We start from the raw sequence: 56505 nt of genomic DNA on the forward strand, positions 1-56505 counted from the left end.
GTCCGAGGCGCTTTATGGCGCTGGTTCGCGCGAGAGTCATGCTTTCTTCCTACATAAAGGCCCTGTAAGGCCTTGACTTGTCCACTTGAGCGGTTCCTGTCGTAACATTGTTCACAGGATCGCCTCGTAGGCCCGTGGTTATGGGCTTGGCAGATTAGTTCTTATAAATCAAAGGGTTGGGTTCGGTCAAAAATTGACCAATCTGAGCGCGACCCGCTATCCATGGCGATTCTGGGCGATTCCTCAAGGGTTTTGAACAGGTTTATCCACAGAATGTGTGGAAAACGCTGCGAAACGGCGTCAGTGCCATGACAGCGGTGGAGAAGCGGGGCTCGCGCTCTGCTTGGCCGTCTCCGCGCTAGGCCGTGAGCGGGGCAGGGCGGTGCTGGTGACGTCGCCCATGACGGATGTCGCTGGGGTGTCGGAATGGCCCGGAGAGGGCGTCGACGCGAGGCGCCGGTGTTCAGGGTGGGGGCAGGCGTTGGCGTCTCCAGTGGCGCTTCTGAGGCGGCTGGGGGAGTGAGGAGCTGTAGCGTGGCGGGGCCGAACAAGTGGTTGTGATCCTCGATCGGCGCCGGCCGGCGTCGAGCATGGAGAGGGCTGTCCGCCGGGGAGGGTGATCTCGGGTCAGAAACGCAAGAAGGCCGCCCTGAGGGGCGGCCTTCGTTGTCAGGGCGAGTCGTTCGCCGATTACTTGGCGGGGTAGTCGCGCTGGGTGTGGCCGGTGTAGAGCTGGCGGGGACGGCTGATCTTGTAGCTGTCGCTGAGCATCTCGTGCCAGTGGGAGATCCAGCCGATGGTGCGGGACACCGCGAAGATCACGGTGAACATGTTGGTCGGGATGCCCATGGCCTTGAGAATGATGCCGGAGTAGAAGTCGACGTTCGGGTAGAGCTTGCGCTCGACGAAGTACTCGTCCTCCAGGGCGATCTGCTCGAGGCGCTTGGCGATCTTGAGCTGCGGGTCGTCGGCCTTGCCGAGCTGGGCCAGGACCTCGTCGCAGGTTTCCTTCATGACCTTGGCGCGCGGGTCGAAGTTGCGGTATACGCGGTGGCCGAAGCCCATCAGCTTGAACGGATCGTTCTTGTCCTTGGCCTTGTCGATGAAGCGCTGGATGTTCTCTTCGGAGTCGTCGCCGATCTCGTCGAGCATGTTCAGCACGGCCTCGTTGGCGCCGCCGTGGGCCGGGCCCCATAGGGCGGCGATGCCGGCGCTGATGCAGGCGAACGGGTTGGCGCCGGTGGAGCCGGCCAGGCGCACCGTGGAGGTGGAGGCGTTCTGCTCGTGGTCGGCGTGGAGCATGAAGATGCGATCCATCGCCTTGGCGAATACCGGGTTGATCTCGTAGTTCTCGCACGGATTGCTGAACATCATGTAGAGGAAGTTCTCTGCATAGTTCAGGTCATTGCGCGGATAGACGAACGGCTGGCCCACGTTGTACTTGTGGGACATGGCCGCGATGGTTGGCATCTTGGCGATCAGGCGGATGGCGCTGATCTCGCGGTCTTCCTGCTTGGTGATGTCCAGGTGGTCGTGGTAGAAGGCCGCCAGGCCGCCGACCACGCCGCAAAGGATCGACATCGGGTGGGCGTCGCGACGGAAGCCCTTGAAGAAGTTGGCCAGCTGCTCGTGGACCATGGTGTGATGGGTGATGCGGCCGGCAAATTCGTCATACTGGGCCTTGTCGGGCAGCTCGCCGAACAGCAGCAGATAGCACAGTTCGACGAAGTCGGACTGCTTGGCCAGCTGGTCGATGGGGTAGCCGCGATGCAGCAGCACGCCCTGGCCGCCATCGATGTAGGTGATGGCGGACTGGCAAGAGGAGGTCGCCATGAAGCCGGGATCGTAGGTGAACAGGCCCTCGGCACCCAGGCCGCGAACGTCGATGACATCTGGCCCCGCAGCCCCCGAGTAGACCGGCAGCTCGATCGATTTCTCCAGGCCTTCTACCGTCAGCGTTGCTTTCCTGTCAGCCATAACTGGCCTCCTCTCGAGTTCATGGTGGCGCGATAAGTCGTGATTTCGCGGAACTTGCCTGCGAAAAGGTTCGCCCACTATAGAAGCGTCTTTTCGATTGTCAATTCATCCATCGATGTTGGTGTGCTGTATTGGAGTGGATTTATGTATAATCCTTGTCGCACATATGGTGCTTTGCACCATGGTGGTGCCATACGCCGCCTGGCAAGCACATGAGACTGGGAAAGCGCCGAGAGGTGGAATTTTTTACGCCAATCGTGGGCTGCCACCATGGTCTAGTTGGCAAGCTAGTGATTTGTCATCGATGCAGGCATGGCCCTATAATCCTGTCCCGCGACTGGCAGGAACAGGGAGATCGTGACCCGCAAGGCATGATCGTTCTCCTTCCCGAAACCACCGCCCGTGTCGGGCTCTCCTCGAGTGCCCAGTGACGGGCCAAGAGAGTGTGTAGAGAGCCGTGAATAGCAAACGACCCGTAAATCTGGATCTGTCCACGATACAGTTCCCCCTCCCCGCCCTGACGTCGATCGCTCACCGCATCACCGGCGTCATTCTCTTCATCGGCCTGATCTTCGGCTTCTGGGCACTGGATGCTTCCTTGTCGTCCCCCGAAGGCTTCGCTGCCGTCAGCGATGCGCTGGCTCACAACATCCTGGCCAAGCTGATCGCCTGGGGGCTGCTGTCTGCCCTGGCGTTCCACTTCGTGGCCGGCGTGAAGCACCTGCTGATGGACGTCGACATCGGTGTGACCCTCGAAGGTGGCGTCAAGAAGGCGCAGATCACCGTCGTGGCAAGCGCGGTCCTGATCATTCTGGCTGGAGTCTGGGTATGGTAACCAACATCACGAACTTCGGACGCAGCGGGCTGTCCGATTGGCTCGTTCAGCGCGTCTCGGCCGTTATTCTGGCCCTCTACACACTCTTCATCGTCGGCTACCTGCTGGTCCATCCCGGTCTCGACTACGCGACCTGGAGCGGGCTCTTCGGCCACACCTGGATGCGAATCTTCTCGCTGCTGGCCTTCGTGTCCCTGTCCGCCCACGCCTGGGTGGGGCTGTGGACCGTGACCACCGACTATCTCAAGCCGACCGGCATCCGCATTGCCGTCCAGACCGTCATCATCCTGGCCATCTTCGTGTTCCTGGTCTGGGGTATTCAAGTTCTGTGGGGAGCCTGATCCATGTCCAACATGCGTAGCCTGACCTTCGACGCCATCATCATCGGCGGTGGCGGTTCCGGCCTGCGGGCCGCCCTCGAGCTGGCCAAGTCCGGCAAGAAGACCGCCGTGCTGTCCAAGGTCTTCCCGACTCGCTCGCACACCGTGTCCGCCCAGGGCGGCATCACCTGTGCCATCGCTTCCGCCGACCCCAACGACGACTGGCGCTGGCACATGTACGACACCGTCAAGGGCGGCGACTACATCGCCGACCAGGACGCCGCCGAGTACATGTGCTCCGAAGGTCCGAAGGCGGTCTTCGAGCTCGAGCACATGGGTCTGCCGTTCTCCCGCTTCGACAACGGTCGCATCTATCAGCGCCCGTTCGGCGGCCAGTCCAAGAACTTCGGTGAAGGCGGTCAGGCGGCCCGTACCTGCGCCGCGGCGGACCGTACCGGCCATGCCCTGCTGCATACCCTTTACCAGAACAACCTGAAGAACAATACCACCTTCCTCAACGAGTGGTACGCCGTCGACTTGGTCAAGAACGCCAACGGCGACGTCGTCGGTTGCATCGCCATGGACATCGAGTCCGGTGAAGTGGTGCACATCAAGTCCAAGGCCACCGTGCTGGCCACCGGTGGTTCCGGCCGCATCTATGCCTCCACCACCAACGCCCTGATCAACACCGGCGACGGCATTGGCATGGCGCTGCGCGCCGGCTTCCCGATGCAGGACATGGAGATGTGGCAGTTCCACCCGACCGGCATCTACGGCGCCGGTACCCTGGTGACCGAGGGTTGCCGCGGCGAGGGTGGCTACCTGGTCAACAAGGACGGCGAGCGCTTCATGGAGCGCTACGCGCCCAACGCCAAGGACCTGGCCGGCCGTGACGTGGTCGCGCGTTCCATGGTCATGGAGATCCTCGAGGGTCGTGGCTGCGGCGAGAACGGCGATCACGTCTACCTCAAGCTCGACCACCTTGGCGAGGAAGTCCTCGGCAAGCGTCTGCCGGGCATCGTCGAGCTGTCCAAGACCTTCGCCCACGTGGATCCGGCCAAGGAGCCGATCCCGGTGGTGCCGACCTGCCATTACATGATGGGCGGCGTGCCGACCAACGTGCACGGCCAGGCGATCATGCAGGACGGCGACGGCAACGATCAGATCGTCAACGGCCTCTACGCCGTCGGCGAGGCGGCCTGCGTGTCGGTCCACGGCGCCAACCGCCTGGGCGGCAACTCGCTGCTCGACCTGGTGGTGTTCGGTCGCGCGGCCGGCATGTTCATCGAGAGCGCGCTCAACGAGGGCATCGAGTACCTGGCGGCCAGCGAGTCCGACGTCGAGTCGGCCATGACGCGCATCAACCGCTGGAACGAGTCCGAAAGCGGCGAGACCGTCCCCGAGCTCAAGCGTGCACTGCAGGACATCATGCAGAACGCCTTCGGCGTCTTCCGTCAGGAAGAGAATATGCAGAAGGGCGTCCAGCAGCTGGCCGAGCTGCGTGAGCGCATCAACAACGCTTACCTGCCGGACAAGTCCAACACCTTCAACACCGCCCGGGTCGAGGCGCTCGAGCTCGACAACCTGATGGAGGTCGCCGAGGCCACCGCCATCGCGGCCCTCGAGCGCAAGGAGAGCCGTGGTGCCCACTCACGCTACGACTACCCGGATCGCGACGACGTCAACTGGCTGAAGCACTCCATGTATTTCCCGGCCGAGAAGCGCCTGGGGCAGCGTGATGTGAACTTCGCGCCCAAGACCGTCGATATGTTCGAACCGAAAGTCCGTACCTACTGAGGGGAGTCACGATGTCCACGCTTCAGGTATCCCTGTACCGCTACAATCCCGAGACGGACTCCGCCCCCTACATGGAGGAGTTCCAGGTCGACACCCAGGGCCGCGACCTGATGGTGCTCGACGTCCTGCACCTGGTGAAGGAGCAGGACAACGGCCTGGCCTATCGTCGCAGCTGCCGCGAGGGTGTGTGCGGCTCCGACGGCATGAACATGAACGGCAAGAACGGCCTGGCCTGCATCACGCCGCTGTCCGACGTAGTCAAGAAGGGCAAGCTGACCCTGCGTCCGCTGCCCGGCCTGCCGGTCATCCGTGACCTGGTGGTCGACATGGGGCTGTTCTACCAGCAGTACGAGCGCATCCAGCCGTACCTGCAGAACGATACCCCGGCGCCGGCCATCGAGCGTCTGCAGTCGCCGGAGGACCGCGACAAGCTCGACGGCCTCTACGAGTGCATCCTGTGCGCCTGCTGCTCGACCTCCTGCCCGTCGTTCTGGTGGAACCCGGACAAGTTCGTCGGTCCGGCCGGTCTGCTGCAGGCCTATCGCTTCCTCGCCGACTCCCGCGACGAGGCGACACGCGAGCGTCTGGAAGGCCTTCAGGACCCGTTCAGCGTGTTCCGCTGCCGCGGCATCATGAACTGTGTGGCGGTGTGTCCGAAGGGGCTCAATCCCACGCGCGCGATCGGCAAGATTCGCGAGATGCTGCTGGCGGATGCCACTTAAATCGTGGGCCGGGGCTTGTTATCATACGTTTCAGGCTGCGACGTGCTGTCGCAGTCTGGCCCCCGGTGAGACGTCCGAAGCCGGTGCCTCGTGCACCGGCTTCTGAGCATAGAAAAACAGGTGACCGCCCCGCCGGCTGGCTACCTAACTGATGTCGCCACGGGTGAGCCGTGACGGCCGACACCACCCCATCAGTGCAGGGTGACCGAGAGATGCAACAAGGCATAATGGAGTTGATGTGGCGCTCCTCCCATGTCAGTGGCAGCAATGTCCACTACGTGGAAGCGCTCTACGAGCAGTACCTCGATGACCCCTCTGCCGTTCCCGACGAATGGCGTCAGTACTTCGATCAACTGCCGAGACCCGATGGCAGCGCCACTCAAGACGTTCCGCTTGCCCCTACCCGCGAACAGTTCTACCAGCTAGGCCGCCAGCGCCGCACCGCCCAGACCGCGTCCGCCGCTTCCGAGAGCGACGAGAACCGCAAGCAGGTCAAGGTGCTGCAGCTGATCAACGCCTATCGCTTCCGCGGACACCAGAAGGCTGATATCGATCCCCTCGATCTGCGTAGCCCGACCCCGGTGCCCGACCTGGATCTGTCCTTCCACCAGCTCTCCAAGGCCGACCTGGATACCGAATTCCAGACCGGCTCTCTGTTCATGGGCGCCGACAAGGCACCGCTGAAGCAGATCGTCGAGGCGCTGGAGCAGACCTACTGCCGCAGCATCGGCTGCGAGTTCATGCACATCGTCGACACCGAAGAGAAGCGCTGGCTCCAGCAGCGTTTCGAGTCGGTGCGCTCGGCGCCGACGTTCAGCGAAGACGTCCGCAAGCATGTCTTCGAGCGGCTCACCGCCGCCGAGGGTCTCGAGAGCTATCTGGCCTCCAAGTACCCGGGCACCAAGCGCTTCGGCCTGGAGGGCGGCGAGTCCTTCATCCCGATGATGGACGAGCTGATCCAGCGCGCTGGCGGCTATGGTACAAAGGAAGTCGTGATCGGCATGGCCCACCGCGGCCGTCTCAACGTGCTGGTCAACATCCTGGGCAAGAACCCGTCCGAGCTGATCGACGAGTTCGACGGCAAGAAGCTGGTCGAGCGCGGCTCCGGTGACGTGAAGTATCACCAGGGCTTCAGTTCCAACGTCATGACCCCGGGCGGCGAAGTCCACCTGGCCATGTCGTTCAACCCTTCCCACCTGGAGATCGTCGCGCCGGTGGTCGAGGGATCGGTGCGGGCCCGCCAGGACCGTCGCAACGACACCGACGGCGGCAAGGTGCTGCCGATCAACGTCCATGGCGACGCGGCCTTCGCCGGCCAGGGCGTGGTCATGGAGACGTTCCAGATGTCCCAGACCCGCGCCTACCGGACCGGCGGCACGGTGCACATCGTGATCAACAACCAGGTGGGCTTCACCACGTCCCACCCGGAAGACTCGCGCTCCACCGAGTACTGCACCGACATCGCCAAGATGGTTCAGGCGCCGATCTTCCACGTCAACGGCGACGATCCGGACGCCGTGCTGCACGCCACCCAGGTGGCACTGGACTACCGCCAGCAGTTCAAGAAGGACGTGGTCATCGACCTGGTGTGCTACCGTCGCCGCGGCCACAACGAGGCCGACGAGCCGTCCGGCACCCAGCCGATGATGTACAGCAAGATCAAGAATCATCCGTCCTCGCGCGCGCTGTACGCCGAGCGCCTGGTGAAGGAGGGGCTGTACTCCGAGGATGAGGCCAAGGCCACCATGGAAGGTTATCGCGACGACCTGGTCGCCGGTAACCACGTGGCCAACGCCCTGGTGCAGAAGCCGAACACCGCGCTGTTCGTCGACTGGAAGCCCTATCTCGGTCACGAGTGGAGCGGCCACACCGACACCAGCTTCGACATGAAGCGCCTGCAGCACCTGGCGGCGCGCATGTGCGAGGTGCCGGACGGCGTCAGCGTGCAGCGCCAGGTCGCCAAGATCTACGACGACCGCCGCAAGATGCAGGCCGGCGGCATGGCCTGCAACTGGGGCTTCGCCGAGACCCTGGCCTATGCCACGCTGCTCGACCAGGGCCACCCGATTCGCCTGACCGGTCAGGACGTGGGTCGTGGCACCTTCTCCCACCGCCACGCGGTGGTGCACAACCAGAAGGACGGCAGCACCTTCGTGCCGCTGCAGCATCTGAGCGATGGCCAGCCGCGCTTCACCATCCACGACTCCTTCCTGTCGGAAGAAGCCGTGCTGGCGTTCGAGTACGGCTACTCCACCACGGCGCCCAACGACCTGGTGATCTGGGAAGCGCAGTTCGGCGACTTCTTCAACGGTGCCCAGGTGGTGGTCGACCAGTTCATCTCCTCCGGCGAGACCAAGTGGGAGCGGCTGTGCGGCCTGACCATGCTGCTGCCGCATGGCTACGAGGGGCAGGGGCCCGAGCACTCCTCCGCGCGCCTGGAGCGTTTCCTGCAGCTGTGCGCCGAGCACAACATGCAGGTCTGCGTGCCGACCACGCCGGCGCAGATCTTCCACCTGCTGCGTCGCCAGGTGATCCGCAAGCTGCGCAAGCCGCTGGTGGTGATGTCGCCGAAGAGCCTGCTGCGCCACAAGGATGCCACCTCCAGCCTCGACGAGCTGGCCAACGGCAGCTTCCAGATGGTGATTCCCGACCAGGGCAAGCGCGACGCCGACAAGGTCGAGCGCATCATCCTGTGTGCCGGCAAGGTCTACTACGATCTGGCCAACTGGCGCGAGGAGAACGCCCGCGACGACGTGGCCATCCTGCGTCTCGAGCAGCTCTACCCGTTCCCCGAAGCCGAGCTCTTCGAGGCGATCCAGGCCTACACCAACGCCAGCGAGATGGTGTGGTGCCAGGAGGAGCCGCTCAACCAGGGCGCCTGGTACCCCAGTCAGCACCACATGCGCAGCGTGGCGGAGCAGCTCAAGACGGGCCTGGGCGGCAAGCTCAAGTTCGCCGGCCGCCCGGCATCGGCCGCCCCCGCGGCGGGCTACATGTCCGTGCACACCGAACAGCAGCGCAAGCTGGTGGAAGACGCCTTCAACCTCTAAGGCAGCCCACCGGGACGAGAGAGAACACACAAGGGAAACGACATGGCTACCGAGATCAAGGCACCCACCTTTCCGGAATCCGTTGCCGAAGGCAGCGTGGCCGCCTGGCACAAGAAGCCGGGTGACAGCGTCGAGCGTGACGAGCTGATCGTCGAGATCGAGACCGACAAGGTGGTGCTCGAGGTCGTGGCACCCGAGGCCGGTACCCTGGCCGAGGTGCTGGCGGAGGAAGGCGATACCGTGCAGTCCGAGCAGGTGCTCGGCCGCATCGGCGAAGGCGCGGCCAGCGGCGGCGACAAGGCCGAGGCCGCCAGCGAGGAGAAGAGCGAAGCCAAGCCGGAGGCCGCCCCGGCCGCCGGCGGCGAGGCGCACGAGGTGAAGGCTCCGACCTTCCCCGAGTCCGTCCAGGAAGGCACCGTCGCCAGCTGGAACAAGCAGGTCGGCGAAGCCGTCAAGCGTGACGAGGTGCTGGCCGAGATCGAGACCGACAAGGTCGTGCTCGAGGTGGTCGCGCCGGCCGACGGCGCCCTGTCCGAGATCAAGGCCGAGGAAGGCAGCCAGGTGGCCTCCGAAGAGGTGCTGGCGATCTTCACCGAAGGCGCCGGCGGCGATGCCGCTCCGGCCGCCGGTGAAGGCAAGGCCGCGGCCTCCGCCGACGACGGCGCCAGCGACGAGAAGGTCGGCGACAAGATCCTCGCCCCGGCCGCGCGCAAGCTGGTCGCCGAGCACGACCTCGACGTCGGCAAGCTCGAAGGCACCGGCAAGGGCGGTCGCGTCCTCAAGGAAGACGTGCAGAAGGCGATCAAGGACGGCAGCGCCAAGAAGACCGCCAAGTCCACCCAGCCGGCCGGCGCCAAGGCTGCCGCGGCACCGGCCCCGGCCGTCGAGGGCGAGCGTCCCGAGAAGCGCGTGCCGATGACCCGTCTGCGCAAGACCATCGCCAAGCGTCTGGTCGAGGCCCAGCAGACCGCCGCCATGCTGACCACCTACAACGAGGTGGACATGGGCGCGGTCATGGACCTGCGCGCGCAGTACAAGGACACCTTCCTCAAGGCCCACGACACCAAGCTCGGCTTCATGGGCTTCTTCGTCAAGGCGGCCTCCGAGGCGCTCAAGCGCTTCCCGGACGTCAACGCCTCCATCGACGGCGACGATATCGTCTACCACGGTTACCAGGACATCGGCGTGGCCGTGTCCACCGACCGTGGCCTGGTCGTGCCGGTGCTGCGCGATACCGACAGCATGAAGATCGCCGATGTCGAGAAGGGCATCGTCGACTTCGGCAAGCGTGCCCGTGACGGCAAGCTCGGCATCGACGAGATGCAGGGCGGTACCTTCACCATCACCAACGGCGGCATCTTCGGCTCGCTGATGTCCACGCCGATCCTCAATCCGCCGCAGACCGCGATCCTGGGCATGCACAAGATCCAGGAGCGTCCGATGGCGGTGAACGGCAAGGTCGAGATTCGCCCGATGATGTACCTGGCGCTGTCATACGATCACCGCATGATCGACGGCAAGGACGCGGTGCAGTTCCTGGTGACCATCAAGGAGCTGCTCGAGGACCCGGCCCGTCTGCTGCTGGATGTCTGATCCGCGCCGGTTAACGAGCACAGCGAAACATAACGCAAGGAGCCAACATGGCCGACAAGTTTGATGTCATCGTCATCGGCGCGGGCCCCGGCGGCTACGTGGCCGCCATCCGTGCCGCCCAGATGGGCCTGAAGACCGCCTGTGTCGAGAAGTGGATCGGCAAGGAAGGCAATGTCGTGCACGGCGGGACCTGCCTGAACGTCGGTTGCATCCCGTCCAAGGCGCTGCTGGAGGCCTCCCACAAGTTCGTCGAGGCGCAGCACGACTTCGACGACATGGGCATCGAGGCGGGTGACGTCACCATGGACGTCAAGAAGATGATGGCCCGCAAGGACAAGATCGTTAAGAACCTGACCGGCGGCATCGCCGGCCTGTTCAAGGCCAACGGCGTCACCGCGCTGGAGGGCACCGGCAAGGTGACCGGCAGCAAGCAGGTCGAGGTCACCGACAAGGACGGCAACGCCGCCACCTACGAGGCGGACAACATCGTGGTCGCCGCCGGCTCCGTGCCGGTCGAGATCCCGCCGACCCCGCTGACCGAAGGCCTGATCGTCGACTCCACCGGCGCGCTGGAATTCCAGCAAACGCCGAAGCGTCTGGGCGTCATCGGCGCCGGCGTCATCGGCCTGGAGCTCGGCAGCGTGTGGAACCGTCTGGGCTCGGAAGTCACCGTCCTCGAGGCCATGGACGACTTCCTGCCGATGGTCGACGGCGCCATCGCCAAGGAAACCCAGAAACTGCTCAAGAAGCAGGGCCTGGACATCAAGCTGGGCGCCCGCGTCACCGGCTCCGAGGTCAAGGGCGACGAGGTCGTGGTCAAGTACTCCGACGCCAAGGGCGAGCAGGAGATCACCTTCGACAAGCTGATCGTCTGCGTCGGCCGCAAGCCGTACACCAAGGGCGTGATCGGTGAGGGCGTGGGCGTCGAGCTCGACGAGCGCGGCTTCATCCACGTCGACGACCAGTGCCGCACCAGCGTGCCGGGCGTCTACGCCATCGGCGACTGCGTGCGTGGCCCGATGCTGGCCCACAAGGCCTCCGAAGAGGGCGTGATGGTCGCGGACATCATCGCCGGTCACAAGGCCGAGATGAACTACGACGCCATTCCCAGCGTGATCTACACCTTCCCCGAGGTGGCCTGGGTCGGCATGACCGAGCAGGACGCCAAGGCGGCCGGCATCGAGGTCAAGACCGGCGCCTTCCCGTTCGCCGCCAGCGGTCGCGCCATGGCCAACAATGCCACCGAGGGTCAGGCCAAGGTGATCGCCGACGCCGAGACCGATCGTATCCTGGGCCTGCACATCGTCGGCCAGCACGCCGGCGAGATGATCGCCCAGGGCGTCATCGCCATGGAATTCGGCTCCAGCGCCGAGGATCTGGCGCTGTCCTGCTATGCGCACCCGACCATGTCCGAGGCCGTCCACGAGGCAGCCCTGGCCGTGGAAGGTCACGCCATCCACATGGCGAACCGCAAGAAGCGCAAGTAAGACAACAAGAGCGCCGCCTTCGGGCGGCGCGTCCCTTCCGGCCATGCATCGGAGGGGAGCGGTGGTAGCCGCCGCGCTGCGCCGAGCCGGCGCCCGGGCGACTACCGTTCGAGTCACATGCAACCAATGGCATGAATCGATGAACCTTCACGAGTATCAGAGCAAACAGCTGTTTGCCGACTATGGTCTGCCCGTCTCCAAGGGCTTTGCCGTCGACACCCCCGAGGAAGCGGCGGAAGCCTGCAAGAAGATCGGCGGTGAGATGTGGGTCGTCAAGGCCCAGGTCCACGCCGGTGGCCGCGGCAAGGCCGGCGGCGTCAAGCTGGTCAAGAGCGCCGACGAGGCCAAGGCCTTCGCCGAGCAGTGGCTGGGCAAGAACCTGGTGACCTTCCAGACCGACGAGCACGGTCAGCCGGTCGCCAAGATCCTGGTCGAGAACTGCACCGACATCGCCAGCGAGCTCTATCTCGGTGCCGTGGTCGATCGCGCCACCCGCCGCGTGGTCTTCATGGCTTCCACCGAGGGCGGCGTCGAGATCGAGAAGGTCGCCGAGGAAACTCCGGAGAAGATCCTCAAGGCCGAGATCGATCCGCTGGTCGGTGCCCAGCCGTACCAGGCCCGTGAGCTGGCCTTCCAGCTGGGCCTCGAAGGCGCACAGGTCAAGCAGTTCACCAAGATCTTCCTGGGCCTGTCCAAGCTGTTCCACGACAAGGATCTGGCGCTGCTCGAGATCAACCCGCTGGTGATCACCGAGGAAGGCAACCTGCACTGCCTCGACGCCAAGATCAACCTGGACGGCAACGCCCTGTACCGTCACCCGGACCTGCAGGCCATGCGCGATCCCTCCCAGGAGGATTCCCGCGAGGCCGAGGCCGCGGCATGGGACCTGAACTACGTGGCCCTGGACGGCAACATCGGCTGCATGGTCAACGGCGCCGGCCTGGCCATGGGTACCATGGACATCGTCAACCTGAACGGCGGCAGCCCGGCCAACTTCCTTGACGTCGGCGGCGGCGCCACCAAGGAGCGCGTGGCGGAAGCGTTCAAGATCATCCTGTCCGACGACAACGTCAAGGCCGTGCTGGTCAACATCTTCGGCGGCATCGTGCGCTGCGACATGATCGCCGAGGGCATCATCGGTGCCGTCGAGCAGGTGGGCGTCAACGTGCCGGTCGTGGTGCGTCTGGAAGGTAACAACGCCGAGCTGGGTGCCGAGAAGCTGGCCTCCAGCGGTCTGAACATCATCGCTGCCAAGAGCCTCACCGACGCGGCTCAGCAGGTCGTCAAGGCAGCGGAGGGCAAGTAATGAGCATCCTGATCGACAAGAACACCAAGGTCATCTGCCAGGGCTTCACCGGCGGCCAGGGGACCTTCCACTCCGAGCAGGCGATCGCCTACGGCACCCAGATGGTCGGCGGCGTGACCCCGGGCAAGGGCGGCCAGGAGCACCTGGGCCTGCCGGTGTTCAACACCGTCAAGGAAGCGGTCGAGCAGACCGGCGCCGAGGCCAGCGTGATCTACGTGCCGGCCGCCTTCTGCAAGGACTCCATCCTCGAGGCCGCCAACGCCGGCATCAAGCTGATCGTCTGCATCACCGAAGGCATCCCCACCCTCGACATGCTCGACGTCAAGGTCAAGTGCGATGAGCTGGGCGTGCGCCTGATCGGCCCTAACTGCCCCGGCGTGATCACCCCGGGCGAGAGCAAGATCGGCATCATGCCGGGCCACATCCACAAGCCGGGCAAGGTCGGTATCGTGTCGCGCTCCGGCACCCTGACCTATGAGGCGGTCAAGCAGACCACCGACCACGGCTTTGGCCAGTCCACCTGCGTGGGCATCGGCGGCGACCCGATCCCGGGCTCCACCTTCATCGACATCCTCGAGAAGTTCGAGAAGGATCCGGCCACCGAAGCCATCGTGATGATCGGTGAGATCGGCGGCACCGCCGAGGAAGAGGCGGCCGCCTACATCAAGGAGCACGTCTCCAAGCCGGTGGTGTCCTACATCGCCGGCGTCACCGCCCCTCCCGGCAAGCGCATGGGCCACGCCGGCGCCATCATCGCCGGCGGCAAGGGCACTGCGGACGAGAAGTTCGGCGCCCTCGAGGCGGCGGGCGTCAAGACCGTGCGCTCCCTGGCCGAGATCGGCGACGCGCTGAAGGAAGCCACCGGCTGGTAAGCCGCTGCCTTCGCGACGCGATGCGCAAAGGGCACCCTTCGGGGTGCCCTTTTTCGTGATCGCGGCGAGTGGCTGGGTGAGGGGCTCAGCTCGCTCGGCGGGTGCGGTCGCGCCCCTCGCCCTTGGCGCTCAGCAGTGCCTGGTCGGCGCGGCGGATGGTGTCCTGGTAGGCTTCGGCGGGGCGGTGCTCGGCGACGCCGATGCTGGCGGTCACGGTGGTCGGGCGGTGCGCGTCGTCCAGTGCCAGGTCGAGATGGCGGAGCCGCTCGCCGAGCCGGACGAGCAGCGATTCGGCCTGGTCGAGGCGGGTGTCCGGCAGCACCACAAGAAACTCCTCGCCGCCCCAGCGGCCGCAGAGATCGTCACCGCGCAGCGTGTTCGTCAGTGCGCCGGCCAGGGCGACCAGCGCCCGGTCGCCGGCCGCATGACCATAGCGGTCGTTGATGCCCTTGAAATGATCGATGTCGATTATCGCCAGGCTCAGGGGACGGTCATGCCGGATAGCGCGCGAGACCAGCGTCACCAGCTGCTCGTCGAGACGGCGGCGGTTGAAAAGTCCGGTCAGCGGGTCCAGCCCAGAGGCGTCCTCGAGCTCCTGGTTGCGCTCGAGCAGGAAGTCCTGAAAGCGGTCGGCGATGCGAGACAGCTTGCGCTGACGCTGCTGTTGTCGCTCCAGCTGCTGGCGGGTCGCGTGCAGGTCCTCCTGGGCGCCCTGCTGAAAGCCGTCGGCGATGGCGATCATTCGCTCCAGCCGCTCGCGTTGCGCCAGATGGTGATGATAGAGGCGTCGTAGCGCCTCGTGCAGCGGGTGGTCGCCATGGGCGTCGTCCTGCAGCAGCGCCGCCACCTCGGCGAGCAGGGCCTCGTCCCGGGCGCTCACGTGCTCACCTCGAGCGGGCGAATGGCAAAGGGATAGCTGCAGTCCTCCTTGAACTCCTCGGCCAGCTCGGCGATGCGCTCGTTGCGCGGGTCGTAGCGCCATTCGACGCCGACCTCGCGGCCGCTTTCGTGGGCCTCCTCGAGCAGGTCGAAGATGTCCATCATCGCCTTGACCGAGCTGGTGTTGAGGTAGACGAGCTGCAGGTCCAGCCTCAGGGGGCGTGCTTCCTGCCCCAGGAACGCCTCGACCCAGGTGATGACCTGGTCGAAGAGATCGAAGGAATTCTCTGGATAGGAATCGCCCTGCATCGTGAGCCGGCCGGCCTGCCAGTCGCTCTGGATGGCGGGAGTGGAGGCGCTGCCGGGGAGAGTCAGATCTTGGCTCATGGGGAAAGACCGTTCAGATGGTGGCTGTCAGGCTGAGAAAGCTGCGGCCGGCGGACAGCGGCTGCAGCGAGGCCTCGAGGGGGCGCGATGACTTGCGGGCCATGTCGATCAGTCCCAGGCCGGCACCGCTCGGCGCGGCCTCGTCGCGGGGGCGGCGCAGCTGCTGCTTGTAGGCACGCTTGAGCTCGACGGCATCGAGCCCGGCCAGGCTCTCCACGGCTTCGACCAGGCGCTGGCCGTCGGCGTCTTCCACCAGATTGCCGGCGGAGACCAGATAGCGGCCATCCTCGTCACGGGCCACGGCGACCGTGGCCGTGGCATCTTCTTCGCCGTAGCCCCGCTCGCGAGCATAGTGGCGGATGTTCTGGGTCATCTCGATATAGACGGCGAAGACGTCCATGGCCGAGGAAGGGGCGGCGGACTGGCTGTTCAGGTAGTTGCGCAGCGCATGGCCGATCTCCTCGATCAGGCTGCGCGAGATCGGGCCGTTGAAGCACAGCATGATGCGCTGCTGAAGGTAGGTGTCGCGCAGGGTCAGCAGATCCATGACGTCTCCGGGTCAGGTGGGCGAGGCGTGAGCGAGCGCGCCGTCATCGGGTGGCGTGTCGAAGCGGAAGCATAGCAGGGTGATGTCGTCGCGCTGGGCGTGATCGCCTCGGTAGGCGTCCAGCTCCGCCTCGAAGGCGGCGATCTGGTCATCCAGCGTGGCGTCGGCATGGCGCTTGAGCATGGCCTCGAAGCGGCGGTTGCCGAACCCGAAGCCGTGTTCGCCGCCGGCCTGATCGAGGAAGCCATCGGAACACAGCGAGTAGGTCCAGCCCCGGCGCAGCGGCATGATGTGGTTCTCGTGCACCATGGTGCGCTTCTGGCCCAGGGCGCGCTTGCCGCCAGGATGTACCTCGAGATGCGCGCCGTCGCTGGCGTAGAGCGACATCTTGGCGCCGGCGAAGGTCAGGCGCCCGGCGTCGCGCTCGACCCACACCAGGCCCATGTCCATGTTGGTGGCGATCGAGGCCGGCAGGCTCTCGCGCTGCAGGGTGGCGCGGTTCTGGCGGTCGGTCTCGTTGAGAATGGCCGCCGGGTCGTCGGCGCCGACCTTGAGGATGGCGTGGTCGACGATGGCCCGGGCCAGCATGGTCATCAGCGAGCCGGGGACGCCGTGGCCGGCGCAGTCGATGACGCCCATCAGGTAGCCGGCCTCGGTGGCGCGGAAGACGTAGATGTCGCCGCCGACCTGATCCCGCGGGCGCCACAGCACGGCCTGATGGCCGGCCAGGTGAGTCTCCAGCTGATGGCGGGGAAGGATGGCCCGCTGGATGATGCTGGCGTACTCGAGGGAGGCGTCGATCTGGCGCTGGGCGGCGGCCATCTCGGCGTTGGTGGTCTCGAGATCCCGGGTGCGGTGCCGGACCGTGGCCTCGAGCTCCTGGGTGTGGCGCTCCACCTGTCCGGCCATGTGGGCGAAGGCCCGCGACAGCTCGCCGATCTCGTCGCCGCGTTCGGTGGGCAGGTGGCTGGCGTAGTCGCCGTCGGCGATGGCCTGGGCGGAATGCTGCAGGCGGCGCAGCGGGCCGAGGATCAGTCGCTCGATGCCGTAGGCCACACCGGCCATCAGCAGGGTCAGCACCAGTGCCAGGGCGCCGAGCAGCGCCCAGAACCAGCGGCCTTCGAACACCGGCGCGCTTTCCAGATCGAGAGCCGAAACGAACAGCCACTGCAGCTCGGGAAGGTAGCCCAGCGTCAGGGTGCGGGGCCGACCCTCGAGGTTGAGGTCGAGCTGCAGCACCGTGCCGGGGCGGCGCCGCGCCTCGAGCATGGCATCCTCCAGCCGCTGGCGCTGGGCCGCGTCGTCGACCAGCATCTGAAGGCGCGGCACGTCGCCATCGAGCCGGCGCTGGGTGGCGGAGTTCAGGGCCAGCCGATCGCGGTCCGGGTGCGCCTGTATGGCGCCACGGTTGTCGACGATCATCGGCGTCAGGCCGGGGGCCCTGTCGCGCAGGAAGTCGTCGAGGAAGCGGCTCAGGTCGAGCCCGCCGCCGGCCATGCCCAGTGCCCGGTCGCCGTCGCGTATCGCCACGTTCAGCCACACCTTGGCCAGCCCCAGCTTGCCATCGACGTTGACGTTGATGTTGTAGCTGGCGTTGCTGGCGATGCTATCGAAGTACCAGGCGTCTTCCGGATCGTCGGGCGACAGCCGATAGCGAGGCTGACGGCTCTCGGGCGCCTCGGCGTCGTTGTAGTAGTAGTCGCCGCTGTCATGGTCGACCACGAAGTAGGCGTCACCGCTGAACTGATCGCGAAAGCCCTCGGCCTCGCGGAAGAAGCGATCGCGCCGTTCGACGTCGTCCGTCGCATCCAGCCACTCCCGGGTGACCACCGAGTCGGCGAAGCGGCGCGCCAGGGCCAGCTCACGGGAGACCGGGGCGAGAATCTCCTGCATGTGCAGCAGGGTGTACTGTTCGGCGTAGCGGGTGGCGAAGTGGCGACGCGCCTCATCGACGGCCTGCCAGCCGATCAGCAGCGCCGGTATCAGCGCCAGCAGGCAGGCCAGCAGCAGCGTGAGGGTGGACTGGCCACGCAGTCCCCAGCGTTGGGCCATTGATGGTGTTCCTTGCGCAATTCCGCCCGAAGGTCCGGAGGACGGCTTTGTAATGATTTGTGACTACTATGCCATATCCTGACGGGCAAGAAACTTGGTACGGCGAAGAGATGATCAAGCGTACCCGGCATGAGGCAGGGAATCCGTTGGATTCCCTGCGTGCGGGGGGCGGAATAGAGAGAGGGGAATGCGAGGCGGTACTAGCCGGCCACTTCCTCCACGCTGGTGTTGCCCAGGCCAAGTACCTGAACCTCGAGGGACTGCCCCGATCCGGTCTCGGCGCTCATCTCGGCGCTCATCTCGGCGGGCAGCTCGTCATCGCCGTAGGCCTTGAAGCTGAAGCGCCAGGCGTCCCCCGGGGACAGGGTGTTGGCGTTGTTGTCCTGCACCCGATAGCCGCCGTCGGCTTCAGCGACGACGCCGTTCCACAGGGTGTCGAGATCGGCGGGCAGGTCGAAACCGACCTGCGGATCGATGATGTCGTCATCGGAGACGTTCTCGACGAAGACCTCGGCCACGTAGCCCGAGGACCACTGGCTGGTGACGTTGCCGGTCACCAGCAGCTCGGCGTCGTCCTCCAGGATGGCGGGCCTGATCCCGTCGCCGTCGAGGATCTCCCCGGGCTCAGGCGCGTCGATGGGGTCGCCGCGGAACAGGTTGCCCGATGCCGTGTGCAGGGTGATGCCATCGCCGAAGACCGCGAACTCCATGTCGGTGAGGGTATCCTCGCTGCCCTTGCCGGTGATGATCACGTCGTTATCGGACATCGCGATCTCGTGATCGTCGATGCCGCCGGTATAGCGCGCGGTGTCGACGCCTTCGCCGCCGTCCAGGCGATCGTCGCCGTCGTACCAGTCGTCGCCCGGCCCACCCTGGAGCAGGTCGTTGCCGCTGCCGCCTCGGAGGTGGTCATGGCCCAGGCCACCGTTCAGGTAGACGCCGTCATCAGAGCCCTGCACTTCGTCCGAGCGACGGGTGCCGATCAGGTAGTCGAAGACAACCTCGTTGGCGTCGGGATCGGTCGGCGCACCGAAGCTCTCGCCGTCCTCGTTGACGTAGAGCGCCGGTGACAGCGCGTCCGCCTCGGGATCGCGGATCGATTGCCGCACGTGGACGCTGTTGTCGTGATCCCGGCCGCCGTGGAAGTTCACATCGCGGTCGGTGGAAGCGATCTCGACCTCGTTGCCGGCCGACGAGCGCCAGGAGGCGAACAGCAGGCCGTGGCGCATGCCGCTGTCCTCCAGCCCGGTGAAGACGCCGTCGTAGCTCTCGTGCAGCTCGTAGGCATAGCCGTTGCCGCCGCTTCCCTTGTTGAAGGCGCCATGGGCCTCGAGATCCTCGGCTCTGATGTCCAGGGCACGGGAAAAACGAAAGGCGGTGGAGGGCCCCTCGATGACCTGAATGTCGTCGAGCCGGGCGTTCACCGTGCCTTCGAGATGTACGGCGTGATAGCCGCTCAGATCGTCCCTGGCGTTCTCGAAGTGCGACGGGTCGGCCTCGCCCAGCTCGAAGTGCAGGCTGAAGCCCTCCAGGGTGACGTCATCGACGCTCTCCAGGCGTTCCACCTGGGTGTCTCCCGCCGCGAAATCGAATCGCACGCCCCGGTCAAGCGTGACCTGATCGCCGTCGATATCGGTGATCCTGGCCATGCTGGTTCGCAGCTCGGCGTACTCGACCTTGCGCCAGGAGCTATCGCCGATGTCGTCGAAGAAGGCGTCGTCGTTGTCCTGCCAGATGCGAATGGTATCGCCGATGGACAGGTCGGAACTGTCATTCAGCGTCAGCCGTCGATCACCGCTGTCGGCATCCGACGACAGGGTGCCGATGCCGGTGTTATCGCTGCCGTCCAGGTGAATCGCCTGGTCGTCATCCCGTGAAAGTGCCTCGTCGGTGAAGGTCAGACGCGTCTCGCCGGATCCTGCACCGATCAGGGAGATATTGGAGCGTTCGATGGTAATCGAATCATCGAAGCGAAATTCACCGGCGGAAAGCTGGAAGGTCGTGCCCGAATCGGCTTCCCGTATCAGGCTCTCGAGCTCCTCGGCGGAGGTCGAAGTTTCTACCTCGATTGTCGAACTCATTTATTGAATCCCCTTGTCATGAGGTGGCGAAGATTTAGGGTATTAATACCCTGAATTATCGATAGGTTTTTATCGAAATTCCTAAATTTCTCTGTCGTCATCTTGAGACGAATTCCATGGGTTGAAGTGAGGGTTTGATGACGGTTATTTTTCGGCGTCTGGCGCTACATAGACGCCATTTTTAGTGTTGTATAAGCAAAAAATAGCGTCAATATAGCGGCTGATAAGTGAGGACGGACCATGGCATGGGAGAGCCACTGAGGTGTTGAGCGGGCGAGGGAGGGGCCGGAAGGATGCCGAGACGCCGCTGGAGAGCTCGCGCCAGGCGTGCCGTGGGTCGTTGCTGTGGGTGGCGGGTTTCAGCCTGTGTCTCAACGTGCTGTTGCTGACGCCCGCGCTGTACATGCTGCAGGTGTACGACCGTGTGATCACCTCGGGCAGCGAAGCGACCCTGCTGATGCTGACGCTGCTGGCGGTCTTCCTGTTCGTGGTGATCGGCGGGCTGGAGTGGGTGCGAGCGGGCGTGCTGGTGCGCCTCGCCAATCGCCTCGACGAGCGGGTCGTCGAACCCCTGCACGCGGCGATGTTCCGTCGCGGTCTGCGTCAGGCGGGCGGGCAGGGGGCCGGGCCGCTGGACGATCTCGCCAGCCTGCGTCAGGGGCTGGCGGGAGGTGCGCTGCTGGCCTTCTTCGATGTGCTCTGGGTGCCGGTCTATCTGGCCCTGCTGTTCCTGTTCGATCCCTGGTTCGGTGTCTTCGCTGCCGTGGCCGGCCTGTTGCTGCTGGCGCTGGTGGTCACCAGCGAAAAGGCCACCCGTGGCTGGCTGGAGGGGGCCGAGCAGGAGATGGCGGCCTCCCGTCAGCGGGCGGCGGAGAACCTGCGCAACGCCGAGGCCCTCGAGGCCATGGGCATGCTGCCGAGCATCGCCGGGCGCTGGCTGTCGCATCATCGCCGCGGGCTGTGGCAGCAGTCGAGGGCCAGCGATCGGGCGGCCATGTTGTCGAGCCTCACCCGAGCGCTGCGGCTGCTGCTGCAGTCGATGATCCTGGGGCTCGGTGCCTGGCTGGTGCTCGAGGAGCGCATCAGCGCCGGCATGATGATCGCCGGTTCCATCCTGCTGGGCCGCGTGCTGTCGCCGGTCGATCAGCTGGTCGGCAGCTGGCGCAGCGTTGTCGCGGCCCGGGCCGCCTATCGTCGTCTCGAGGTGATCTTCCGCGAGGCGCCGCCGCTCGCGCCTCCCATGTCGCTGCCGGCTCCCCGCGGGCGGCTGACGCTGGAGGGCGTGACCGCCGGGCCGCCGGGCGGACGACGGCCCATCCTGGCCGGCATCGATCTCGATATCGCCCCGGGGCAGCAGGTCGGCATCATCGGCCCCAGCGCCGCCGGCAAGTCGACCTTGGCGCGCCTGGCGCTGGGCGTGTGGCCGGCCCAGGAAGGATGCGTGCGGCTGGACGGCGCCGATATCGCGCGCTGGGATCGCCGTGCCCTGGGGCCACATCTCGGCTACCTGCCCCAGGACGTCGAGCTGTTTGCCGGCACCATCGCGGAGAACATCGCCCGCTTCTCAGAGGTCGATGGCGAGCGGGTGATCGCGGCGGCCCGCCGCGCCGGGGTGCACGACATGATCCTGCGACTGCCCGACGGCTACGACACCTGGCTGGCGCCGGGCGGCGGTCTGCTCTCCGCCGGCCAGCGCCAGCGCATCGGCCTGGCGCGGGCGCTGCATGGCGATCCGGTGCTGGTGGTGCTCGACGAGCCGAATGCCAACCTGGACCATCGCGGCGAACAGGCCCTGGCCGAGGCCATGGAGGCCCTGCGGCGGGACGGCGTGACCCTGCTGGTGATCAGTCATCGCAGCGGCGTGCTGAAGCGTGTCGACCGACTGCTGGTGCTGGACGACGGCCGGGTGTCGCTGTTCGGCCCGCGGGACCGGGTGCTGGAGCGAATGGCGGCCCGGCGACAGGGACGACGCGAAGCGACCACCCAGGGAGGCACCCATGCAGTCGACACCTGATGATCCCCGGCCGCCGGTCGACGACCGCCGGCATCGTCTTGCGGGGCTGGCGCTGGTGCTGGTCTGCGTGCTCGGCTTCGGCGGCTGGGCGGTCTCGGCCGAGCTGGCCGTGTCGGTGATCGCCCCCGGCCGTGTCGAGGTGGCCTCGTTCAAGAAGACGGTGCAGCACCTCGAGGGCGGCATCGTGCGACGCATCGCGGTCGAGGAGGGCGATCGCGTCGAGGAAGGGCAGACGCTGCTGGTGCTCGACCCGACCCAGGTCGAGTCGCGGCTGCAGATCGCGCGTTCGCAGTTCCTGATCAATCGCGCCGCCGAGACCCGGCTGATGGCCGAGCAGGCCGGCGATGAGCGTCTGACGTTTCCCGACGAGCTGGCCGACGCCGACTCGCCGCGCATCGCGCAGCTCAAGGCGGTGCAGCGCGGGCTCTTCCTGTCGCGGCGCGAGGCCCTGGAGGGAGCGCTGGCATCGCTTGAGGAGCAGAGCGAGCAGCTGCGTCAGCGCATCGAGGGCCGCGAGGCGATGATCCGGGTCAGCCGCGAGCAGCTCGCCTCGCTGCGTGAGGACGCCGAGGCCTATCGCTCGCTGTTCAAGGACGGGCTGGGCGACAATCGCCGGCTGAGAGAGCTGGAGCGCGAGGTGCTTCAGTACCAGGGCGAGATCGAACAGCATCGCACCGAGATCGCGCGGCTGAGATCGCAGATCAGCGAGAACGACCTGAAGAAGCGGGTGCGCGTCGAGGAGTTCCGCCAGGAGGTGGGCGAGCGCCTGCGCGAGACCCGGCGCCAGATCGCCGACGCCGAGGAGCGCATGACCGCGCTGCGCGACCAGCGTCGCCGCACCGTCGTCGAGGCGCCGGCCGCGGGCACCGTGGTCGGCTTGGCGGTGCATACCCGCGGCGCGGTGATCGAGCCCGGCACCACGCTGCTGGAGATCGTCCCGGGCGGTGGGGATTTCGTGGTCGAGGCCCGGGTCGACGACCGCGACATCGACGGCGTCTATCCCGGCCAGTCGGCGGAGATCCGCTTCAGTGCCTTCAACCGTCGCCGTTCGAAACTCCTCGACGGCACGGTGCAGCGGGTGTCCGCCGACAGCTTCACCGACGAGCGCAGCGGCCAGCGCTACTACGAGGTGCGGGTTCGGGTCAGCGAGGCGGAGCGTCAGTCGATGACCGAAGCGATGCGGCTGCAGGCGGGCATGCCCGCCGAGGTGCGGCTGCAGACCGCTAGTCGCACCTTCGCCAGCTACCTGGCCAAGCCGGTGACCGACATGCTGGCCCGGGCCATGCGGGCCGACTGAGCCGGATCGCTTCAGTCCGCCCAGCTCAGCCGGCCCGGTCGCCATCAGGCGTGCCGCGGCGTCGAGGCAGGCCGATCATGGCCAGGAACACCGGGGCGCCGGCCAGCAGGTAGCAGTGGAAGGTGACGAAGCGCCAGATCACGATGGCGGCCCCGGCGGTGGCCTGGCCGACCAGCGGGATCAGCAGCATGCCGGTGCCGAGTTCGGCGGCGCCGGTGCCGCCGGGCAGCAGGCTCAGCTGGCCGGCCGCCATCGACAGCATCTGCACCAGGAAGGCCCAGCTCCAGGCCACGTCGGCGCCCAGGCCGGCAAGCGCCAGGTAGAGCAGGCTGTAGCGCGTCAGCCAGTGGGCGGCGCAGCTGGCCATGGTCAGCATCAGCACCGGGCGGGGCAGGGCCAGGGTGGCGACCAGCGCCTGGCGAAAGCCGAGCAGTCGCCGGGCCAGGCGAGGGCGCCGCTTCCGCGATGCTCCTAGACGGCGCAGCAGCGCCGGCAGATGTCGGATCAGCATCGCCCCCGTCGCCAGCAGCAGGAGCAGGGCGACGATGGCGGCGACCAGCAGCCACTGATAGGGCCAGGGCACGGCCGTGGCCAGCGACACCAGCACCAGGGCGGTCAGCGCGGCCAGGAAGAACAGCAGGTCGCAGCACTGGTCGACCATGAACACCGCCGAGGCCCGGGAGGGGCGCAGCCCGCGTCGGGCCAGCAGCGCGAGCAGGGTCGGCAGCCCGCCGCTACCGCCCGGGGTGGCGCAGATGGCGAACTCGGTGGCCATCACCATCCCCAGGGCGCCGCGCTGGCCGAGCGGGCCGGCGTGCCCGGCCAGCAGCAGCCTCAGTCTCAGGGCGTTGAGGTTCCAGCACAGCACCACCAGCGCCAGCATCCCCGCCAGCCTGCCCGGCGGAAAGTCGCCCAGCGCCGTCAGCGCATCGCGGCCGCCGATCATCAGCGGCACCGCCAGGGCCAGCACCAGCGCCGCGGCCAGCCACCCGCCGTAGTGTCGGCGACGCTCAGCCATGCCTCAGCGCCGCGCGCTCGCCGGGCATGAGGGTGGCGTAGTAGCCGAGCAGGTCGTCGATCACCAGGTTCCAGTGGAAGCGACGCTCCACCTGTCGGCGGGCGTGCCGGCCGCCGGCAGCGACGTCGTGGTCGAACAGGGCCTCGACCGCCTCGGCCATGGCGCCGTCGTCGTGGGGCGTGCACAGGAGCCCGCCGCCCAGCGGCACGTTCTCGATCAGCGCCCCGGCCCGGGCGGCCACCACCGGCAGGCCGCAGGCCATGGCCTCCAGCGCCACCAGGCCGAAGGTCTCGCGGGTGCCGGCGTGCAGCATGGCGTCGGCGCTGGCCAGCGCCCGGGCCACCTCGCGGCGATCGCAGTAGCGCGAGATGACGGTCACGTTGTCGGGCACTCGGGTCGGCATCCCCGGGCCCATCAGCAGCAGGTGATAGGGCTGCCCCAGGCGCCGGAGGGTGCGCAGCAGCACGTCGACGTTCTTCTCCCTCGAGTAGCGCCCGGCGAAGACCAGCAGCCGGGTGTCGGCGGGCAGCCCCAGCGAGGCCCGCCAGGCCGGATCGGCGCGGTCGGGGTGGAAGGTGTCGAGGTCGACGCCCAGCGGCTGCACGCGCACGTTCTCCACGCCCCACTCGGCCAGTCGCTCGGCCATGGCCCGGCAGGGCGCCATCACGCCGTCGAAGCGGCCGTAGAGATCGCGCACGTAGCGCTCCAGGCGCCGGCGCACCGCGCCGCCGAAGCGATCGCCCATCAGCCGCGGCAGGTCGGAGTGGTAGAAGCCGACCACCGGCACGCCGAGGCGCTGGCCGGCCTCCAGCGCAGCCCAGGGCGTGACGTAGGGATCGCCGGCCTCGATCAGGTCGGGGGCGAGCTCCAGCAGCCGCTGGCGCCAGGGGGAGCGGCGCAGCGGGAAGCGGTAGCCCTGGCCCAGCGGCAGGCGCATCGCCGGCAGGGTATGGCAGTCGTCGAGGGCGTCGCGCTCGGCGCCGGGCACGAGCAGGGTCGAGCGCAGACCGGGAGTCTCGGCGATCCGGCGGTGCTTGGCCTGGAGATAGGTGCGCACGCCGCCGCTCGAGGGGGCGTGGAACATGGTGACGTCGGCGATATGCAAAGGGTCCCTCCCGCGCGGGCCGATGGTTCCACCATCACGTTACGCGGGCTTTGCGACAGTTCGACGACATGGGATTCGAGGAAAAGTGTCTGCGCTCGTCGACTTTTCGTATGGGGATGAATGTGAAACGGCGGCCCGAGGGCCGCCGTTTCACGTGCGAGGGATCGCGCGGGGAGGGCGCTTACTCGGCCGGGCGGCCGACCAGCGAGCGGGTCTCCTCGCGGGCCTCGGTCAGGGCCACGCGGATCACGTCGCCGAGCTTGTAGCGCTCGACGCCCTCGATCTGGATGCGGCCATCCTTGTCGTCGATCGCCACCTTGTCGCGGTCGCTGTGCATCAGCGGGGCCGGGATGAAGGCGGTGGCGCCGTTGGCGGTCAGGCGCACGCGCATGCCGCCGCGGTTGATGGCGATGATCTCGGCCTCGAAGCTCTCGTTGGCCTCGGCGGACGGCGTCAGGTAGCGCACGTAGAGCCAGTCCTTGACGTCGCGCTCGGCCAGGCGGTTGAGGCGGCGGCGCTCGGTGAGCTGCTCGGTGAGTGCCTGGCTGGCCTCGGCCGGGGCCTGCTCGCCCTTGAGCACGCGCTTGATCAGGCGGTGGTTGACCATGTCGCCGTACTTGCGGATCGGCGAGGTCCAGGTGGCGTAGGCGTCGAGCCCCAGGCCGAAGTGCGGACCGGGCTGGGCGGACATGTTGGTGAAGCCCTGGAAGCGGCGCAGACGCGCGTCCAGCCAGGCATCCTCGCGGCCCTCGAGCTCGCGCTTGAGCTCCCTGTAGCGGGGCAGCTCGGTGAGTGCCTCGAGCTCGACCTGGATCTCCTGGCCGGCCAGGAATTCCTGGGCCGCCTCGGCCTTGTCGGCCTCGAAGGCACGGTGGACGTTGAAGATGCCGTGGCCCACGTGCTGGCTCAGCAGGTCGGCGCAGCAGGCGTTGGCCGCGATCATCGATTCCTCGATCATGCGGTTGGCGATGCGGCGCTCCTCGGTGCGGATGCCCAGCACGTTGCCGGCCTCGTCGAGGTCGAACACGTAGTCCGGACGGTCCTTGAACACCAGGGCGTGCTTGGCGCGCCAGTCGGCGCGGGCCTCGGTCAGCTCGCGCAGCGCCTCGAGCTGCTCGCCGATGGCCTCGGACGGCGCCCAGTCGCCCTGGCCCTCGAGCCAGTCGGAGACGTTGTCGTAGACCAGTTTGGCGTGGGAGCGCGCGGTGGCGGCGAAGAAGCGGTACTCGCCCAGGCTACCGTCGGCCTCGATGTTCAGCGCGCAGGCCAGCACCGGGCGGTCGCGGTCTTCCCACAGCGAGCACAGGTCATCGGCCAGCGCCTCGGGCAGCATGGTGACGTTCTGGCCCGGCAGATAGACGGTGAAGGCGCGGGTGCGGGCCTCCAGGTCGGCGGCGTGACCTTCCTCGACGTAGGCGGTCGGGTCGGCGATGGCCACGTTCAGGGTCCAGCCGCCGCCCTCGCGACGCTCGACGCGCAGGGCGTCGTCCATGTCGCGGGTCTTCTCGCCGTCGATGGTGAAGAACGGCTCGGCGGTCAGATTCTCGCGCTCGAGGCCCTCGTCGCGCAGCGGCCAGTCGTCGCCAGCGTCCGGGCATTCCTGCTCGAGGGCGTGGCGCGCCAGGGTCACCCGCCAGGGCACCGCCGGGTTGTCGGTCTTGGCCACCAGCTCATCGATCTGGGTGAAGAAGCCGCGGTCCTCGGGCTTGAGCGGGTGACGCACCAGGCGCACCACGACCCAGTCACCTTCGCCGAGGCTCGCCTCGTCGAGGCTGCGCTTGACCCGGGCCTTCAGCGGGGCATTCATCGACGGATGATCGGGGATCACCGACAGGCGCCCGTCGCGCTTCTTCACGCGGGCGATGAAGCGTTCCATGCCGCTCTCGATCAGAGTGTCCGGCTCCACGGACTTCTTCTCGCCCTCCTCGTGGAGGATGGCTTCGACACGGTCGCCGTGGAGTACCTGCTTCATGGCGGGGGGGGGCACGAAGTAGGAGTCGCCGTCGTCGGTCTCGAGGAAACCGAAGCCGCGGTCGGTGGCCTTGATGACCCCTTCGACGCGGGGCGTGTTGTCGCGGATCTGTTGCTTGAGCTGAGCAAGCGCCGAGTTGTTCTGCAGCATGGTCACGATCGATTGGCGGGATAGGGGGGTCACTATACGGATTCCGCCAGCCGGCGCCAATCGGGCGGCGAGCAATCGTCGCCGGGGGTGTGGCGAGGCCGGATGAGCCCGCGACGCGGAGCCGATAGAATGGGCGCACACTCTTTGCAGCGGAGGGCGCCGCCCATGTCGGCCCATCTCATCGTCAGCGACCTCGACGGCACCCTGCTTGGCGCGGATCACGCCCTGGCGGACGATACCGTGGCCACCCTGCGCGCCCTGGCGGCGCGCGGCCACCACATCGCCCTGGCCTCGGGGCGCCACTATCGCGACATCCTGGCGTTTCGCGACCGCCTGGGGGTGGACGCCCACATCATCAGCACCAACGGCGCCTACACCCACGCGCCCGACGACAGCCTGCTCGAGGCGCGCCACGTGCCGGCCGAGCTGGCCCGGGAGCTGATCGACCTGCCGCGCCCCGACGCCGTGCGCCTGAACCTCTATCACGACGACGAGTGGGTGATCGACGCCGAGGCGCCGACGCTGCTGGCGCTGCATGCCCACACCGGCTTTGGCTACCGAGTGGTGGCGCCGGAGCGGCTGGCCGCCGAGGGCGTCGGCAAGGTGCTCTACATCGGCGAGCCCGGGCACCTGGCCGAGCTCGAGGGTGAGGTGCGTCGCCGCGCCGGCGAGCGGCTGCACGTGACCTATTCGATGGGCAACTCGCTGGAGATCATGGCCGAGGGCGTCAACAAGGGCACCGCGCTGACGGCGCTGCTCGGCCGGCTCGATCTCCCCGCCGAGCGCTGCCTGGCGTTCGGCGACAACCTCAACGACACCGAGATGCTGGCGCTGGCCGGCGAGGCCCACATCATGGCCAACGGCCATCCCGAGCTGGACGCGCGCCTGCCCGGGGCGCGTCGCATCGGCCATCACGACGAGGCGGCCGTGGCGCGCCATCTGGCCGAGCGCTTCGCCCTCTAGGCGGGGGCAGGAGAACGAACGAGAGAGACAGGGCGTTGCCACCATGGTGGTATCGCCCGTCTCGCGCCGGGCGGCCATCCTTGAGGAACACGTCGTCGGGAGGCGCCATGAACGTCCACGATCCGGCCTTTCTCGAGACCCAGGTCCGCCGCACCATGGCCTTCTATCATCCCCGCGCCATCGATCCCCACGGCGGCTTCTACCACTACCTGCTCGATGACGGCGCCATCCTCGATCACGACCATCGCCACCTGGTCTCCAGCGCCCGCTATGTGGTGACCTATGCCCGCCACGCCCGTCACGGCGGCGGCGACGAATACTGCCACTGGGTGCGCCACGGGCTCGCCTATCTGGAGAAGGCGCACTTCCAGACGGCGACCCAGGGCTATGCCTGGACGCTGGACAGCGGGATCGTGGAGGACGACACCCATCACTGCTACGGACTGGTCTTCGTGCTGCTGGCCTACGCCGAAGCGCTGCGGGCCGGCATTGACGAGGCCCGGCACGGTCTCGAGGCCACCCATCGGCTGCTGCAGCGGCGCTTCTGGGAGTCGCACTGGCAGCGCTTCGCCGATGAGGCCGACCGTCACTGGCGGCTGTCACCCTATCGGGGCCAGAACGCCAACCTGCACGGCTGCGAGGCCCTGCTCGCCGCCTTCGAGGCGACGGGAGCGAGTGGCTATCTCGACCAGGCGCTGGCCATCGCCCGGGCCCTCACGCTGGCCGGCCGCGACCATCGGGACGGCTGGATCTGGGAGCATTACGACGCCCGGTGGCAGCCCGACTGGGACTATCACCGCAACGAGCCCGCTCACCTGTTCCGTCCCTGGGGCTATCAGGTCGGCCACCAGGCCGAGTGGGCCAAGCTGCTGGTGATGCTGGAGCGTCATCGCCCCGAGCCCTGGCTGCTGCCCGCCGCCGAGCGACTGTTCCTGTCCAGCGTGGCGGCGGGCTGGGATCGCACCCACGGCGGGCTGGTCGCCGGCCTCGATCCGGCGGGGCGGCTCAGCGACGGCGACAAGTATGACTGGGTGCAGGCCGAGAGCCTGGCGGCCGCGGCGCTGCTGGGCGTGCGCACCGGCCGGGCGGTCTACTGGCGCTGGTACGAGCGGCTGTGGGACTACAGCTGGCGCCACCTGATCGACCATCGCCACGGCGGCTGGTATCGCGTGCTGACGCCGGACAATCGGCGCTACTCGGACCTCAAGAGCCCGCCGGGCAAGGTCGACTATCACGCCATGGGGGCCTGCCAGGCCGTGATGGAGGCCCTGGCACGGCGTGCGGGTTCGCGGTGAGCGCCCCGGCCGGCTTGCCGGAGCGCCTTCCGGGTCTGCCTTTGTCTAGTGCACGGTGACCACGCTGCACTCCGCCGCATGGCTGACCTTGTGCGACACGCTGCCGGTGATCAGGCCGCGCAGGTCGCTGAGGCCGCGGCTGCCCATCAGGATGGCATCCACGTTGCGGGCATCGGCCAGCTCGAGAATGGTGCGGATGGGGTCACCGAAGCGCAGCTCGGGCTCGACGTGGCGCACGCCCCGGTCGCGGGCCTCCTCCGCGGCCGTGTCGAGCAGCTGCCGGGCGCGGCGTTCGCGTTCGTCCCGGGAGTCGGCCGCGGCCTCGCTGCCCACGCCCCACATCATCGGCGGGTCGTGGGGCGCGGCTTCGGGCACATGGAGCAGCAGCAGGCAGGCCTCCTGGCGGTCTGCCAGCAGCTGGCAGGCCAGGGAGAGCGCCTTTCGGGCGTGTGACGAGCCGTCGACGGGCACCAGGATCGTTCGAAACATGGCCAGCACCTCCGGGACTGAGAATACCGCCCCTTCAGCCTAGCCGTCCGATCGCCGGATGGCCCGTTGCCGGCCAGGGTCAGTGGACGGTGATCACCCGGCAGTCGGCGCCGTGGCTGACCTTGTGCGACACACTGCCCACCACCAGGCCCTTGAGATCGCCGAGGCCGCGGCTGCCCATGACGATGGTATCGACGCCGTGCTCTTCGGCGGCGGCCAGGATCTTCTGGCTGGGGTCGCCGCGGGTCAGCACTGGCTTGACCTGTTCGACGCCCAGGGTCCTGGCCTCCTCGGTGGCGTGGTCGAGCAGGGCCTGGCCGACCTCGTCGCGCTTCTCCAGGGTCGATTCCATCGGCACCGCGCCGATGCCCCAGACCAGCAGCGGTTCGTGGGGCAGGGCCTCGGGAATGTGCAGCAGGATCAGCTGGCCGTCCTCCTGGCGGGCCAGCTTGCAGGCGACGCACAGCGCCACCCGCGAGTGCTCGGAGCCGTCGATGGGCACGAGGATGGTGTGGAACATGGGATCTCTCCTTGGCATGGCCGGGGGCATACCCTACAGCCTAGACCCCATCGGGCCGCCTGGGATGATCCTCATCAACGCTTGTCGTCCTGCTCGCGACGCTCCAGGCGCCGCATCCTGCCCCACAGCTCGCGGCGCAGGTCGGCGACGCGGGGCCGCTCGGCCTCGTCGAAGGCCAGCGGGCGGGTCAGCCGCTGGGCGCGCAGCCCCAGCCGTGCCCCTAGCAGGCCCACCGCCATGCCCTGGCCGGCTCGCGCCGAGAGGCGTCCGGCCAGGTTCAGCGACAGCCATTCCATGCCGGCCTCGCTGGCCAGCTCGCTGGCGCCGGCGAAGGCCATGTCGCGCAGCACCTGGCGAAACAGCCTCAGCCGCGCCGCATAGCCGAGCTCCAGGCCGTAGAGCCGGCAGAGTCGGTCGATCAGCGACAGGTGCCGCCAGGCCACCAGCGCCATGTCGACCAGCGTCAGCGGGCTCAGCGCCACCATCACCGCGGTCTCGCCGCTCATCCGCGAGATCAGCCGCCGCGCCTCGCGGTCCCGGGGGGCCAGCAGGTGGTGGGCCAGTAGGGCCTGGGTCTCGCGGCCGTCGTGGTGGGGCTCATGGGCGGCGAGAAAGGCCTGCCAGTGCGGATGGTCCTCATCCAGGCCTAGCTGGCGGCGCAGCTGGTCGGCGGTGGAGTGTGCCTGGCGGCTGGAGGCCTCCGGCAGCGCGCCGAGCGTCTCGCGCAGCCGCTCGTGGCGGCGAAGGCGACGCAGCCGCCACAGCTCCCGGGCCAGGGCACCGCCGCCGAGGCCGATGGCGCCGAGGCCCAGCAGCCCCCAGCCGAGGCCCAGCCAGTCGCCCTCGACCAGCGCTGCGGGCATCGACAGCGCGAGCTCGCCGGCGCCCAGGCCGAGCCCCGCGACCAGCAGCCCGAGCAAGCCCCAGCGGCGGCGCTTCGGCGGCGCCAGGCCGGCGGTGACGGCGGCCTCGCTTTCGCCGGGAGCGGCGTCCGGCTCCGCCGGCGTCAGTGGATGATGGGCCTGCGTCGGATCGAACAGATGCTCCGGGGCCGGCGTTTCGGGCGCCTTCGGGGCGGGTTCGGTCTCCAGCGTGAAGCGCTGGCCGGGGCGCGGGTCGGATTCACGGGGCGCGGTCATGTCAGCTTGTCTCCGATCAGCCATTCCAGGGCGGCATCCAGGCGAATGTGCGGCAGGGCGCCGCCGGCGCGGGGCTGGGGGCGAAAGGCGGTGAAGGTGAAGCCCTGGCGGCGCCAGAAGCTGGCGTCGGGCAGGGTGGCCGGCACCTCGCCGGGAAACAGCAGCGTGTCCTCGCCCTCGAGGGTGGTGCCGCGCAGGACCGGCTGGCGCTGGCCGCGGTGGTCGACCTCGCGGGCCTCGGTGGCGCGGATCGCGGCCAGGCTCAGGGCGCGCACCGGCACGTTGGCGAAGCGCAGGTCCTTGAGCGGCTCGGCCAGCAGCGCCTGGAGCAGCCCGGTGAGGCGCGGATGCTGCTCGGGAGTGACGTGGTCGGCCTTGGTGGCGGCGATGGCCAGGCGGTCGATGCGCGGGGCGAACAGCCGCGAGAGCAGGCTGCGTCGGCCGTAGTCGAAGCTCTGCATCAGCCGCGTCAGCGCCCGCGACAGGTCCTCGAAGCGCTCGGGGCCGGCATTCAGCGCGCCCAGCACGTCGACCAGCACGATCTGGCGGTCGAAGCGCCGGAAGTGATCGCGGTAGAACGGCTTGACGATGTGCTGCTGGTAGTGGCGAAAGCGCCGCGCCAGGGTGGCGTAGAGGCTCTCGGGCGGCAGCTGCGCCAGCACGGCCGGATCGGCCTCGTCGAGCCCCGGCAGGGGAAAGAACTGCAGTACCGGGGCGCCTTCGAGCTCGCCGGGCAGCAGGAAGCGGCCCGGCTGCAGGTCCGAGAAGCCGGCCTCGCGGGCGGCCCGCAGGCCCTCGGCGTAGCGTTCGGCGATCTCGGCCAGGCGCGCCTCGTCGACTTCCTGGGCCGGGTCCAGGTCTGCCACCTCGCGCTGCCAGCCGGCAAACAGCGCGGCGCGCTCGCCGTCGAAGCGCTGGGCCCGGCACCAGCTGGCGAAGTCGTGCTCGAGCAGCGGCAGGTCGAGCAGCCATTCGCCGGGATAGTCGAACAGGTCCAGCGTCAGCTGGCGGGTGTCGCCGCCGATCCAGCCGGGGCGGCTCGGGCGGTAGCGGATCGACAGGCGCAGCTCGCTGATGCCGCGGGTCGGCGCCGGCCACTGCGGCGGGTCGGCGTCTAGGGCGGCGAGTGCTCGGTCGAAGGGGAAACGCGGCACGCCGAGATCCTGCTGCTCGACCCGGCGGGCGCCCAGCAGTCGGCCTTCCCGCGCCGCGGGCAGCAGGTCCAGGCGGGCCTCGAGCCCGGCGTGGCGGAGCTGGTCGATCAGCGAGGTCAGAAAGGCGGTCTTGCCCGCCCGTGACAGGCCGGTGACCGCTAGGCGCAGCTGGCGGTCGCGGCCACGCTCGAGCAGGTCGCGTGTCAGGTTTCGGGGCATGGGGCGTCGCTCGGCATCCGTGTCAGCCCCTAATCTGCGGGCGGCGACGCCGGAAGGCAAGGCGGCGGGCGCCGAGCAGCGCCAGCGGCAGCAGGCACAGCGGGATCAGCAGCAGGTTGAGGCTCGCCCAGCCCAGCAGCGTCACCATCGGGCCGGCCAGCAGCGCAGTGATCGCCACGGTGGAGAACACCAGGAACTCGTTGGCGGCCTGGGTGCGGGCTTTCTCGGCCGGGGAGTGGGCCTCGGTGAGCAGCCCGGTGGCGGGCAGGAAGGCGAAGTTCCAGCCCAGGCCGAGCAGCACCAGCCCGGTGTGGAAGCCGGCGAGGCCCGCGTCGAACTGGGCGATCAGGGCGCTGGCCGCGAGCAGCAGGCAGCCGGCGGCGATCATCCGCGGGGCGCCGAAGCGGGCGCTCAGCCGTCCGGTGACGAAGGAGGGTAGGAACATCGCCACCACGTGCCATTGAATGGTGGTGGCCACGTGATCGAAGCCGTGGCCGACCTCGGCCATGGCCAGCGGCGTGGCGGTCATGGCCAGGTTCATCACCCCGTAGCCGACCATGGCGCTGACCGCTGCCAGCAGGAACACCGGCTGGCGGACGATCTCGGCCAGCCGGCGCGGCTCGCCCTCGGCGGCATCGCGGCCGGGCTCGGGCAGGCGCACGCCGGCCAGCAGCGCCAGGGCCAGCAGGTAGAGGGCGCCGAGGCCCAGGAAGCTGCCCAGGTAGGGCACCTCGGCCAGGGCGTGGCTGTGGCGGGCCAGCCAGGGGCCGAAGAAGGCCGCCAGCACGCCGCCCCCCATCACCAGGCCGATGGCCCGGTCGCGGCCGCCCTCGGGGGCGGCCTCCACCGCGGCGAAGCGATACAGCTGGCCGAAGCCGATGCCGATGCCGATCAGCCAGGTGGCGAGCAGGAACAGACCGAACGCCTGGGCCTGGAGGGCGGCCACGGCCAGCCCGGTGCCGGCAAGCCCCAGCAGGTGGCCGAGCACGAAGCCGCGGCGCCGGCCCAGGCGCGCCATGATCAGCGAGGCGGGAATGGTGGCGCACATCAGGCCCAGCCACTGGGTCGCCACCGGGGCGGTGGACCAGGTAGGTGAAGGCGCCAGCTGGGCGCCGATCAGCGGCGACACGGCGATCAGCAGGATGTTGCCGCTGACCAGCAGGGCCTGGCATAGCGAGAGCAGCGTGACGGTCAGGGGCATGCGGTGGGCTCCTCGAGGGGGACGGTGCGGGCGCCGAAGCGCTCATGATAGACCGACGGCGGGACGCCGTAGCGGCGATGGAACAGGCGGCGCAGCTGTTCGGCGCCGCCCAGCCGCCACCGGGCGGCGAGGCGCTCGAGCGGTGGGGCGGGATGGCTGTCGATCAGTTCTCGGCGGGCCCCTTCCAGGCGCAGCTGCGTCAGGTAGGCGCCGGGCGAGGTATCGAGATGGCGCCGGAACAGCCGCGACAGATGGCGCGGGGTGACCGCCATCCGTGCCGCCATGCGCTCCAGGCGATGATCCCCGGCCGGATCGGCGTGCAGGGCTTCGAGCAGCTCGCGCAGCGGGCCGCTGGTGCGTCGCTGGTGCGCGAGCGCCTCGCTGAACTGGGACTGGCCGCCCGGGCGATGCAGGAACATCACCAGCTCACGGGCGACGCGGCTGGCCAGCTCGCCGCCGTGGTCGGCCTCGACCAGCGACAGGGCCAGATCGATGCCGGCGGTCACCCCGGCGCTGGTGTAGCGGCCGCGGTCGGCGACGTAGAGCGCATCCGGCTCGACGCTCAGCGTCGGATAGGCCTGCGCCAGGGCCTCCGCGTGGCGCCAGTGGGTGGTGGCCCGGCGGCCGTCGAGCAGGCCAGCCCGGGCCAGCAGGAAGGCGCCGGTGCAGATGGCACCCAGGCGCCGGACGCGCGGGGCCATCTGGCGCAGCCCCTCGAGATGGTGCCCGGCCTTGCACTCGGCGAAGACGCCGCTGCCGCCGGCCACCAGCAGGGTATCCGGCGCGCCGCGGGCCGCCAGGCCCGCCCAGTTGAGGTCGGCCACCATGGCCAGGCCACCGTTGGTGCGAAGCGGGCCCGGCGCGCGGGCGACCAGTGCCAGGTCGTAGAGCCGCCGGCCGGCGCAGTCGTTGGCGCTGGCGAAGACCTGCCAGGGGCCGCTGACGTCCAGCGCCTGGCAGTCGGGATAGGCCAGTAATACGACGTGGCGTGGCGGGGAAGCATCCGGCATCGGCGGGCTCCATAACTGGACGATGTCTGAAGTCTGGCGGCTGGCGGCCGTGTCCACAATGACCCGTTTCCCACTGATCGGGACATGGCGCGGCCCGAAACGACGATGCCCCGCACGGGGCGGGGCATCGTCGCGGCGGGGCAAGGCCGGGGCGGCGTCAGGCGAAGGCCGCGTAGATGGCGATCACCAGCACCACCAGCGCGATGCCGGCGGGCACGGCGCCCTTCCACGGGGTCAGGTCGACGGCGCCGCTGTCCTCGTGGACCCAGGCCTCGGCCCGCGGGCGCAGCTTGCCGATCACCAGCATCGCCACCACCAGCAGCACGAAGACCGAGGCGACGAAGTGGAACTCGTGCATCACCTGCGGCAGCTGGTTGAAGGGCGGGATGAAGTAGCCGGCGAAGATCAGCAGGCAGCCGCCCACCAGGGCGATCTTGGCCGCCATGGCCGGTACGCGCTTGGTCAGCAGGCCGACCAGCACCACCGCCAGCAGCGGGATGAAGTAGATGGCGTTCATCTTCTGCAGGTAGCCGAACAGGCTTTCCTGGCCGGCCAGCAGCGGGGCGATGGTCATGGCGATCAGCGCCATGATCCAGCCGAAGGTCTTGCTGGCGCGCACCACCTGCGCCTCGCTGGCGTCCTTGTTGAGCACGCCCTTGTAGAAGCCGAGGCTGAACAGGGTGGTGGTGGAGTTCAGCGCCGAGTTGAACGACGACAGGATGGCGCCGACCATCACCGCGGCGAAGAAGCCGGTGAGGTAGGGCGGCAGCACGTTGAACACCAGGTGGCCGTAGGCCTCGTCGGCCTGGATGCCCTGATCGGCGTACAGCTGGTAGGCGATGATGCCGGGCAGCACCAGGTACAGCGGGCCGAGCAGCTTGAACAGGCCGGTCAGCAGCACGCCCTTCTGGCCCTCGGCCAGGTTCTTGGCGGCGAAGGTACGCTGGATGATCTGCTGGTTGGTGGTCCAGTAGAAGACGTTGATCAGGAACACGCCGGTGAACAGGGTGGCGAAGGGCACCTGCTGGTCCTCGCGGCCCATGGAGTTCAGGCGCTCGGGCTGGGATTCCTTGAGGATCTCCCAGCCGGCCAGCACGCCGTTGCCGTCACTGACGGTCTGCAGGCCGAAGTAGACGATCACGAAACCGCCGATCAGCAGGCCGATGCCGTTCAGGGTGTCGGACACCGCGACGGTGCGCAGGCCGCCGAACAGCGCATAGACGGCGCCGATCAGGCCCACCAGCCACACGGTCAGCCACAGCAGGGTGGTGTCGGACTCGATGCCGGTCAGCCCGTGGAGGTCGAGCATGCCCTGCAGGCCCATGGCGCCGGAATAGAGGATGATCGGCAGCAGGATCACCGCATAGGCGAGCAGGAAGATCACGTTGGCGATGCGCTGGGTGCCCTTGTCGAAGCGGATCTCCAGCAGCTGGGGCACGGTGGCGATACCGCTTTTCAGGAAGCGCGGCAGGAAGAACAGCGCCAGCAGCACCAGGGCGATGACCGCGACCACTTCCCAGGCCATCACGCTGAGGCCGTCGGCGAAGGCGGCGCCGTTGAGGCCGACCATCTGTTCGGTCGACAGGTTCGTCATCAGCAGCGAGCCGGCGATCAGCGGGAAGGTCAGGCTGCGCCCGGCCAGGAACAGGCCGTTGGTGCTGGCGTGGTCGTCGCGGCGGGTGATCCGCCAGGTGACGAAGGCGACCAATCCTGTAAAGAACAGGAAGGAAGCGAGGGTGAGGGCGTGCATATCGGAAAAATCCTTAACGTCTGGCGCTCATTGGCGTTCTCGCCGCCGAGGGAAGAGATTATGTTGCTAACATTACGACAGTGACGAGGCAGTCTAGGGGACTGCCTTGCCGCCGCCATACGCCTTTCGTCTAACGGTTGGTAGTCCTTTTTCAGGAAGGCGGCATCACGCCGGCCGGCGTCGGCTCCGCCCAGCCGAAAAGCTGCGCCAGCAGCGGGGTCGCGGCGATCGCGAATCCTGCGACGGCCAGCAGCCGACCCAGCCAGCGATGCCGTGGCCGCCGGGCCAGGCTCAGCCCGCCGAGGCAGACGAGCAGGCCGACGATGTTGAAGGCATAGCCGAGCATCGAGATCAGCTGATAGGCGGTCATGGTGGCTCCGGGCGTCATGGGGCGTCGGTCGTTGTCGGGTATCGAGAGCGGGCTGCTATGCTGAGAGCATATCAGCCGGGGACGGGGCATGGCCCAGCCACAGGGAGGCGCGACGCCATGGCAGGCAGTAAGGCAAGCGACGTGCTCGCTTTCTGGTTCGACGAGCTGACGCCCGCGCAGTGGTTCCGCAAGGACCCTGAGCTGGACGCCGAGGTGCGGCGCCGGTTCGCCGAGATCCACGCAGCCGCTCGCCGCGGCGAGTTCGTCGAGTGGCGACGCTCGGCCACGGGGCGGCTGGCCGAGATCATCGTGCTGGATCAGTTCTCGCGCCACCTTCATCGCGACGGCCCCGAAGCCTTCGCCGCCGACGAGCAGGCGCTGGCGCTCGCCCGGGAGGCGGTCGCCGCCGGGGATGACGCCGCGCTCGCGGCGCGCGAGCAGGCCTTCCTCTACATGCCTTACATGCACAGCGAGTCGCTGGCCGTCCACGACGAGGCGGCGCGGTTGTTCGAGCAGCCCGGCCTGGAGGACAGCCTGCGCGCCGAGCGCCGGCACCGCGCTATCCTGGAGCGCTTCGGCCGCTATCCGCATCGCAATGCCGCCCTCGGGCGGCGTTCCACCGAGGAAGAGCGGGCCTTCCTGGCCCGGCCCGGATCATCGTTCTGAGCTTGCGTTATGACGCCGCATGTCGGCAGTCTGGCAGGCACATCCCAAGGAAGTGGAAAAGGAGACACCCATGAGCATCATCGCCTGGTTGATCATCGGCGGGCTGGCGGGCTGGATCGCCGGCAACATCATGCGTGGCGGCGGCTTCGGGCTGCTGGGCAATATCGGAGTGGGGGTCGTCGGCGCGGTGGTCGGCGGCTTCCTGTTCAGCCTGCTGGGGCTTCAGGCCGGCGGCTTTATCGGCTCGCTGGTCACCGCCATCGTCGGCGCGGTGGTATTGCTGTGGGTGATCGCCAAGGTCAAGAAGGCCTGACCGGCAGCGCCCATCGAACCCGCAGGGTCACGCAGAAACACGCCGCCCGGCCAGTTGGCCGGGCGGCGTGCGTTCGGGGCTAGCGCAGGATCAGGCGGTGGCGGCGGCCTGGCTGCCGACCACTTCCTTCAGGCACTCCTCGATGATCGCGAGGCCTTCCTCCAGCACCTCGTCCTCGATGGTCACCGGCATCAGGAAGCGGATGGTGTTGCCCCACAGGCCGCAGGACAGCAGGATCAGCCCCTTCTCGCGCGCCTTCTTGCACAGCGCGCCGGCCAGGTCGGCGTCCGGGCTGCCGTCGGCCGTGACCAGGTCGAAGGCGGCCATGGCGCCCAGGTGGCGGCCGTTGGCCACGCAGTCGAAGGCCTGCTCCCATTGGGTGAAGCGCTCGCCGAGCCTGTCGCCCAGGGCCAGGCTCTTGTCGAGGATCTGCTCTTCCTCGAACACCTCCAGCACCGCCAGCACCGCGGCGCAGGACACCGGGCTGCCGGTGTAGGTGCCGCCCAGCGAGTTGCCGCCGGAGGCGTCCATCACCTTGTCGGTGCCGACCACAGCGGAGATCGGCATGCCGTCCGCCATGCTCTTGGCCATGGTGATGATGTCCGGCTCCACGCCGCTGTGCTCGATGGCGAACAGCTTGCCGGTGCGGCCGAAGCCCGACTGTACTTCGTCGACGATCATCAGCATGCCGTGTTCGTCGCACAGCTCGCGTACGGCCTTCAGGAAGCCCGGCGACGCCGCATGGAAGCCGCCCTCGCCGAGCACCGGCTCGAGCACGATGGCGGCGGTGTCCTTCGGATTGGCGTCGGTCTTCAGCGCCATCTTCAAACCGCGCAGCGCGTCCTCGTCGCTGACGCCCTCGCTCGGCACCGGGTAAGGCGCGCGGAAGACATTGCCCGGCATGCTGCCGAAGTCGGTGGCGTAGGGCGCGACCTTGCCGTTCATGGCCATGGTCATGAAGGTGCGGCCGTGGTAGCCGCCGGTGAAGCAGATCACGTTGTCGCGGCCGGTGGCGGCGCGGGCCACCTTGACGGCGTTCTCCAGCGCCTCGGCGCCGGAGTTGGCGAGCATCACCTTGCCGTGACCGCGCACCGGGGTCACCTGGCTGAGCTTCTCGGCCACCTTCACGTACCCCTCGTAGGGCATCACGGTCTGGCAGGTGTGCATCACCTTGTCCAGCTGGTCCTTGACCGCCTGCACCACCTTGGGATGGCGATGGCCGATGTTGAGCACGCCGATGCCGCCGGCGAAGTCGATGATGCGGTTGCCGTCGGCGTCCCAGATCAGGGCATTCTCGGCCCGGTCGGCAAACTGGGTGGCCGGGCTGGCGGCGCCGCTGGCGACGTAGCGCTGCTTGAGCTCGTTGAGTTGTGCGTTGTTCATGGAGACGACTCCTGTTGAGAGAGCGATAGGGCCTCAGAGCCCGCCGACACAGACGTATTTTAGTTCAGTGTATTCATCCAGGCCGTGACGCGAGCCCTCGCGTCCCAGGCCGGATTCCTTGACGCCGCCGAACGGCGCCAGCTCGGTGGAGAGCAGGCCCTCGTTGACGGCGACCATGCCGTACTCCAGTCCTTCCATGGTGCGCCAGATGCGCTGGTAGTCGCGAGCATAGAAGTAGGCGGCCAGGCCGAACTCGGTGGCGTTGGCCATGGCGATCGCTTCCTCGTCCTCGTGGAAGCGGAACACCGGCGCCAGCGGGCCGAAGGTTTCCTCGGTGGCCACCTTCATCTCGGCGGTGACGTCGGCGACCAGGGTCGGCTGGAAGAAGGTGCCGCCCAGGGGGTGGGGCTCGCCGCCGCACACCAGCCGTCCGCCGTGCTCGAGGGCGTCGGCGATGTGTGACTGTACCTTGGCCACCGCCGCGTCATTGATCAGCGGCCCCTGGAGCACGCCCTCGTCCAGACCGTTGCCGACCTTGAGCTCGGCCATGCGAGCTGCCAGCCTGTCGATGAAGGCGTCGTAGACGCCATCCTGCACCAGGAAGCGGTTGGTGCAGACACAGGTCTGGCCGGCGTTGCGGAACTTGGAGGCGATGGCGCCTTCCACGGCAGCGTCCAGGTCGGCGTCGTCGAAGACGATGAAGGGCGCGTTGCCGCCGAGCTCCATGGACGCCTTCTTGACGGTGCCGGCGCACTGGGCCAGCAGCCGCTTGCCGACCGGCGTGGAGCCGGTGAAGGAAACCTTGCGTACTCGCGGATCGGTGGTCAGCACCTCGCCGATCTCGGCCGGGCGGGCCGCGGTCACCACATTGATCACGCCCGCCGGGAAGCCGGCGTCCTCGGCCAGCCTGGCCAGCGCCAGGGCGGTCAGCGGGGTGGCCTCGGCGGGCTTGATCACCACCGGGCAGCCGGCGGCCAGGGCCGGGGCGCACTTGCGGGTGATCATCGCCAGCGGGAAGTTCCAGGGCGTGATGGCGGCCATCACGCCGATCGGCTCGCGCATCACCAGGATGCGCTTGTCGGCGCCGTGGCCGGGCAGGGTCTCGCCGGCCACGCGCTTGGCTTCCTCGGCGTAGTACTCCACGAAGCTGGCGCCGTAGCCGACTTCACCGCGGGACTCGGCCAGCGGCTTGCCCTGTTCGCGGGTCATCAGTCGGGCCAGGGCCTCCTGGTGGGCCATGATGCGCTCGAACCAGCCGCGCAGCAGGGCGGCACGTTCTTTGGCGGCCAGGCGGCGCCAGGCCGGCCAGGCCGCCTCGGCGGCGGCCACGGCCTCACGGGCGTCGTCGGCGCTCAGGTCGGGGACCTCGGCCAGCACCTCGCCGGTGGCGGGGTCGGTCACGGGGAAGCGTCGCTCGGCGGCGCGCCACTGGCCGGCCACGTAGGCCTTGTCGATCAGCAGGTCGCTCGGGGATGTCATCGGCACTCTCTCGGCTGTCTCTCGCCATCGTTGACACAAGGCGAGCTTGTGATGCGTTATGTTTTACGAGTGTGCATTATTTAGAACACGCCGCCAAGCCCCGGATCGACGTCTCTCCGAGTGATTTCGAGCATCGGCGCCGGCGGCGCTTTCCGTTACACTGTGTCGCCGAATTTCCCGCGGCGCTTCGGCGCCGTTCCGAACGTTTGCTTGTGTGGCGAGGTGTGCCTTGGTCGATCCCCTGAATGCCTGGTGGGCCCAGCAGCTGGTGCTGTGTGATTGGGCCTTCGCCCCCGATCCCCTGACGCTGGACGCCGAGGTGGCAGCGGCCCGCTTGGAAGGGCTCGGGGTCGTCGATCGCGGCGAGCTGGGATGGCGGCTGCTCGAGGCATTCGGAGGCGGTGGTGAGGCCGATCCGGCGCGTCTGCTCTCTGCCCTGGAACTGGCAGCCCTCGGCGGCGCCGCCGGCTGGCTCGGCGAGACCCGAGCACGGGCCTGGGCACAGCGCCTGGCCGAAGAGATCGGTAGTCGCTATCACGGTCTGGAGGCGTGGCTGGATGCGCTGTGCCGGGCGCGTAGCGCCGTGGGCTGGGTCCAGGGCGATGACGGCTTCAGCGAGGCCTGCGAGGCCCTGGCCGCCCTCGAGCACCAGGGCGAGGGCGTCACCTGGGAGATGATGCGCGAGTGGCTGGCCGATTCGCGCCCTGAACAGGCGCTGTGGCCCGACGATCCGGTCGACCGGGTCTGGCGGCTGCGCGCGGCCTTCAGCCCCGTGCTCGAGCCCCGGGCCGCGCCGCTCGATTGGCAAGGGCTCGAGGGCTGGCTGACCGAGGCCTGGCAGGTCCAGGGGCGCGACGAGCTGATTCGGGTGCTGCTGTGGCTGGCCTCCCAGGGCGACCGCCAGGCCTGGGACCTGGACGCCACCCGCCTGCTGTCGGCGGCGGCCGAGGAACGTCGGGCCTGGTGGGAGGGCCTCGCGCCCCGCGACCAGTCCGCCGGCCGGGTGCTGTTGACCCTGGTCGAGAGCGGCGAGCCCCTGGAGTGGGCCGCCTGGGACTGGCTGCGCCTGATCGATCTGGCCTGGGCCGGCCTGTGCATGGGCTGGCTCGACGACGAGGAGGCGCGCCACTTCGCGCTGCACGGCGCCGACATGGCCATGCACCGTTACAGCGACTGGGTGGCGCTGGCCCGGGCTTACCAGCGCGGACGCAGCCTGTTCGAGGCCCGCGACCTGCGGGGGGCCTTCGACGTCGACTGGGCGCTGCTGCTGCAGTCGCCGGTCAGCCCCTGGCGCACGCCGCTGTCGGAGATCGTCGACGAGGCGCAGCTCGAGGCCTCGCACCGGGCCATGCGCGACTGGCGTCGCGACCCTCGCCACTGGGTGCTGGCGCTGGCCGCGGTGCGCGAGCCGGAGCTGGCGCTGCGCCAGGGCGTGGCGCCGATGCTGCCGGAGGCGCGTCGGCAGGACGCCCGTCGCTACCTCGCCGAGACCCTCGACCTGCACGCCGACGAAGGCCCCGAGGCGCTCTCGCGCTACTGGTTGCCGGCCCAGGCGCATCATCTCAATCAGCTGGCGGCGGACGGTGCCCACGGCGCCTTGCCGACCGCCGCCACGCCGTTCGGCCGTCCCGGCAGGCAGGATCTGGCCGCCCGGGATGCCCTGGGCCAGGCCAGTCGCCACGCGGCGACCATTCACATGGCCGAGAAGTACGCCTTCCACCTGCAGATGGCCATGGACAGCGGGCTCTTCGACGCCGCGCGGCTGTCCGAGCTCACCGCGGCCCTGCATGGCTCGCTGAGCCGTTTCTACACCAGCCCGCGGCGCCTGCTCGCGGCCTGGGCACAGTGGGAGGCGCTGCTGCCCGAGCCCGATCAGCCGTCGCTGGTGGCCGAGATCCGCTGGCACCAGGACGATCCCGGCAGCGTCTTCCACTGGCTGGACTGGAGCAGCGGCGAATGGCAGGAGCCCGGCCCGCGGCCGAGCCTGTCGCACTTCACCGCCATGGCGCTGGTGGGGCCGTTGAACAGCCCGGCCTGGAGCCTGCCCCAGCCTGAGAGCGAACGCGAGTGCGCCTCGATCCGCGAGTGGGTCGATGGTCACTACGCCCTGCATACCGCCGGCGAGCTGGCCGATTTCGTGGACTACCTGCTGGAGGCGGGCGATCGCCAGGAATACCAGATCAACTATGCCCCCTATACCCTCAATCGCGAACGATTGGCCTCGGAGATCGCTACCCTGGAATCCGGCGAGTGCAGCGAGGAGGAGCGCAACCACCTGCTGCGCCTGATCCGTGTGCGGGACGGCGAGGACGGCTGCAACGAGCTCGACATGACCGCCTGGGACCTGGCCCAGGCGGTGGATCTGGCGATCGCCGGTCGCCAGCTCGGCTGGCTCACCGAGGCCGACTTCCTGGCCTTCCTGGGCCGGGCCCACGCCCTGGCCGCGCGCCATTACGGCGGCTGGGAAGAGTACGCCCGTGGCCTGCTTGCCGGCTTCTCCTTCTTCATGGGCGAGACGCCGGAGCGCGAGGCCTTCCTCAGCGGCTTCCGCCAGGCACTGGTGAGCTGGCTGTCCGCGGCGCCGCCCATGGCCGGCGCCTGGGCGAGCCTGGATTTCCCCGGTGCGCGCCCGCGTCACTGGGCGCCCATGCACGTGGATACGCTGCCCGGCGACGGCCGACAGCTGCATTAAACCCTTGTGCCGGTTATGATGCGTGATTGCCGGCCCGGCCGGCACGATGATGGCGATCGAGAGACAAGGATGGCAAAGAGGACAGGGATGCCGACCCGGTGTCGCGTTTCACTCGCAGGCATGACGCTGCTGCTGCTGACCGGCTGTGCCGGCAGTGGTGGAACGAAGGCGCCGGTGGACGACTATTTCGCCCGTGACATGCCGGGGCTGCCCGGTCAGATGTCGCCGGTCGACAATCCCGTTCTCGAGATGCGTGGCCTGCGCCATCCGCCGCCGGCCCAGGTACGCCAGGCGCTGCTCGACGAGCACGAACGCTGGCTCGGCACCCCCTACCGGCTTGGCGGCACTACCCGCCGCGGCATCGACTGCTCCGCCCTGGTCCAGCGCGTCTTCGCCGAGGCTTTCGGCCTGGAGCTGCCGCGCACCACCACCCAGCAGGTCCGCGAGGGCGAATCGGTGACCCGCGACGCCCTGCAGCCCGGCGATCTGGTGTTCTTCCAGCCTCCCGGCTACTACCACCACGTCGGCATCTACGTGGGGCAGGGGCGCTTCCTTCACGCCTCGACCTCCCGCGGCGTCAAGATATCCTCCCTCGACAACCGCTACTGGCGCCACTACTACTGGCAGGCGCGCCGCCCGCTGGACGACGTGCATCTGGCCCGCCGCCTCGACGATATCCAGTATGATCGCGGCGAGGGCTGAGTCTGTCTTCCTGGCCGCTTGGAAGTGATGGGCGCCGAGGACAAGGTGTAGCGAGGATTTTTTGCCATGGGTGAGGCGTCTTCGCCGAACGGGCTGGCCATGGATGGCCAGCACCGGCTCTGCGAGCGGAGCAGGATGCGATAGCGAAGCAGAGCAAAAGTAGCTCCCAGGGATGGGTTCACAGCGCCCTCGCGAAGGCTTGTCGTCGGTAAAGCCCATCGGCTGGGACATGTTGGCGAGCCTCGTCCCGTGGTCTTGACTCAGCGGTTCTCCAGCGCGAATTCCACGAACGCCTGTTCCGCCCGGGACAGGTAGGCGCCTTCCTTCCAGGCCAGCGACAGCGCCAGCCAGGCCGGCGGGTCGAAGGGCACCGCCGCCAGCTCCGGTTCCTCGACCACGCGCCTGAGAAAGGTGGTGATGCCGTAGCCCTGGCGCACGATGGCCTTGGTCAGCGGGATCAGGTTCGACTCGAAGGCGACGTTGGCGCTGGCGCCGGTGTCCCGTGCCAGGGCGTCGATGAACTCGCGATGGAAGTAGCCGTCCTGGAACAGCACCAGCGGCTCGGCGAAGAAGGCCTCGGGCGTGACGCGGTCCCGCCCGGCGAAGGGATGCTCCCGGGGCACGCATACCACCATCTCCTCCCGCGCCAGCGGCTGGCGCGTCAGATGGCGGCTCTCGCCGTCGTCGATCACCACGCCCAGATCCAGCTCGCCCGCGGCGATCATGCGCTGCAGGCGGCGCGCGCCGGCCTCCACCACCGTCAGCCGGATGCCCGGGTGGCGTTCCTTGAAGCCCATCAGCAGCGGCGGGAAATAGTAGGAGCCCAGCATCGAGGGAATGCCGATGCGCAGTTCGCCCTTCACCAGCCCGTGCAGCTCCCGCATGGCCAGCTCGGCCGCCTCGGCCCGGGCCAGCAGGTCGCGGGCGTGCTCGACCAGCGCCTCGCCCTCGGCGGTCAGGCCGATGCGCCGCTCGTGGCGGTGGAAGAGGGTGAGATCGAGGCGATGTTCCAGGTTGGCGATGGTCTGGCTGACCGCGGACTGGGCCAGGTGCAGCGAGCGGGCGGCGGCGCTGAAGCCGCCCTGGTCCACCACCGCCAGGAAGACGCCGAGGCTGCGCAGGTCGAAGGGCAGGGCCATAAGACAATCCGATGAGTACAATCATTAACTTCTGCTTGGCTTATCATTGTGCGCCTTCGATCATGGTCGGCCAACCCGGAGGACCTATGATCGACGCTCACAGCCGCGCCTGGTGGCGCGCGACCCTGGCCCTGAGCCTGGGTTCCTTCCTCGTGTTTCTGAATCTCTACGTGGTGCAACCGCTGCTGCCGTCGCTGCATCAGGCCCACGGGGTCTCGACCCTGGTCGCCAACCTGGCGATGTCGCTGGCCACGCTGTCGCTGGCCGCGGCCCTGCTGGTGTTCGGCCCGCTGTCTGATGCCATCGGGCGCGGCGGCATCATGCGCCTGACGCTGCTTGCGGCCGGCGGCCTGTCGCTGGCGCTGGCCGTGGCGCCGGGCTTCGAGGCGCTGCTGGCACTGCGCGTGGTGCAGGGCTTCGTGCTGGGCGGGCTGCCGGCGGTGGCGATCGCCTGGATGGGCGATGAATTCGAGCGCTCGGCGATGCTGCCGGCGGTGGGGCTCTACATCGCCGCCAACTCGCTGGGCGGGATCTCGGGGCGGGTGATCGGCGGCTGGGCCGCGGAGTCGGCCGGGATCTCGGCGAGCTTCCTGTGGGTCGGCGGCCTGACGCTCGCCGGGGTGGCGCTGTTCTGGTGGCTGCTGCCGGCGTCCCGGGGCTTCACCCCGCGGCGCTTCCGGCTGGGCGAGGCGCTCGGCGATCTGGCCGGGCACCTGCGCCAGCCCGAGCTGCGCGGGGCCTACCTGCTGGGCGGGCTCAACTTCCTGGTGTTCATCAATCTCTACAGCTACCTGACCTTCCGCCTGGCGGCCGAGCCTTTCGCGCTGGACGCCCGCTGGCTGGGGCTGCTGTTCCTGACCTACCTGGGCGGCACGCTGGGCTCGTCGATGTCCGGGCGCCTGGTGCGTCGCGCCTCGCCGCCGACCTGCATGGCGCTCGGCACGCTGCTGCTGGCCTCGGGCATGGCGCTGACGCTGGCGTCCTCGCTGCCGATCATCCTGGGCGGGCTGACCCTGGCGGCCTTCGGCTTTTTCCTGGCCCACTCCATGGCCTCGGGCTGGGTGGGGCGCCAGGCCCGGCGCGCCCGGGGCAGCGCCTCGGCGCTCTATCTGGTGTTCTACTACCTCGGTGCCAGCCTCGGTGGGCTGTGGCTCGAGCCGTTCTGGCGCGCGGGGGCCTGGCCGGGCGTGCTGCTCGGCGGCGCCCTGGTGCTGGCGATCACCCTGACGCTGGCCCTGCGGCTGCGCCGCGGCGAGCGACGTCGGGCGGCCGAGGAGGCCGCGGCTCAGGGCATGGCGTAGGCCTCGGCCTCGTCGCCCCAGACCTCTTGCAGCCGGTCCTCGCGCCCGCAGGCCGACTTGTAGAAGTTGTAGCGCACCGGGTTCTTGTCGTAGTAGTCCTGGTGATAGGTCTCGGCGGGGTAGAAGGCCGTGAAGTCGAGGATCTCGACGCCGATCTCGCGGCCGAAGCGCTCGGCCATGGCGTCGCGGGTCGCCTCGGCCATGGCGCGCTGGTCGGCGTTTTCGGGGAAGATGGCGCTCTGGTAGGGGCGGCCCCGGTCGCAGAACTGGCGATTGACGGCGAAGGGATCGATGTTGCGCCAGAACACATAGAGCAGGGTGCGGTAGTCGACCCGCTCGGGATCGTACTCCACCTTCACCACCTCGATGTGATCGGTGTCGCCGGACGAGACCTGCTCGTAACTGGGGTTCTCCATCTCGCCGCCGGCGAAGCCCGAGGTCGTGGCGACCACGCCCTCGACCTTGTCGTAGGCCTCTTCCACGCACCAGAAGCAGCCGCCGCCGAACACGGCGCTTTCCTTCGCAGGGCCGTCGATGGCAGTGCTGTCGGACTCGGCGGTCGCGGGGCCGGCGAACGCGGTGGCGAGCAGCAGCGGCAGGGCGGGCAGGCGGATCGGGCGGTTGAGTGTCATGATGGGGACCTCCTCCAGGATGCAATGGAGCGTCGTCGATCGGGATCGGCTTTCCTTACACGCGGTTGACCGCCAGTGTAAGGGGAAGTGCCTGGCGACGACTCAGGGGCGAGACCTCACCATGGAACAGGGAGACCGACTTGACCAAGCGACGCTTGCTGCTGCTGTGTTTTATCGTGCTGGCCTTCGCCGCCTTCTTTCTCTCCGGCGCCGACCAGCTGCTGACGCTGGAGTCTCTCAAAGCCGAACAGGCCCGCTTCCAGGCCTGGCTGGCGGCGGAGCCGCTGACGGTGGCCGGGGGGTTCTTCGCGCTCTATGTGGCCATGGCGGCGCTGTCGCTGCCGGGCGCGGCGCTGCTGACGCTGCTCGGCGGGGCGCTGTTCGGTTTCGGCTGGGGGCTTCTGCTGATCTCGTTCGCCAGCAGCCTGGGCGCGACCCTGGCCGCGCTGATCGCCCGCACGCTGGCCCGCGCGCCGCTGGAACGGCGCTTCGCCGCCCAGCTCGAGCGCGTCAATGCCGGCATTCGCCGCGAAGGCGCCTTCTATCTCTTCACCCTGCGGCTGATTCCGCTGTTTCCGTTCTTCGTCATCAATCTGGTGATGGGCCTGACGCGGATGCGCCTGACCACCTTCTACTGGGTCAGCCAGCTGGGCATGCTGCCGGGCACCGCGGTCTACGTGAACGCCGGCCGCGAGCTGGGAGATCTCGAGTCCCTGTCCGGTATCCTGTCGCCGGGGCTGATCCTGTCCTTCGCCCTGGTCGGGCTGTTTCCCTGGCTGGCCCGGGGGCTGATCGGCGTGGCCAAGCGGCGCCGGCTGGCGCGGCGCTTCTCCCGGCCGACGCGCTTCGATCATGACATCGTGGTGATCGGTGGCGGCTCGGCCGGGCTGGTGGCGAGCTACATCGCCGCCGCGGTGAAGGCCCGGGTGGCGCTGGTGGAGCGCGACCGGCTGGGCGGTGACTGCCTGAACACCGGCTGCGTGCCCTCCAAGGCGCTGATTCGTGCGGCGCGTGCCGCCGAGGAGGTACGCCGGGCGCCGCGCTATGGCGTCGAGGCGGGCAAGCCGAGGGTCGATTTCGCCGCCGTCATGGGTCACGTGCGCGGCGCGATCCGCGAGATCGAGCCCCACGACAGCCGCGAGCGCTACGAGGGGCTAGGCGTCGAGGTCGTCCAGGGCGAGGCGCGACTGGACGACCCCTGGCGGGTTCGCGTGTTCGGAAGCGAGGGCGAGCGGGTGATCACCGCCCGCCATGTGATCATCGCCAGCGGCGCCTCGCCCTGGGTGCCGCCGTTGCCGGGCATCGAGAAGACCGAGCCGCTGACCTCGGACACCCTCTGGCAGCTCGAGGCGCTGCCCGAGCGGCTGCTGGTGCTGGGCGGCGGGCCCATCGGCTGCGAGCTGGGCCAGAGCTTCGCGCGGCTGGGGAGCCGGGTGAGCCTGGTGGAGCTGGGCGACCGGCTGCTGCCGCGGGAAGACGAGGACGTCGCCGCCGAGGTGGCATCGCGGCTGCGCGATGAGGGCGTCGAAGTGCATCTGACGGCCAAGGCGCTGCGGGTGGTGACGGATGACGACGGCGGCCAGGGCCTGGAGATCGAGGTCGGCCAGACAGGGGAGAAGGGGGAGGAGACGCGCGTCGAGACGCTGCCCTTCGACCGGCTGCTGGTGGTGGTGGGGCGGCGCGCCAACGTGTCCGGCCTGGGGCTCGAGGCCCTGGGCGTCGAGACCGCTCCGGACGGCACCCTGGCGGTGGACGAGACGCTGCGCTCGGTGCTGCCCAACGTCTGGGCCTGCGGCGACGTGGCCGGCCCCTTCCAGCTGACTCACGCCGGGGCACACCAGGCCTGGCACGCCACGGTCAATGCCCTGTTCGGCGAGCTCAGGCGTTTTCGGGTCAGCTATCGGGCGTTGCCGGCGGTGACCTTCACCGACCCGGAGGTGGCGCGGGTCGGCCTCAACGAACGCGAGGCACGCGAGCGCGGCATCGAGGTCGAGGTGACCCGCTACGCGCTGTCCGAGCTCGACCGCGCCATCGCCGACGGCCAGCGGGAGGGCTTCGTCAAGGTGCTCACCGTGCCGGGGCGCGACCGCCTGCTGGGCGCCACCCTGGTCGGCGCGGGCGCCGGCGAGCTGCTGGCCGAGTTCACCCTGGCCATGACCCACGGCATCGGGCTCAACAAGCTGCTCGGCACCGTGCATCCCTATCCGACCCGCAGCGAGGCGGTGAAGGCCACCGCCGGGGTGTGGAAGAATGCCCACAAACCGGCGCGGCTGCTGGCCTGGCTCGAGCGCTACTTCGCCTGGCGCCGGGGCGAGGGGCGCGCCGAGGGGAAGGGGGAACGCGACGGGAGTGACAGACGAGACGAGAGTGACGCGAAAGGAGACGCCTGATGCTCGATCGCTGGACCATGCCGCTGACCCAGCGGCCGCTGAGATGGCTGGCCCGGGGGCTTTCGAAGACCGGCGTGCAGCCGGATCAGGTGACCGTGGTGGCCTTTCTGATCGGCATGCTGGCGCTGCCGTTGCTGGCCATGGAGGCCTACGGCGCGGCCCTCGTCGCCGTCCTGCTCAACCGGCTGGGCGACGGCCTGGACGGCACCCTGGCGCGACTGACCGATCACGCCAGCGACGCCGGGGGCTTTCTCGATATTGGCCTGGACTTCGTCTTCTACGCCGCCGTGGTGCTGGGCTTCGCCCTGGCCGACCCGGCCGCCAACGCCCTGGCCGCGAGCCTGCTGCTGTTCGCCTTCATCGGCACCGGCACGTCGTTTCTGGCCTTCGCCATCATGGCCGCCCGCCACGCACTGGACCGGCCGCGCTTCCCGCGCAAGGCCTTCTACTACCTGAACGGGCTGACCGAAGGTACCGAGACGCTGCTGGCGCTGGTGGCCTTCTGCCTGTGGCCGGCGCACTTCCCGCTGCTGGCCGGTCTCTTCGCGGTGGCCTGCCTGATCACCACCGCGACCCGGCTGGCAGGCGGCTACCTGACCCTGAAGGCGATGCCGAGGGCTTCGGAGTGAGCCGGCTCAGTGGTCAGGCACGTTCGTCTCGGGCATGAAAAAGGGCAGCCCGGAGGCTGCCCCTTTTTCGTTCTGGCTGGCGGGAGCTTAGTGCTCGTGGCCACCTTCGCCGTGGACGTGGCCGTGCTCGACCTCTTCCTGGCTGGCCTCGCGGACTTCGGCGATCTCGACGTCGAAGTTCAGGGTCTGGCCGGCGAGCGGGTGGTTGCCGTCGACGGTGACGGTGTCGCCTTCGACCTGGGTCACGGTGACCATCAGCGGGCCGCCCTGGGTCTGCGCCTGGAACTGCATGCCCGGCTCGATGCTCTCGACGCCCTGGAAGGCGTCGCGCGGGACTTCTTGCACCAGCTGCGGCTGGACTTCGCCGTAGCCTTCTTCAGGGGCGACCTTGGCCTGGAGCTTGTCGCCAGCCGCACGACCTTCCATTTCCTTCTCGAGGCCCGGGATGATGTTGCCGGCGCCGTGGAGGTAAGTCAGCGGCTCACGGCCTTCCGAGCTGTCCAGCACTTCCCCTGCATCATTGGTCAGGGTGTAGTGGAAGGCCACAACGGAATTCTGTGCGATTTGCATGATGAACCTATCGATGAGTGCGTGTGCGCGCATGGTAACGTGGCTTCCCGGGGACTGTCAGTGGCGCAAGGAGATTTTTCAGCTTGCCCGGTACGATCCTGAGTGCGATTCACGCCGTGTCCCGTGGTTGCGTGCTTCCGAAGGCAGGGATACCCTTTGCTGCGACACCTTTTCCCTTGTCCTTCGTTCCCTGTTGGAGACCCTCCATGACCGTGACCGTCATCTGGCTGATCGCCTTTGCCGTGATCCTCTTCCTGTGCCTGAGCCGCTGGGAGGCCTCCGTCAGCGCGGGGCTCGACAAGCTGATTCCCGCCGTGCTGCGCAGCGAGGACGACCGCTGGGTGTGGAGCCCGGCCATCGCCGTGCTGGCCGCGACGGCCATCGTGCGGCCGGTGGACCTGCTGCTGACGCTGATCATCATCGCGGTGATCGCGCTGGTGGGTGGCAAGCTGGCGTGCTGGGCGATGCGCAAGGCCAATTTCCACTGAGCCGGCGCCTCTGGACCGAAAAGGCCCGCGGCATGCGCCGCGGGCCTTTTGCGTTGAGCGTCGTCGAACCGCCGGGGCTCAGTAGGGCGCCACGCTGACGTTGTTGCCGGTACCGATCAGGCGCACCTGCTGACCGACCTGGAACGGCTGGTCGGCCTTCTGCACCACCACCACGGTCTGGCCGGTCTGCTTGCGGATCTCGAGCTCCCAGGCATCCGTGCGGTTGGCGCTGTCCTCGATCTTCTTGCCGGCCACGCTGCCGCCGATGGCGCCGGCCGCGGTGGCCAGCGTCCGGCCCGAGCCGCCGCCGATCTGGTTACCCAGCAGGCCACCGATGACGGCGCCGCCGAGACCGCCGATGGCGCCGCTGTTCTGGTCGCCGGCCTGGATCTGCACCCGGCGCATGGCGGTGATGGTGCCCACGCTCACGTTCTGGGCCACCTTGGCCTGGTTGCCGGTGTAGACATTGCCCGAGTAGGGCGAGGTGTTGGCGCAGCCCGCCAGGGTCAGGGCGCCTAGGGCGACGATGGGAAGAAAACGCTTCATGGGTAACCTCCTTGCAAGTCGGTGAGCGACGCGGTGGGCGTCTGCCGTATGGCTTCCGTAGGGCATGATGCAGCGGGCCTCTGGCTTGCCGGTGCCCATACCCTGCCTGTAGTCGGGAGGTTTGACCAGTGAAAGACAAAAAGGTGCGCCTGCGAACGACATCGGTGCCCCTGGGGGGGCCGGCCGCATGAAAAAACCCACCCCGCGGGGCGGGATGGGCAATGGCTAGTCATGCCATGTCACCGGGGAGGCGAGTCATTCCGCTTCCAGGGGTCTCGCTTTCCGCATCACTCTTCTTCGAGCTGGGTCGCGTCGCCGGTCAGCACCTCGTCCCAGGCATCGTCGAGGGAGTAGCCCGCGCGGCTGTCGACGGTGTCGATCACCTCGACGGCGTGCTGGAGGGATTCCCGGTTGCCTTTCAGGGCCAGCACCAGCTTGGCGAGTTCCTGCTTGCTGAACGTGCTGGCAATGAGGTCGGCTTGGTGGCTCAGTTCGATGCAGTTCATGTGTAACACCTCGTGCGGTGGCCATCGTCGATGGCGTGATGGGCGTTTGCTACTCATGCCGGGCCGGGTAAGCGCCCGGTGCTGCAGTCGCGAAGTGGTCACAAGCTTGGAAAGACCATCGCCTACGGCGCCTGGATCATCGTGAAAGCGCCTTCTTTGTAGCTTTCAGTGCAGGTCGCCGGTCGGGGTAGCGACGCGTTGTCCTGCGCTGTGAGTTGACTATGGTGCAGTACGGCAGAACCGACCATGCCTCCTTGGGCGCAGCCGGCGTTGTAACTCGACTACATCCTTTAAGGAACGGCAGCGAGGTTGTCGGCCTCCTTCACGGGGCACTTGGCGCGCTGCATCGCGGTGCACCGAGGTCGGGCGAGCGGGCACGAGAAAGGGGAGGCCGAAGCCTCCCCGAGCGTCCTGTCGCTGTGCCGTCGCGGCGTGCGATCAGCCGAACTGGTTCATTGTGTTGTCCTTGCCGCCGGCCTTGAGCGCCGCCTCGCCGTGGAAGAACTCCTTGTGGTCGTCGCCGATGTTGGAGCCGGCCATGTCCTGGTGCTTGACGGTGGCGATGCCCTCGCGGATCTCGCGGCGCTGCACGCCCGCCACGTAGGCCAGCATGCCTTCGTCGCCGAAGTAGCCCTTGGCCAGGTTATCGGTGGACAGGGCCGCGGTGTGGTAGGTCGGCAGGGTGATCAGGTGGTGGAAGATGCCGGCCTCGCGGGCGGCGTCACGCTGGAAGTTCTGCGTCCACTCGTCGGCCTGGCGCCCCAGCTCGGTGTCGTCGTACTCGGCGTTCATCAGGTCGGCGCGGTCGTAGGCGCTGACGTCGCGGCCCTCGGCTTCCCAGGCGTCGAACACCTGCTGGCGGAAGTTCAGTGTCCAGTTGAAGGACGGCGAGTTGTTGTAGACCAGCTTGGCGTCGGGGCAGACCTCGCGCACCCGGTCCACCATGCCCTTGATCTGACCGACATGGGGCTTCTCGGTCTCGATCCACAAGAGGTCGGCGCCGTTCTGCAGGCTGGTGATGCAGTCCAGCACCACCCGGTCCTCGCCGGTGTCCGGCTTGAACTGGTAGAGGCCGGAGGCCAGGCGCTTGACCTTGACCAGCTTGCCGTCCTGCTTGATCACCACGTCGCCGTTGGCGATATCGTCCGCGGAGGTGATCTCGTCGCCGTCGAGGAAGGCGTTGTACTGATCGCCCAGGTCGCCCGGCGCGTGGCTGACGGCGATCTTCTGGGTCAGGCCGGCGCCCAGGGAGTCGGTGCGGGCGACGATTACGCCGTCTTCCACGCCGAGTTCCAGGAAGGCGTAACGCACGGCGTTGAGCTTGGCGATGAAGTCCTCGTGGGGAACGGTGACCTTGCCGGCCTGGTGGCCGCACTGCTTCTCGTCGGAGACCTGGTTCTCGATCTGCAGGCAGCAGGCCCCGGCCTCGATCATCTTCTTGGCCAGCAGGTAGGTGGCCTCGGCGTTGCCGAAGCCGGCGTCGATGTCGGCGATGATCGGCACCACGTGGGTCTCGAAGTTGTCGATCTTGCCCTCGAGCTCGGCGGCCCTGGCGCTGTCGCCGGCCTCGCGGGCCGCTTCCAGATCGCGGAACAGGTGGTTGAGCTCCCAGCTGTCGGCCTGGCGCAGGAAGGTGTAGAGCTCCTCGATCAGCGCCGGCACGCTGGTCTTTTCGTGCATCGACTGGTCGGGCAGCGGGCCGAACTCGGAGCGCAGGGCGGCGATCATCCAGCCCGAGAGGTACAGGTAGCGACCCTTGGTCTGGCCGAAGTGCTTCTTGATGGAGATCATCTTCTGCTGGCCGATGAAGCCGTGCCAGCAGCCCAGCGACTGGGTGTACTTCGCGGTGTCGCCGTCGTAGGCCGCCATGTCCTGGCGCATGATCCGGGCGTTGTAGCGGGCGATGTCCAGGCCGGTCTGGAAGCGGTTCTGGACGCGCAGCCGGGCGGCATGCTCGGGCGTGATGTTGTCCCACTTGCCGCGCTGACCTTCGCGCAGCTGGGTCAGGGTCTTGAGTTGATCTTGAAACGTTGCCATGGAGCCATCCTCTCTGCCTTCAGGGGGAAGGTCGCCCGCTCTCGTCCCGGCGTGATTGCCGTCTGGTGTCGACGAAGCCTTATGCTGCGACCGCGAAGCGCTATCAGGTTCGTCCGCTTTCCCGAGTCTGTCTCTAGGGTGTTGGTCGAACCTCGTCGAGAGAGGAAAGTGCCCGGCGACTACATGGCATAACTGTTGATGCCGGGCGTCCCTCGCTCGCCTTGGATATCACTATGGGCGGGCATGGCGCGGCTCAACAATTGATCCTTGGGGGCAGCGAGGGTTGTAGTCCGACTACAGGACGGGGGCGGGAATCGCCATTCCTGTAGTCGGGTTTCCCGATGGGGGCGGAAAACGGGAGGGAGAAAACGCTCAGGCGTCGAGGCGCAGCGCCATGTTGCGGTGCGGAATGCCGGCCTCCATGAAGGTCTCGCCGAAGGCTTCGAAGCCCAGTCGCTCGTAGAACGCCAGGGCATGGGTCTGGGCGGCGAGCTCGGCGGCAGGCAGGCCGCGGTGGCGTGCGGCGGCGATCGCCGCCTCCATCAGCGCCAGCCCGATGCCGAGGCCACGCGCCTCGGCGAGCACGGCGACGCGGCCGATATGGCCGTCGGGCAGCAGCCGGGCGGTGCCCAGGGCGCGGCCGTCGGCCAGCGCCAGGAAATGCAGGCACTCGGGATCTCGGCCGTCCCATTCCTCGTTTCTGGGCACGTCCTGCTCCTCGATGAAGACGACGCGGCGGATCTCGCCGGCCGCCTCGCCGAGGGTCTGCCAGTCGCCCTCGCGGATCTCGACGCTCGTGCTCATGCGCTTACTCCTCTGTGTTCATTCTTCTTCGTCGTTCCACCAGGCCAGGCTGCCGGCGTCGAGCAGATGGGTCAGCACGCGGGGCGCGTCGTCGAAGGCCAGCAACTCGGCGTCGACCGGTTCGCCGCCCGCCAGGGCGCGGGCCAGGGCGATCGAGCACTCGACGCCGTCGCCGTCGACGAACAGGGTGGCGCGTGCGTCGTCCAGTGCGCGCCAGGCGAAGCGCGAGCCGGGCGGGCGTTCCAGTGTCTCGCCGTCCTGTAGTGCGGCGACAAGGTCGTTCGGGTCGGTGGGCGTCTCGCTGGCCACCAGCTGGTCGACGTACTTGGGCTGGGTCATCACGCGGCCGAACCACTGGGCCAGCTGGGCCGGGTCGTCCAGGGTCTCGAGGATCAGTGTGCGCATGCGCTCGAGGGCGGCGTCGTCGAGCTCGGCCGGGTCGGCGGGCGCCGCCATGCCGGCGTCGGCGTAGCGCAGCGAGGGAGGCAGCTGCTCGCCGATGTAGTCGGCGTAGGAGGTCACGGCCTCGTCGGCGGAGGGGGCGCGGAAGCCCACCGAGAAGGTCATGCAGTCACTGGACTGGCTGACGCCGTGATGGGCCCAGCCCGGCGGCAGGTAGAGCATGTCGCCCGGTTCCAGCACCCAGTCGGCGTCGGC

General features: G+C 68.3%; 48 protein-coding genes (1 of these 48 running past the window's edge). 21 read left to right on the plus strand and 27 right to left on the minus strand.

The features are described 5' to 3' along the window. Window positions 1-690: 690 nt before the first annotated feature. The gene (gltA, locus tag QWG60_RS05960) at window positions 691-1977 is read right to left on the minus strand and encodes a citrate synthase (RefSeq protein WP_046080027.1); all 1287 of its coding nucleotides are present in this window, start codon (window positions 1975-1977) and stop codon (window positions 691-693) included. A 457-nt stretch (window positions 1978-2434) separates the two neighbouring features. Between gltA and sdhC the strand changes: the two genes are divergently transcribed. From sdhC to sucD, 9 genes are all read left to right on the plus strand, one after another. Further along, complete coding sequence (gene sdhC / locus QWG60_RS05965) at window positions 2435-2812, plus strand: succinate dehydrogenase, cytochrome b556 subunit (RefSeq protein ID WP_046080028.1); 378 nt, start codon at window positions 2435-2437, stop codon at window positions 2810-2812. Beyond that, window positions 2806-3153 (plus strand): succinate dehydrogenase, hydrophobic membrane anchor protein, encoded by a 348-nt coding sequence (gene sdhD / locus QWG60_RS05970; RefSeq protein ID WP_046080029.1) that lies wholly within the window; start codon window positions 2806-2808, stop codon window positions 3151-3153. The genes sdhC and sdhD overlap by 7 nt, the downstream gene beginning before the upstream one ends. Window positions 3154-3156: 3 nt before the next feature. Beyond that, complete coding sequence (gene sdhA, locus QWG60_RS05975) at window positions 3157-4929, plus strand: succinate dehydrogenase flavoprotein subunit (RefSeq protein WP_046080030.1); 1773 nt, start codon at window positions 3157-3159, stop codon at window positions 4927-4929. A gap of 11 nt (window positions 4930-4940) precedes the next feature. Next, window positions 4941-5651, plus strand: a complete 711-nt coding sequence (locus QWG60_RS05980) for a succinate dehydrogenase iron-sulfur subunit (RefSeq protein ID WP_035597289.1) — start codon at window positions 4941-4943, stop codon at window positions 5649-5651. A gap of 212 nt (window positions 5652-5863) precedes the next feature. Then, a complete protein-coding gene (locus tag QWG60_RS05985; protein WP_035597286.1) occupies window positions 5864-8701 on the plus strand; it encodes a 2-oxoglutarate dehydrogenase E1 component in 2838 nt (945 codons plus the stop codon). A 42-nt stretch (window positions 8702-8743) separates the two neighbouring features. Beyond that, the gene (odhB, locus tag QWG60_RS05990; protein WP_046080032.1) at window positions 8744-10294 is read left to right on the plus strand and encodes a 2-oxoglutarate dehydrogenase complex dihydrolipoyllysine-residue succinyltransferase; all 1551 of its coding nucleotides are present in this window, start codon (window positions 8744-8746) and stop codon (window positions 10292-10294) included. 47 nt (window positions 10295-10341) lie between these two features. After that, window positions 10342-11781 carry a dihydrolipoyl dehydrogenase gene (gene lpdA / locus QWG60_RS05995; RefSeq protein ID WP_146908116.1) on the plus strand — a complete coding sequence of 480 codons (1440 nt, stop codon included), beginning with the start codon at window positions 10342-10344 and terminating at the stop codon, window positions 11779-11781. A gap of 139 nt (window positions 11782-11920) precedes the next feature. Then, window positions 11921-13087 (plus strand): ADP-forming succinate--CoA ligase subunit beta, encoded by a 1167-nt coding sequence (sucC, locus tag QWG60_RS06000; RefSeq protein ID WP_016856036.1) that lies wholly within the window; start codon window positions 11921-11923, stop codon window positions 13085-13087. Beyond that, entirely contained in the window at window positions 13087-13959 is an 873-nt protein-coding gene (sucD, locus tag QWG60_RS06005; protein WP_035597275.1) for a succinate--CoA ligase subunit alpha, read from the plus strand. The genes sucC and sucD overlap by 1 nt, the downstream gene beginning before the upstream one ends. A gap of 85 nt (window positions 13960-14044) precedes the next feature. On the opposite strand, the gene QWG60_RS06010 is transcribed toward sucD, so the two are convergent. The 5 genes from QWG60_RS06010 to QWG60_RS06030 form a co-directional block, all read right to left on the minus strand. Further along, window positions 14045-14839: a diguanylate cyclase domain-containing protein gene (locus QWG60_RS06010; protein ID WP_186810056.1), complete on the minus strand. Its 795-nt coding sequence runs from the start codon at window positions 14837-14839 to the stop codon at window positions 14045-14047. Beyond that, entirely contained in the window at window positions 14836-15225 is a 390-nt protein-coding gene (gene siaC, locus QWG60_RS06015; protein ID WP_046080035.1) for a biofilm regulation phosphoprotein SiaC, read from the minus strand. The genes QWG60_RS06010 and siaC overlap by 4 nt, the downstream gene beginning before the upstream one ends. A gap of 13 nt (window positions 15226-15238) precedes the next feature. Continuing rightward, window positions 15239-15772, minus strand: a complete 534-nt coding sequence (siaB, locus tag QWG60_RS06020) for a biofilm regulation protein kinase SiaB (RefSeq protein ID WP_107180889.1) — start codon at window positions 15770-15772, stop codon at window positions 15239-15241. Window positions 15773-15784: 12 nt separating this feature from the next. Next, window positions 15785-17824 carry a biofilm regulation protein phosphatase SiaA gene (gene siaA / locus QWG60_RS06025; RefSeq protein ID WP_146908120.1) on the minus strand — a complete coding sequence of 680 codons (2040 nt, stop codon included), beginning with the start codon at window positions 17822-17824 and terminating at the stop codon, window positions 15785-15787. A gap of 200 nt (window positions 17825-18024) precedes the next feature. Beyond that, a complete protein-coding gene (locus tag QWG60_RS06030; RefSeq protein WP_146908123.1) occupies window positions 18025-19905 on the minus strand; it encodes a cellulose binding domain-containing protein in 1881 nt (626 codons plus the stop codon). Window positions 19906-20167: 262 nt separating this feature from the next. Here QWG60_RS06030 and QWG60_RS06035 point away from each other — a divergent pair, with 262 nt between their 5' ends. Continuing rightward, entirely contained in the window at window positions 20168-21919 is a 1752-nt protein-coding gene (locus tag QWG60_RS06035; protein WP_246124645.1) for a type I secretion system permease/ATPase, read from the plus strand. Beyond that, window positions 21903-23216: an HlyD family type I secretion periplasmic adaptor subunit gene (locus QWG60_RS06040; protein WP_146908125.1), complete on the plus strand. Its 1314-nt coding sequence runs from the start codon at window positions 21903-21905 to the stop codon at window positions 23214-23216. Before QWG60_RS06035 ends, QWG60_RS06040 begins: the two co-directional genes overlap by 17 nt. A gap of 25 nt (window positions 23217-23241) precedes the next feature. Here QWG60_RS06040 and QWG60_RS06045 read toward each other — a convergent pair whose 3' ends face one another. The 3 genes from QWG60_RS06045 to QWG60_RS06055 form a co-directional block, all read right to left on the minus strand. Beyond that, complete coding sequence (locus QWG60_RS06045) at window positions 23242-24234, minus strand: lysylphosphatidylglycerol synthase transmembrane domain-containing protein (protein WP_146908127.1); 993 nt, start codon at window positions 24232-24234, stop codon at window positions 23242-23244. Beyond that, window positions 24227-25339 (minus strand): glycosyltransferase family 4 protein, encoded by a 1113-nt coding sequence (locus QWG60_RS06050; RefSeq protein WP_146908129.1) that lies wholly within the window; start codon window positions 25337-25339, stop codon window positions 24227-24229. Before QWG60_RS06050 ends, QWG60_RS06045 begins: the two co-directional genes overlap by 8 nt. A 181-nt stretch (window positions 25340-25520) precedes the next feature. Beyond that, complete coding sequence (locus QWG60_RS06055) at window positions 25521-27461, minus strand: exoribonuclease II (RefSeq protein WP_146908131.1); 1941 nt, start codon at window positions 27459-27461, stop codon at window positions 25521-25523. Between the two features lie 165 nt (window positions 27462-27626). Between QWG60_RS06055 and QWG60_RS06060 the strand changes: the two genes are divergently transcribed. Next, window positions 27627-28424, plus strand: a complete 798-nt coding sequence (locus QWG60_RS06060; RefSeq protein ID WP_046080044.1) for a Cof-type HAD-IIB family hydrolase — start codon at window positions 27627-27629, stop codon at window positions 28422-28424. 107 nt (window positions 28425-28531) lie between these two features. After that, window positions 28532-29719 carry an AGE family epimerase/isomerase gene (locus QWG60_RS06065; protein WP_146908133.1) on the plus strand — a complete coding sequence of 396 codons (1188 nt, stop codon included), beginning with the start codon at window positions 28532-28534 and terminating at the stop codon, window positions 29717-29719. Window positions 29720-29764: 45 nt separating this feature from the next. Here QWG60_RS06065 and QWG60_RS06070 read toward each other — a convergent pair whose 3' ends face one another. From QWG60_RS06070 to QWG60_RS06105, 8 genes are all read right to left on the minus strand, one after another. Further along, the gene (locus tag QWG60_RS06070) at window positions 29765-30208 is read right to left on the minus strand and encodes a universal stress protein (protein WP_146908135.1); all 444 of its coding nucleotides are present in this window, start codon (window positions 30206-30208) and stop codon (window positions 29765-29767) included. A gap of 79 nt (window positions 30209-30287) precedes the next feature. Further along, the gene (locus QWG60_RS06075) at window positions 30288-30728 is read right to left on the minus strand and encodes a universal stress protein (RefSeq protein WP_035597241.1); all 441 of its coding nucleotides are present in this window, start codon (window positions 30726-30728) and stop codon (window positions 30288-30290) included. Between the two features lie 74 nt (window positions 30729-30802). Then, entirely contained in the window at window positions 30803-31867 is a 1065-nt protein-coding gene (locus QWG60_RS06080) for a TIGR01620 family protein (RefSeq protein ID WP_146908137.1), read from the minus strand. Next, the gene (locus QWG60_RS06085) at window positions 31864-33240 is read right to left on the minus strand and encodes a YcjX family GTP-binding protein (protein ID WP_146908139.1); all 1377 of its coding nucleotides are present in this window, start codon (window positions 33238-33240) and stop codon (window positions 31864-31866) included. Before QWG60_RS06085 ends, QWG60_RS06080 begins: the two co-directional genes overlap by 4 nt. Window positions 33241-33262: 22 nt before the next feature. Further along, window positions 33263-34441, minus strand: a complete 1179-nt coding sequence (locus tag QWG60_RS06090) for an MFS transporter (RefSeq protein ID WP_146908141.1) — start codon at window positions 34439-34441, stop codon at window positions 33263-33265. Continuing rightward, entirely contained in the window at window positions 34432-35451 is a 1020-nt protein-coding gene (locus tag QWG60_RS06095; RefSeq protein ID WP_146908143.1) for a GlxA family transcriptional regulator, read from the minus strand. The genes QWG60_RS06090 and QWG60_RS06095 overlap by 10 nt, the downstream gene beginning before the upstream one ends. Before the next feature lie 157 nt (window positions 35452-35608). Continuing rightward, window positions 35609-37201, minus strand: coding sequence for a solute:sodium symporter family transporter (locus QWG60_RS06100; protein ID WP_107180876.1), 1593 nt, complete (start codon window positions 37199-37201; stop codon window positions 35609-35611). 151 nt (window positions 37202-37352) lie between these two features. Next, complete coding sequence (locus QWG60_RS06105; protein ID WP_046080053.1) at window positions 37353-37571, minus strand: hypothetical protein; 219 nt, start codon at window positions 37569-37571, stop codon at window positions 37353-37355. A 117-nt stretch (window positions 37572-37688) separates the two neighbouring features. On the opposite strand from QWG60_RS06105, the gene QWG60_RS06110 reads away from it, so the two are divergent. Continuing rightward, window positions 37689-38237 (plus strand): DUF924 family protein, encoded by a 549-nt coding sequence (locus QWG60_RS06110; protein WP_107180874.1) that lies wholly within the window; start codon window positions 37689-37691, stop codon window positions 38235-38237. 70 nt (window positions 38238-38307) lie between these two features. Next, window positions 38308-38550: a GlsB/YeaQ/YmgE family stress response membrane protein gene (locus QWG60_RS06115; protein ID WP_107180873.1), complete on the plus strand. Its 243-nt coding sequence runs from the start codon at window positions 38308-38310 to the stop codon at window positions 38548-38550. Between the two features lie 90 nt (window positions 38551-38640). Here QWG60_RS06115 and gabT read toward each other — a convergent pair whose 3' ends face one another. Together gabT and QWG60_RS06125 are read right to left on the minus strand one after the other, a co-directional pair. Further along, complete coding sequence (gabT, locus tag QWG60_RS06120) at window positions 38641-39933, minus strand: 4-aminobutyrate--2-oxoglutarate transaminase (RefSeq protein WP_146908145.1); 1293 nt, start codon at window positions 39931-39933, stop codon at window positions 38641-38643. Between the two features lie 33 nt (window positions 39934-39966). Further along, window positions 39967-41412 carry an NAD-dependent succinate-semialdehyde dehydrogenase gene (locus QWG60_RS06125; protein WP_107180871.1) on the minus strand — a complete coding sequence of 482 codons (1446 nt, stop codon included), beginning with the start codon at window positions 41410-41412 and terminating at the stop codon, window positions 39967-39969. Between the two features lie 229 nt (window positions 41413-41641). On the opposite strand from QWG60_RS06125, the gene QWG60_RS06130 reads away from it, so the two are divergent. Continuing rightward, window positions 41642-44104 carry a DUF1266 domain-containing protein gene (locus QWG60_RS06130; RefSeq protein WP_146908147.1) on the plus strand — a complete coding sequence of 821 codons (2463 nt, stop codon included), beginning with the start codon at window positions 41642-41644 and terminating at the stop codon, window positions 44102-44104. Window positions 44105-44224: 120 nt separating this feature from the next. Next, on the plus strand, window positions 44225-44806 hold the full coding sequence (locus QWG60_RS06135; RefSeq protein ID WP_146908187.1) for a C40 family peptidase: 582 nt from the start codon (window positions 44225-44227) through the stop codon (window positions 44804-44806). A 260-nt stretch (window positions 44807-45066) separates the two neighbouring features. On the opposite strand, the gene QWG60_RS06140 is transcribed toward QWG60_RS06135, so the two are convergent. Beyond that, window positions 45067-45945 (minus strand): LysR family transcriptional regulator, encoded by an 879-nt coding sequence (locus QWG60_RS06140; protein ID WP_046080058.1) that lies wholly within the window; start codon window positions 45943-45945, stop codon window positions 45067-45069. 86 nt (window positions 45946-46031) lie between these two features. Between QWG60_RS06140 and QWG60_RS06145 the strand changes: the two genes are divergently transcribed. Beyond that, window positions 46032-47246: an MFS transporter gene (locus QWG60_RS06145; RefSeq protein ID WP_146908149.1), complete on the plus strand. Its 1215-nt coding sequence runs from the start codon at window positions 46032-46034 to the stop codon at window positions 47244-47246. On the opposite strand, the gene msrA is transcribed toward QWG60_RS06145, so the two are convergent. After that, entirely contained in the window at window positions 47231-47878 is a 648-nt protein-coding gene (gene msrA / locus QWG60_RS06150) for a peptide-methionine (S)-S-oxide reductase MsrA (protein WP_146908151.1), read from the minus strand. The genes QWG60_RS06145 and msrA overlap by 16 nt on opposite strands. 140 nt (window positions 47879-48018) lie before the next feature. Between msrA and QWG60_RS06155 the strand changes: the two genes are divergently transcribed. Both QWG60_RS06155 and QWG60_RS06160 read left to right on the plus strand, forming a co-directional pair. Beyond that, entirely contained in the window at window positions 48019-50268 is a 2250-nt protein-coding gene (locus tag QWG60_RS06155) for an FAD-dependent oxidoreductase (RefSeq protein WP_146908154.1), read from the plus strand. Then, window positions 50268-50897: a CDP-alcohol phosphatidyltransferase family protein gene (locus QWG60_RS06160; RefSeq protein ID WP_146908156.1), complete on the plus strand. Its 630-nt coding sequence runs from the start codon at window positions 50268-50270 to the stop codon at window positions 50895-50897. Before QWG60_RS06155 ends, QWG60_RS06160 begins: the two co-directional genes overlap by 1 nt. A gap of 87 nt (window positions 50898-50984) precedes the next feature. Here QWG60_RS06160 and QWG60_RS06165 read toward each other — a convergent pair whose 3' ends face one another. Then, entirely contained in the window at window positions 50985-51467 is a 483-nt protein-coding gene (locus QWG60_RS06165) for an FKBP-type peptidyl-prolyl cis-trans isomerase (RefSeq protein WP_035595239.1), read from the minus strand. A gap of 206 nt (window positions 51468-51673) precedes the next feature. On the opposite strand from QWG60_RS06165, the gene QWG60_RS06170 reads away from it, so the two are divergent. Further along, window positions 51674-51955 (plus strand): hypothetical protein, encoded by a 282-nt coding sequence (locus QWG60_RS06170; RefSeq protein WP_035595240.1) that lies wholly within the window; start codon window positions 51674-51676, stop codon window positions 51953-51955. Between the two features lie 78 nt (window positions 51956-52033). On the opposite strand, the gene QWG60_RS06175 is transcribed toward QWG60_RS06170, so the two are convergent. The 5 genes from QWG60_RS06175 to QWG60_RS06195 form a co-directional block, all read right to left on the minus strand. Continuing rightward, complete coding sequence (locus QWG60_RS06175) at window positions 52034-52501, minus strand: outer membrane lipoprotein (RefSeq protein WP_035595243.1); 468 nt, start codon at window positions 52499-52501, stop codon at window positions 52034-52036. A gap of 287 nt (window positions 52502-52788) precedes the next feature. After that, window positions 52789-53007, minus strand: coding sequence for a hypothetical protein (locus tag QWG60_RS06180; RefSeq protein WP_035595246.1), 219 nt, complete (start codon window positions 53005-53007; stop codon window positions 52789-52791). 438 nt (window positions 53008-53445) lie between these two features. Continuing rightward, window positions 53446-55044 (minus strand): isocitrate lyase, encoded by a 1599-nt coding sequence (locus QWG60_RS06185; protein ID WP_107180863.1) that lies wholly within the window; start codon window positions 55042-55044, stop codon window positions 53446-53448. A gap of 372 nt (window positions 55045-55416) precedes the next feature. After that, on the minus strand, window positions 55417-55848 hold the full coding sequence (locus QWG60_RS06190; protein WP_107180862.1) for a GNAT family N-acetyltransferase: 432 nt from the start codon (window positions 55846-55848) through the stop codon (window positions 55417-55419). 18 nt (window positions 55849-55866) lie between these two features. Then, window positions 55867-56505, minus strand: the 3' portion of a protein-coding gene (locus QWG60_RS06195) for a ribosomal protein uL16 3-hydroxylase (protein WP_107180861.1). 546 nt of this gene lie beyond the right edge of the window; the window shows 639 of its 1185 coding nt (coding positions 547-1185); its start codon lies beyond the right edge, outside the window — the gene reads right to left on this strand; the stop codon is at window positions 55867-55869.

The organism is Halomonas halophila (assembly GCF_030406665.1).
Classification (GTDB): domain Bacteria; phylum Pseudomonadota; class Gammaproteobacteria; order Pseudomonadales; family Halomonadaceae; genus Halomonas; species Halomonas halophila.

Bases quoted from the DNA above. Each gene is read 5' to 3' on its own strand.
- QWG60_RS06100 (WP_107180876.1), bottom strand. From the start codon at position 37,201: ATGCACGCCCTCACCCTCGCTTCCTTCCTGTTCTTTACAGGATTGGTC.
- gltA (WP_046080027.1), bottom strand. From the start codon at position 1,977: ATGGCTGACAGGAAAGCAACGCTGACGGTAGAAGGCCTGGAGAAATCG.
- QWG60_RS06165 (WP_035595239.1), bottom strand. From the start codon at position 51,467: ATGCAAATCGCACAGAATTCCGTTGTGGCCTTCCACTACACCCTGACC.
- QWG60_RS06065 (WP_146908133.1), top strand. From the start codon at position 28,532: ATGAACGTCCACGATCCGGCCTTTCTCGAGACCCAGGTCCGCCGCACC.
- odhB (WP_046080032.1), top strand. From the start codon at position 8,744: ATGGCTACCGAGATCAAGGCACCCACCTTTCCGGAATCCGTTGCCGAA.
- QWG60_RS06190 (WP_107180862.1), bottom strand. From the start codon at position 55,848: ATGAGCACGAGCGTCGAGATCCGCGAGGGCGACTGGCAGACCCTCGGC.
- QWG60_RS06080 (WP_146908137.1), bottom strand. From the start codon at position 31,867: ATGACCGCGCCCCGTGAATCCGACCCGCGCCCCGGCCAGCGCTTCACG.
- sucC (WP_016856036.1), top strand. From the start codon at position 11,921: ATGAACCTTCACGAGTATCAGAGCAAACAGCTGTTTGCCGACTATGGT.
- lpdA (WP_146908116.1), top strand. From the start codon at position 10,342: ATGGCCGACAAGTTTGATGTCATCGTCATCGGCGCGGGCCCCGGCGGC.
- QWG60_RS06095 (WP_146908143.1), bottom strand. From the start codon at position 35,451: ATGCCGGATGCTTCCCCGCCACGCCACGTCGTATTACTGGCCTATCCC.
- QWG60_RS06185 (WP_107180863.1), bottom strand. From the start codon at position 55,044: ATGGCAACGTTTCAAGATCAACTCAAGACCCTGACCCAGCTGCGCGAA.
- QWG60_RS06045 (WP_146908127.1), bottom strand. From the start codon at position 24,234: ATGGCTGAGCGTCGCCGACACTACGGCGGGTGGCTGGCCGCGGCGCTG.
- sucD (WP_035597275.1), top strand. From the start codon at position 13,087: ATGAGCATCCTGATCGACAAGAACACCAAGGTCATCTGCCAGGGCTTC.
- QWG60_RS06145 (WP_146908149.1), top strand. From the start codon at position 46,032: ATGATCGACGCTCACAGCCGCGCCTGGTGGCGCGCGACCCTGGCCCTG.
- QWG60_RS06170 (WP_035595240.1), top strand. From the start codon at position 51,674: ATGACCGTGACCGTCATCTGGCTGATCGCCTTTGCCGTGATCCTCTTC.
- QWG60_RS06135 (WP_146908187.1), top strand. From the start codon at position 44,225: ATGACGCTGCTGCTGCTGACCGGCTGTGCCGGCAGTGGTGGAACGAAG.
- QWG60_RS06110 (WP_107180874.1), top strand. From the start codon at position 37,689: ATGGCAGGCAGTAAGGCAAGCGACGTGCTCGCTTTCTGGTTCGACGAG.
- sdhD (WP_046080029.1), top strand. From the start codon at position 2,806: ATGGTAACCAACATCACGAACTTCGGACGCAGCGGGCTGTCCGATTGG.
- QWG60_RS06115 (WP_107180873.1), top strand. From the start codon at position 38,308: ATGAGCATCATCGCCTGGTTGATCATCGGCGGGCTGGCGGGCTGGATC.
- QWG60_RS06075 (WP_035597241.1), bottom strand. From the start codon at position 30,728: ATGTTCCACACCATCCTCGTGCCCATCGACGGCTCCGAGCACTCGCGG.
- QWG60_RS06140 (WP_046080058.1), bottom strand. From the start codon at position 45,945: ATGGCCCTGCCCTTCGACCTGCGCAGCCTCGGCGTCTTCCTGGCGGTG.
- QWG60_RS05985 (WP_035597286.1), top strand. From the start codon at position 5,864: ATGCAACAAGGCATAATGGAGTTGATGTGGCGCTCCTCCCATGTCAGT.
- QWG60_RS06125 (WP_107180871.1), bottom strand. From the start codon at position 41,412: ATGACATCCCCGAGCGACCTGCTGATCGACAAGGCCTACGTGGCCGGC.
- QWG60_RS06090 (WP_146908141.1), bottom strand. From the start codon at position 34,441: ATGCCCCTGACCGTCACGCTGCTCTCGCTATGCCAGGCCCTGCTGGTC.
- QWG60_RS05980 (WP_035597289.1), top strand. From the start codon at position 4,941: ATGTCCACGCTTCAGGTATCCCTGTACCGCTACAATCCCGAGACGGAC.
- siaB (WP_107180889.1), bottom strand. From the start codon at position 15,772: ATGGATCTGCTGACCCTGCGCGACACCTACCTTCAGCAGCGCATCATG.
- sdhA (WP_046080030.1), top strand. From the start codon at position 3,157: ATGTCCAACATGCGTAGCCTGACCTTCGACGCCATCATCATCGGCGGT.
- QWG60_RS06160 (WP_146908156.1), top strand. From the start codon at position 50,268: ATGCTCGATCGCTGGACCATGCCGCTGACCCAGCGGCCGCTGAGATGG.
- gabT (WP_146908145.1), bottom strand. From the start codon at position 39,933: ATGAACAACGCACAACTCAACGAGCTCAAGCAGCGCTACGTCGCCAGC.
- QWG60_RS06030 (WP_146908123.1), bottom strand. From the start codon at position 19,905: ATGAGTTCGACAATCGAGGTAGAAACTTCGACCTCCGCCGAGGAGCTC.
- siaC (WP_046080035.1), bottom strand. From the start codon at position 15,225: ATGAGCCAAGATCTGACTCTCCCCGGCAGCGCCTCCACTCCCGCCATC.
- QWG60_RS06055 (WP_146908131.1), bottom strand. From the start codon at position 27,461: ATGCTGCAGAACAACTCGGCGCTTGCTCAGCTCAAGCAACAGATCCGC.
- QWG60_RS06085 (WP_146908139.1), bottom strand. From the start codon at position 33,240: ATGCCCCGAAACCTGACACGCGACCTGCTCGAGCGTGGCCGCGACCGC.
- QWG60_RS06060 (WP_046080044.1), top strand. From the start codon at position 27,627: ATGTCGGCCCATCTCATCGTCAGCGACCTCGACGGCACCCTGCTTGGC.
- QWG60_RS06070 (WP_146908135.1), bottom strand. From the start codon at position 30,208: ATGTTTCGAACGATCCTGGTGCCCGTCGACGGCTCGTCACACGCCCGA.
- QWG60_RS06040 (WP_146908125.1), top strand. From the start codon at position 21,903: ATGCAGTCGACACCTGATGATCCCCGGCCGCCGGTCGACGACCGCCGG.
- QWG60_RS06180 (WP_035595246.1), bottom strand. From the start codon at position 53,007: ATGAACTGCATCGAACTGAGCCACCAAGCCGACCTCATTGCCAGCACG.
- QWG60_RS06175 (WP_035595243.1), bottom strand. From the start codon at position 52,501: ATGAAGCGTTTTCTTCCCATCGTCGCCCTAGGCGCCCTGACCCTGGCG.
- siaA (WP_146908120.1), bottom strand. From the start codon at position 17,824: ATGGCCCAACGCTGGGGACTGCGTGGCCAGTCCACCCTCACGCTGCTG.
- QWG60_RS06105 (WP_046080053.1), bottom strand. From the start codon at position 37,571: ATGACCGCCTATCAGCTGATCTCGATGCTCGGCTATGCCTTCAACATC.
- msrA (WP_146908151.1), bottom strand. From the start codon at position 47,878: ATGACACTCAACCGCCCGATCCGCCTGCCCGCCCTGCCGCTGCTGCTC.